Annotated in this window: 54 protein-coding genes (1 of these 54 running past the window's edge); 22 read left to right on the top strand and 32 right to left on the bottom strand. The window is 57.2% G+C overall.

The features are described from left to right. Positions 1-20 precede the first annotated feature (20 nt). Both ACMGGE_RS11390 and ACMGGE_RS11385 read right to left on the bottom strand, forming a co-directional pair. Positions 21-1,265 (bottom strand): mechanosensitive ion channel family protein, encoded by a 1,245-nt coding sequence (locus ACMGGE_RS11390; protein WP_196345937.1) that lies wholly within the window; start codon positions 1,263-1,265, stop codon positions 21-23. Positions 1,266-1,330: 65 nt separating this feature from the next. Beyond that, positions 1,331-2,767, bottom strand: a complete 1,437-nt coding sequence (locus tag ACMGGE_RS11385; RefSeq protein WP_420293772.1) for an MFS transporter — start codon at positions 2,765-2,767, stop codon at positions 1,331-1,333. Positions 2,768-2,874: 107 nt separating this feature from the next. Between ACMGGE_RS11385 and ACMGGE_RS11380 the strand changes: the two genes are divergently transcribed. The 3 genes from ACMGGE_RS11380 (at position 2,875) to ACMGGE_RS11370 (ending at position 4,481) form a co-directional block, all read left to right on the top strand. Then, the gene (locus ACMGGE_RS11380) at positions 2,875-3,744 is read left to right on the top strand and encodes a helix-turn-helix transcriptional regulator (protein WP_420293771.1); all 870 of its coding nucleotides are present in this window, start codon (positions 2,875-2,877) and stop codon (positions 3,742-3,744) included. A gap of 139 nt (positions 3,745-3,883) precedes the next feature. Continuing rightward, a complete protein-coding gene (locus tag ACMGGE_RS11375; RefSeq protein ID WP_048026897.1) occupies positions 3,884-4,213 on the top strand; it encodes a type II toxin-antitoxin system RelE/ParE family toxin in 330 nt (109 codons plus the stop codon). Continuing rightward, complete coding sequence (locus ACMGGE_RS11370; RefSeq protein ID WP_045909670.1) at positions 4,194-4,481, top strand: helix-turn-helix domain-containing protein; 288 nt, start codon at positions 4,194-4,196, stop codon at positions 4,479-4,481. The genes ACMGGE_RS11375 and ACMGGE_RS11370 overlap by 20 nt, the downstream gene beginning before the upstream one ends. A gap of 35 nt (positions 4,482-4,516) precedes the next feature. Here the strand turns inward: ACMGGE_RS11370 and nfsB are convergent, their stop codons facing one another. The 3 genes from nfsB to ACMGGE_RS11355 form a co-directional block, all read right to left on the bottom strand. Next, positions 4,517-5,170 carry an oxygen-insensitive NAD(P)H nitroreductase gene (nfsB, locus tag ACMGGE_RS11365; RefSeq protein ID WP_371898814.1) on the bottom strand — a complete coding sequence of 218 codons (654 nt, stop codon included), beginning with the start codon at positions 5,168-5,170 and terminating at the stop codon, positions 4,517-4,519. Positions 5,171-5,290: 120 nt separating this feature from the next. Next, a complete protein-coding gene (locus ACMGGE_RS11360; RefSeq protein ID WP_371898815.1) occupies positions 5,291-5,659 on the bottom strand; it encodes an MmcQ/YjbR family DNA-binding protein in 369 nt (122 codons plus the stop codon). After that, the gene (locus ACMGGE_RS11355; protein WP_371898816.1) at positions 5,649-6,239 is read right to left on the bottom strand and encodes a TetR/AcrR family transcriptional regulator; all 591 of its coding nucleotides are present in this window, start codon (positions 6,237-6,239) and stop codon (positions 5,649-5,651) included. The genes ACMGGE_RS11360 and ACMGGE_RS11355 overlap by 11 nt, the downstream gene beginning before the upstream one ends. A gap of 190 nt (positions 6,240-6,429) precedes the next feature. Here ACMGGE_RS11355 and ACMGGE_RS11350 point away from each other — a divergent pair, with 190 nt between their 5' ends. Both ACMGGE_RS11350 and ACMGGE_RS11345 read left to right on the top strand, forming a co-directional pair. Beyond that, on the top strand, positions 6,430-7,533 hold the full coding sequence (locus ACMGGE_RS11350; RefSeq protein ID WP_420293770.1) for an MBL fold metallo-hydrolase: 1,104 nt from the start codon (positions 6,430-6,432) through the stop codon (positions 7,531-7,533). A 32-nt stretch (positions 7,534-7,565) separates the two neighbouring features. Beyond that, on the top strand, positions 7,566-7,907 hold the full coding sequence (locus ACMGGE_RS11345) for a RamA family antibiotic efflux transcriptional regulator (protein ID WP_010428317.1): 342 nt from the start codon (positions 7,566-7,568) through the stop codon (positions 7,905-7,907). Positions 7,908-7,961: 54 nt separating this feature from the next. Here ACMGGE_RS11345 and ACMGGE_RS11340 read toward each other — a convergent pair whose 3' ends face one another. Then, on the bottom strand, positions 7,962-8,210 hold the full coding sequence (locus ACMGGE_RS11340; RefSeq protein ID WP_013097677.1) for a DUF1158 domain-containing protein: 249 nt from the start codon (positions 8,208-8,210) through the stop codon (positions 7,962-7,964). A 479-nt stretch (positions 8,211-8,689) separates the two neighbouring features. Here ACMGGE_RS11340 and ACMGGE_RS11335 point away from each other — a divergent pair, with 479 nt between their 5' ends. The 3 genes from ACMGGE_RS11335 (at position 8,690) to ACMGGE_RS11325 (ending at position 15,770) form a co-directional block, all read left to right on the top strand. Next, positions 8,690-11,398 carry a cation-transporting P-type ATPase gene (locus tag ACMGGE_RS11335; protein WP_420293769.1) on the top strand — a complete coding sequence of 903 codons (2,709 nt, stop codon included), beginning with the start codon at positions 8,690-8,692 and terminating at the stop codon, positions 11,396-11,398. 145 nt (positions 11,399-11,543) lie between these two features. Beyond that, positions 11,544-12,605 (top strand): efflux RND transporter periplasmic adaptor subunit, encoded by a 1,062-nt coding sequence (locus ACMGGE_RS11330; RefSeq protein ID WP_420293768.1) that lies wholly within the window; start codon positions 11,544-11,546, stop codon positions 12,603-12,605. Positions 12,606-12,614: 9 nt separating this feature from the next. After that, positions 12,615-15,770, top strand: a complete 3,156-nt coding sequence (locus ACMGGE_RS11325; RefSeq protein WP_420293767.1) for an efflux RND transporter permease subunit — start codon at positions 12,615-12,617, stop codon at positions 15,768-15,770. Here the strand turns inward: ACMGGE_RS11325 and ACMGGE_RS11320 are convergent. Further along, positions 15,700-16,821, bottom strand: coding sequence for a YbdK family carboxylate-amine ligase (locus tag ACMGGE_RS11320; RefSeq protein ID WP_069720322.1), 1,122 nt, complete (start codon positions 16,819-16,821; stop codon positions 15,700-15,702). The two genes, ACMGGE_RS11325 and ACMGGE_RS11320, sit on opposite strands and share 71 nt — an antisense overlap. Positions 16,822-16,926: 105 nt before the next feature. Between ACMGGE_RS11320 and ACMGGE_RS11315 the strand changes: the two genes are divergently transcribed. The 8 genes from ACMGGE_RS11315 (at position 16,927) to ACMGGE_RS11280 (ending at position 26,048) form a co-directional block, all read left to right on the top strand. Continuing rightward, positions 16,927-17,817 (top strand): oxidoreductase, encoded by an 891-nt coding sequence (locus tag ACMGGE_RS11315; protein WP_420293766.1) that lies wholly within the window; start codon positions 16,927-16,929, stop codon positions 17,815-17,817. Positions 17,818-17,934: 117 nt separating this feature from the next. Beyond that, positions 17,935-18,372, top strand: coding sequence for a DcrB-related protein (locus ACMGGE_RS11310; protein ID WP_420293765.1), 438 nt, complete (start codon positions 17,935-17,937; stop codon positions 18,370-18,372). A gap of 17 nt (positions 18,373-18,389) precedes the next feature. Further along, a complete protein-coding gene (locus ACMGGE_RS11305; protein WP_420293764.1) occupies positions 18,390-22,577 on the top strand; it encodes an RHS repeat-associated core domain-containing protein in 4,188 nt (1,395 codons plus the stop codon). Positions 22,578-22,579: 2 nt separating this feature from the next. Next, positions 22,580-23,137, top strand: a complete 558-nt coding sequence (locus ACMGGE_RS11300) for an imm11 family protein (protein WP_420293763.1) — start codon at positions 22,580-22,582, stop codon at positions 23,135-23,137. A gap of 152 nt (positions 23,138-23,289) precedes the next feature. Next, positions 23,290-23,634 (top strand): DUF7716 domain-containing protein, encoded by a 345-nt coding sequence (locus ACMGGE_RS11295; RefSeq protein ID WP_196364909.1) that lies wholly within the window; start codon positions 23,290-23,292, stop codon positions 23,632-23,634. Positions 23,635-23,743: 109 nt separating this feature from the next. After that, positions 23,744-24,328, top strand: a complete 585-nt coding sequence (locus tag ACMGGE_RS11290) for a hypothetical protein (RefSeq protein WP_420293762.1) — start codon at positions 23,744-23,746, stop codon at positions 24,326-24,328. A 142-nt stretch (positions 24,329-24,470) separates the two neighbouring features. Further along, entirely contained in the window at positions 24,471-24,752 is a 282-nt protein-coding gene (locus ACMGGE_RS11285) for an SMI1/KNR4 family protein (protein WP_420293761.1), read from the top strand. Positions 24,753-25,661: 909 nt separating this feature from the next. Next, entirely contained in the window at positions 25,662-26,048 is a 387-nt protein-coding gene (locus tag ACMGGE_RS11280; RefSeq protein WP_149366067.1) for a hypothetical protein, read from the top strand. Positions 26,049-26,321: 273 nt separating this feature from the next. On the opposite strand, the gene ACMGGE_RS11275 is transcribed toward ACMGGE_RS11280, so the two are convergent. The 11 genes from ACMGGE_RS11275 to ACMGGE_RS11225 all read right to left on the bottom strand — a co-directional run bounded on the left by ACMGGE_RS11275 (position 26,322) and on the right by ACMGGE_RS11225 (position 35,517). After that, positions 26,322-26,576 (bottom strand): hypothetical protein, encoded by a 255-nt coding sequence (locus ACMGGE_RS11275; protein WP_111964480.1) that lies wholly within the window; start codon positions 26,574-26,576, stop codon positions 26,322-26,324. 82 nt (positions 26,577-26,658) lie between these two features. Further along, a complete protein-coding gene (locus ACMGGE_RS11270) occupies positions 26,659-27,249 on the bottom strand; it encodes a hypothetical protein (protein WP_111964461.1) in 591 nt (196 codons plus the stop codon). Between the two features lie 138 nt (positions 27,250-27,387). Next, on the bottom strand, positions 27,388-27,843 hold the full coding sequence (locus ACMGGE_RS11265; protein WP_420293760.1) for a hypothetical protein: 456 nt from the start codon (positions 27,841-27,843) through the stop codon (positions 27,388-27,390). Between the two features lie 231 nt (positions 27,844-28,074). Then, positions 28,075-29,106, bottom strand: coding sequence for a C45 family autoproteolytic acyltransferase/hydolase (locus ACMGGE_RS11260; protein WP_420293759.1), 1,032 nt, complete (start codon positions 29,104-29,106; stop codon positions 28,075-28,077). Between the two features lie 21 nt (positions 29,107-29,127). Next, positions 29,128-29,850 carry a glutamine ABC transporter ATP-binding protein GlnQ gene (glnQ, locus tag ACMGGE_RS11255; RefSeq protein ID WP_024906944.1) on the bottom strand — a complete coding sequence of 241 codons (723 nt, stop codon included), beginning with the start codon at positions 29,848-29,850 and terminating at the stop codon, positions 29,128-29,130. A 2-nt stretch (positions 29,851-29,852) separates the two neighbouring features. Further along, positions 29,853-30,509 carry a glutamine ABC transporter permease GlnP gene (glnP, locus tag ACMGGE_RS11250; RefSeq protein WP_024906945.1) on the bottom strand — a complete coding sequence of 219 codons (657 nt, stop codon included), beginning with the start codon at positions 30,507-30,509 and terminating at the stop codon, positions 29,853-29,855. A 50-nt stretch (positions 30,510-30,559) separates the two neighbouring features. Further along, entirely contained in the window at positions 30,560-31,312 is a 753-nt protein-coding gene (gene glnH / locus ACMGGE_RS11245) for a glutamine ABC transporter substrate-binding protein GlnH (RefSeq protein ID WP_045909654.1), read from the bottom strand. Positions 31,313-31,437: 125 nt separating this feature from the next. Beyond that, a complete protein-coding gene (locus ACMGGE_RS11240) occupies positions 31,438-31,992 on the bottom strand; it encodes a carboxymuconolactone decarboxylase family protein (RefSeq protein ID WP_196364904.1) in 555 nt (184 codons plus the stop codon). Then, complete coding sequence (locus ACMGGE_RS11235) at positions 31,989-33,317, bottom strand: aspartate aminotransferase family protein (protein WP_252077452.1); 1,329 nt, start codon at positions 33,315-33,317, stop codon at positions 31,989-31,991. Before ACMGGE_RS11235 ends, ACMGGE_RS11240 begins: the two co-directional genes overlap by 4 nt. A gap of 127 nt (positions 33,318-33,444) precedes the next feature. Next, positions 33,445-34,302, bottom strand: a complete 858-nt coding sequence (locus ACMGGE_RS11230; protein ID WP_048026913.1) for a MurR/RpiR family transcriptional regulator — start codon at positions 34,300-34,302, stop codon at positions 33,445-33,447. Positions 34,303-34,635: 333 nt separating this feature from the next. After that, positions 34,636-35,517, bottom strand: coding sequence for a LysR family transcriptional regulator (locus ACMGGE_RS11225; RefSeq protein WP_262778702.1), 882 nt, complete (start codon positions 35,515-35,517; stop codon positions 34,636-34,638). A 105-nt stretch (positions 35,518-35,622) separates the two neighbouring features. Between ACMGGE_RS11225 and budA the strand changes: the two genes are divergently transcribed. From budA to ACMGGE_RS11205, 4 genes are all read left to right on the top strand, one after another. Next, the gene (gene budA, locus ACMGGE_RS11220) at positions 35,623-36,402 is read left to right on the top strand and encodes an acetolactate decarboxylase (RefSeq protein ID WP_420294189.1); all 780 of its coding nucleotides are present in this window, start codon (positions 35,623-35,625) and stop codon (positions 36,400-36,402) included. 13 nt (positions 36,403-36,415) lie between these two features. Next, positions 36,416-38,095: an acetolactate synthase AlsS gene (gene alsS / locus ACMGGE_RS11215; protein ID WP_420293758.1), complete on the top strand. Its 1,680-nt coding sequence runs from the start codon at positions 36,416-36,418 to the stop codon at positions 38,093-38,095. Between the two features lie 20 nt (positions 38,096-38,115). After that, positions 38,116-38,886 carry a (S)-acetoin forming diacetyl reductase gene (locus ACMGGE_RS11210; protein WP_111967350.1) on the top strand — a complete coding sequence of 257 codons (771 nt, stop codon included), beginning with the start codon at positions 38,116-38,118 and terminating at the stop codon, positions 38,884-38,886. Positions 38,887-39,024: 138 nt separating this feature from the next. Beyond that, positions 39,025-39,498, top strand: a complete 474-nt coding sequence (locus ACMGGE_RS11205; RefSeq protein ID WP_045909648.1) for a cold-shock protein — start codon at positions 39,025-39,027, stop codon at positions 39,496-39,498. A 77-nt stretch (positions 39,499-39,575) separates the two neighbouring features. Here the strand turns inward: ACMGGE_RS11205 and ACMGGE_RS11200 are convergent, their stop codons facing one another. The 5 genes from ACMGGE_RS11200 to ACMGGE_RS11180 form a co-directional block, all read right to left on the bottom strand. Then, entirely contained in the window at positions 39,576-40,280 is a 705-nt protein-coding gene (locus ACMGGE_RS11200) for an ABC transporter ATP-binding protein (protein ID WP_252073947.1), read from the bottom strand. Continuing rightward, a complete protein-coding gene (locus ACMGGE_RS11195) occupies positions 40,267-41,103 on the bottom strand; it encodes an ABC transporter ATP-binding protein (RefSeq protein WP_420293757.1) in 837 nt (278 codons plus the stop codon). Before ACMGGE_RS11195 ends, ACMGGE_RS11200 begins: the two co-directional genes overlap by 14 nt. After that, on the bottom strand, positions 41,096-41,929 hold the full coding sequence (locus ACMGGE_RS11190) for an ABC transporter permease (protein ID WP_063621074.1): 834 nt from the start codon (positions 41,927-41,929) through the stop codon (positions 41,096-41,098). Before ACMGGE_RS11190 ends, ACMGGE_RS11195 begins: the two co-directional genes overlap by 8 nt. After that, on the bottom strand, positions 41,929-42,942 hold the full coding sequence (locus ACMGGE_RS11185; protein WP_128301655.1) for an ABC transporter permease: 1,014 nt from the start codon (positions 42,940-42,942) through the stop codon (positions 41,929-41,931). Before ACMGGE_RS11185 ends, ACMGGE_RS11190 begins: the two co-directional genes overlap by 1 nt. 97 nt (positions 42,943-43,039) lie before the next feature. Further along, a complete protein-coding gene (locus ACMGGE_RS11180; protein WP_045909643.1) occupies positions 43,040-44,608 on the bottom strand; it encodes an ABC transporter substrate-binding protein in 1,569 nt (522 codons plus the stop codon). Between the two features lie 201 nt (positions 44,609-44,809). On the opposite strand from ACMGGE_RS11180, the gene ACMGGE_RS11175 reads away from it, so the two are divergent. Next, positions 44,810-45,508: a GNAT family N-acetyltransferase gene (locus tag ACMGGE_RS11175; RefSeq protein ID WP_420293756.1), complete on the top strand. Its 699-nt coding sequence runs from the start codon at positions 44,810-44,812 to the stop codon at positions 45,506-45,508. Positions 45,509-45,541: 33 nt separating this feature from the next. Here the strand turns inward: ACMGGE_RS11175 and ACMGGE_RS11170 are convergent, their stop codons facing one another. From ACMGGE_RS11170 to betI, 8 genes are all read right to left on the bottom strand, one after another. Further along, entirely contained in the window at positions 45,542-47,236 is a 1,695-nt protein-coding gene (locus ACMGGE_RS11170; protein ID WP_420293755.1) for a thiamine pyrophosphate-binding protein, read from the bottom strand. A 33-nt stretch (positions 47,237-47,269) separates the two neighbouring features. Next, the gene (locus ACMGGE_RS11165) at positions 47,270-48,010 is read right to left on the bottom strand and encodes an SDR family oxidoreductase (RefSeq protein WP_061715795.1); all 741 of its coding nucleotides are present in this window, start codon (positions 48,008-48,010) and stop codon (positions 47,270-47,272) included. A gap of 274 nt (positions 48,011-48,284) precedes the next feature. Beyond that, entirely contained in the window at positions 48,285-48,932 is a 648-nt protein-coding gene (locus tag ACMGGE_RS11160) for an anti-sigma factor (protein WP_262765537.1), read from the bottom strand. Further along, on the bottom strand, positions 48,929-49,483 hold the full coding sequence (locus ACMGGE_RS11155; RefSeq protein ID WP_420293754.1) for an RNA polymerase sigma factor: 555 nt from the start codon (positions 49,481-49,483) through the stop codon (positions 48,929-48,931). The genes ACMGGE_RS11160 and ACMGGE_RS11155 overlap by 4 nt, the downstream gene beginning before the upstream one ends. A 43-nt stretch (positions 49,484-49,526) precedes the next feature. After that, positions 49,527-50,090 carry a fasciclin domain-containing protein gene (locus ACMGGE_RS11150; protein WP_024906966.1) on the bottom strand — a complete coding sequence of 188 codons (564 nt, stop codon included), beginning with the start codon at positions 50,088-50,090 and terminating at the stop codon, positions 49,527-49,529. Between the two features lie 589 nt (positions 50,091-50,679). Then, complete coding sequence (gene betA, locus ACMGGE_RS11145) at positions 50,680-52,344, bottom strand: choline dehydrogenase (RefSeq protein ID WP_420293753.1); 1,665 nt, start codon at positions 52,342-52,344, stop codon at positions 50,680-50,682. A gap of 13 nt (positions 52,345-52,357) precedes the next feature. Continuing rightward, positions 52,358-53,830, bottom strand: coding sequence for a betaine-aldehyde dehydrogenase (betB, locus tag ACMGGE_RS11140; RefSeq protein WP_032656123.1), 1,473 nt, complete (start codon positions 53,828-53,830; stop codon positions 52,358-52,360). Positions 53,831-53,843: 13 nt separating this feature from the next. Next, on the bottom strand, positions 53,844-54,431 hold the full coding sequence (gene betI / locus ACMGGE_RS11135; protein WP_023343550.1) for a transcriptional regulator BetI: 588 nt from the start codon (positions 54,429-54,431) through the stop codon (positions 53,844-53,846). A gap of 128 nt (positions 54,432-54,559) precedes the next feature. Here betI and betT point away from each other — a divergent pair, with 128 nt between their 5' ends. Next, positions 54,560-56,593 carry a choline BCCT transporter BetT gene (betT, locus tag ACMGGE_RS11130; RefSeq protein ID WP_024906970.1) on the top strand — a complete coding sequence of 678 codons (2,034 nt, stop codon included), beginning with the start codon at positions 54,560-54,562 and terminating at the stop codon, positions 56,591-56,593. A gap of 46 nt (positions 56,594-56,639) precedes the next feature. Here betT and ACMGGE_RS11125 read toward each other — a convergent pair whose 3' ends face one another. Next, on the bottom strand, positions 56,640-56,945 hold the final stretch of the coding sequence (locus tag ACMGGE_RS11125; protein WP_420293752.1) for a prolyl oligopeptidase family serine peptidase. 1,800 nt of this gene lie beyond the right edge of the window; only the last 306 of its 2,106 coding nucleotides appear in the window; the start codon falls outside the window, past its right edge; its stop codon occupies positions 56,640-56,642.

Below are 56,945 nucleotides of genomic sequence, written 5' to 3'. Positions count from 1 at the left end.
TTACCGGGCCTACAAAAAGATTATCTGGCGACAACACCCGACAGGGCGCGAATATCATTCCCGGTGGGTGACTGGTGAATACGCAGACCAAATTCATCCACCACCGCGAAAATATGGTCGAAGATGTCGGCCTGAATCTCCTCATATTCTGCCCAGACCACGGTATTGGTGAAGGCATATATTTCAATCGGCAAGCCATTCGCGTCAGGCGCTAGCTGGCGCACCATCAGCGTCATATCTTTACGAATACGCGGGTGGTTGCGCAGATATTCGTTCAGGTAGGCGCGGAAGGTGCCGATATTAGTCATCTTGCGCAGGTTTAATACCGATTCCCCTTCACCGTTCTGCTGATTCCACAGGTTAATTTCCTCATGACGTGCGGCCAGATAAGGCTTCAGCAGTTTCGCCTGAATGAGCTTCTGCTGTTCCTGCTCGTCGAGGAAATGAATGCTGGTGGTATCAATGTTCAGGCTGCGCTTAATGCGTCGCCCACCGGAGGCCGACATGCCGCTCCAGTTGATAAAGGCATCGGAGACCAGCGCCCACGTCGGAATGGTCGTAATCGTATTATCGAAATTGCGGACTTTCACGGTGGTCAGGCCGATGTCCGTCACCGTACCGTTGGCACCGTATTTCGGCATCTCCAGCCAGTCGCCGAGCTTGAGCATGTCGTTGGCAGAAAGCTGAATACCCGCTACAAGTCCGAGTATCGGGTCTTTAAACACCAGCATCAGCACGGCGGCCATGGCACCCAGACCGCTGATCAGAATCGCCGGGGACTGGCCAATCAGCAGGGAGATAACCAGTATCCCCACCAGGATGGCGCTCACCAGCTTGATGCCCTGGAAGATCCCTTTCAGCGGCAGCTGTGACGCGGTAGCCATTTTCTGCGACAGATTGAAAATCACGTCCAGCAGCGAGAAGAAGGAGAGCAGGGCATACACCATCACCCACAGCTTCGCGCAGGTGGTGAGTATTTCCGCCGCTTCGCTGCCCTTTTGCAGCCACAGTACCGCCTGGACGTTGACAATTATCCCCTGCAGGGTAAAGGCCAGACGGTGAAATAATTTATTCTGGGTGATGATCTGCAGCCATAAATGGCTGCTGGCCTGCGCGCGTTTTTCGAATGCGCGAAGTACCCCTTTGTGTAGAATAAAATGAACGATGATGGCGGTAAGAAAAATAATACCAAAGATAATCACTAAAGAGGTGGTGTGATTAATTTCAATGCCTAACTCTTCAACCTGAGCAATCAATTCCTGCATAACGTCTCCTGTATTTTTGCAGCCCCATAATGGCGGCTGCGGATCTATTATGCAAATTCACGAACTTATTTGACGGCCTGGCAGACCTTTACCACCGGCAGGCACAGGCGATGGCGGATGCGCAGCGTCGCCAGAGCCAGCACCACCATCATGGCTGTTTCCACCATGAGGAAGACGTTAACCGCCTGGGTGTAATCCCCGTGATGGTTTTGAAGCGCGTGCAGCAAAATGGCGCCAAAAATGGCCGGGCCAAGACCCAGTGCGGCCTGCTGCAGGGTGCTTAAAATAGCGCTCGCGGCTCCCGCGTCGTCAGGCTGAATGTCGCGCATCCCGATGCGGTAGAAACTGTTCACGATCAGCGCCTGCCCGTAGCCCACCAGTCCGGTCGCGGGTGCCAGCGTCAGGGTGGTATTCTCCATGCCCCAAACGCGGAACGTGGCGATCAGCGCCAGCAGGCCGGTAATCTGGATCGCCAGACCCGTCAGCAGGATGGTGCTGGTGCTGTAGCGGGCAATCAGCCGAGGTGCGAACCACGCCGAAACAAAGTAGGTCACGCCCAGGGCGATAAAACTGTTCCCGGATTGCCACGGCGCCATCCCCAGACCGGTTTGCATGGTCAGGGCCATACAGAACATAAACCCGGACCAGACGCTGAAAAAAAGCATCGCAATCAGAATGCCAAAGCGCACGCTGCGAAGCGCAAGCAGGCGCGGCGGGATCAGCGGGTGGGCATTCTCACGCTCTTTTTTGCGCGCATTCAGCGCCATCAGACAGGCCAGCGGGACCAGGGCGAGCAGCATCGCCTTCAGCGGCCAGGACCAGTGCCACTGCGGGCCGAGCGCCATCGGGAACAGCAGGCAGCAAAGCATGATGGCCAGCAACACGGTACCCGGCCAGTCGATGCGTGACGGAGTCTCGCGACGGGTTTCCGGTACGAAGCGGCGGCTCAGCGCCAGCACCACCAGACAAATCGGCACGTTGATAAAGAAGGCGTTACGCCAGCCCAGTCCGGCGATATCCGCCGATACCAGCCAGCCGCCGCCCATCTGCCCGACGATAAACGCAATCCCGCCGATGCCGCCGAACAGGCTGATGGCTTTTGCATGCGCCGTACCTTTGAGCGTCACGTGCAGCGTGGCAAGAATTTGCGGCATGATCAGTGCGGCACCCGCGCCCTGAACGATGCGCGCGGCGAGCAGCTGTTCAATGTTCCCTGCCATTCCGCACAGCAGCGAGGCCAGGCCAAAGCTCGCCACACCCCACATGAACAGACGGCGACGGCCGAAATTATCCCCCAGCTTGCTGCCGAGCGCGAGGCAGACGGCAAAGGCCACGCCGTAGAGCGCGACGATGAGCTCCAGTTCGGTAGCGGTAGCGTGCAGTGAATGGGTAATGGCGTCCAGCGCCACGTTGGTGATTGAGGTATCAATCATCGGCAGCATCTGGCCGGTTAACAGCAATATCAGGCCAGCGCGACCCGGTGAAACAACTGACGTATTCATGGTAACTCCATTGCGTCATTCAACAGATGGTCGTAGCATCTACCATCAGATAAACGGGTACCAGTTCTTGCTTATACTGGTATTGGCACTACCATGCAGGGGGATTTATGGCCTTGATGTCTGAACCCGTCGTCTCACGTCAGGACGACACGCGAAAACAGCTCGGGGCATTTTTACGTGCACGACGTGAAAGCCTCGATCCGCAGCGTCTCGGCCTGCCGCGCAGCGGTCGACGCCGCACGCCGGGCCTGCGCCGTGAAGAGGTGGCGATGCTGGCTGACGTGGGCGTGACCTGGTACACCTGGCTTGAGCAGGGCAGGGACGTCAATCCGTCCAGCGCGGTGATGGCGGCCGTGGCAAAAGCGCTGCAATGCACCCCGACCGAGGCCCGGCACCTTTTTGTGTTAGCGGGTTTGCCGCCGGGTGAAGCACCACAGGCGGTCTGCTGTGAAGGCATCAGCGAAGGCACCCGACGCCTGCTGGATACGCTGATGCCGAAACCCGCGAGCATTCAAAAACCGAACTTCGATATCGTGGCGTGGAACGACAGCTTCGGGCATCTGATGGGCGTCGATTTCAATGACATCCCTCCCGAAGATCGCAACTGTATTTATCTGTTCCTCACGCATCCGGCGTGGCGCGCGCGCCTCGGCAGACGCGACGACGTGCTGCCCATTTTTGTCTCCTATTTCCGGGCGGCGATGGCCGAACACCGGGGTGACCCGCTGTGGGAGGCCAAACTGGCGCGTTTCTTCGCGGTGTCCGAAGAGTTCAAAACCCTGTGGCACCAGCGCAACGACGTGCGCGCCGTGGAGAACCAGCTCAAGCTGTTTACCCATCCCGAGCTGGGGGATTTTACGCTGCAGCAGATGTACTGGTATTCCGCGCCGCGAAACGGATCGCGGCTGCTGGTGTATCTGCCGGTAGATGAGGCGGGAGAGCGGGCGATGGAGTGGCTGGCGGCGCAGGGAAAGTAAGTTTTTTGCGAGGGGCTTTCATGTAATCAAAGCGGATCCGGTTCTGTCTGTTAAAAACGGGTAAGGTGGGACACGAAAAGCTAAATTAGCCTTTAATGCAAATTGCCTTATATGCTAATATTCTCAGGGATGAAATATCGTGTTCAGACTTATCGTTCATGAGGCGGTAAGGGAAGAGATTCTCTCACTGCCTGCTGGGGTGCAGGCGAAGCTGATTCGACAGCTTGATAAATTACGCACCAATCCGACAGTACTGAGAGAACCTGACAGCAAACCCTTACCCTATGGTTTGTTTGAAATCAGAACCGTCGGGCTGATCCACACTCGTGGGATCTACGTTTATCAGCGGGAAAAGACAATTTTTCTGCTGCGGGTATTTATCAAGAAAACGCAAAAAACACCCTCTGCTGAACTCCGTCTGGCATTGAAACGACAACAGGAGATGTTGGATGAGCAAAAAGATTATTGACTGGGATGAGCTCAGAGCGGAACTGTTAAGCAATTCAGAAGTGCAGGCTTCTTTTGATGCAGAAGAGCGCAAGGAACGCCTGCGAGAGATGCTGGCGCAATGGCGAGACCATGCTGGCCTGACGCGCGCGCAGGTGGCTGAGCGGATGGGCGTCAGCGCACCCACGGTATCCAGAATGGAAGCGAATATTACCCGGGCAAGCCTTGATACGTTAACGCGTTATGCGCTGGTGTGTGGGATTAAACACCCGCAGATTACGCTTTATTGAAACAGGCACGCCGGAACCCAGCGTGCCAGGAGGGATTAGCACTCGGTCACAATCGTGCTCAGCGGCAGGCGAGATTTCGGCAGCGTGGCGTTGAAATCTTCCACGCTGTGATGCCCAACCGGCACCACTACCAGGCTGGTGAAGCCCTTCTCTTTCAGGCCAAACTCTTCGTCGAGGATCGCGGCGTCGAAACCTTCGATCGGTACCGCGTCCAGGCCCATTGCGCCCACGCCCAGCAGGAAGTTGCCGACGTTCAGGTAAACCTGCTTCGCCATCCACTGGTCGTCATCTTTCAGATCCACGCGGTGCATGTCGGCGAAATAGGTGCGGCCCTTGTGGTTCGCGGCTTTGGCTTCCGGGGTGTTGAAGCGACCGTCGGCTTCTTCCTGATCGACAACGCGTTCCAGCCAGGCATCGTCCATCGCGGTTTTCGCGCAGAACACCACCACGTGAGAGGCATCCAGGATTTTGCGTTCGTTGAACACATAGGTGCCTGCCGCGGATTTCGCCACGCGCGCTTTTCCTTCCTCGGTGCTGGCCACAATGAAGTGCCACGGCTGGGAGTTGGTGCTGGACGGGCTGTACTGCAGCAGGGTTTTGATTTTTTCCGCTTCTTCAGCGGTCAGTTTTTTGCTTGCGTCGAACGCCTTGGTGGAGTGGCGTTTCAGCGCAACAGAAATGATATCCATAACAACTCCTGATGATGAAATTCGCCCGCGTGCGGGCGCGAAAGGTGAGCAGATTACAGCGGTACGCGGAAAAAGATAAGGGCAATTCGAGCGTTTAATCTGTTCGTCTCAGACGAACAATCAGACCGGCCGGATCCACTTCTGGTCTTTTTTCGGCAGCTTATCCACCACCAGATGCCATGAATCATTGATGAGATCGGTAACCAGTTCCGGGGTCACGTCGTCAGTGCCGTAAAGGGAAATCCAGTGCTTTTTACTCAGATGGTAGCCGGGTTCTATCCCGCGGTAGATCTGCTGGTTTAACAGAGATTTCTCCGGGTCTGACTTCAGGCTGACGTGCGGCCGCCCGTGCGCGACGGCCATAATCATGAAAATTTTTCCACCCACTTTGAACACGTCAAACTCCGGCCCGAACGGCCAGCAGTGTTCGGTGAACGGCAGTTCCAGCGCCACGCGTTTTGCGTGTTCCTGCAACGTTTTACTGTCCATCGCTCTCTTCCTGGGCAAGCCCGCGCCACATCACCTCAAAGCCGAGCGCTTTAAAATCAACGGCGCGGGACGGATCGCGGGTGGCAAATTCCATCGTACTTTCGGCAAGCGATAAGAAAAGCGCATCGCCAAATGTTTTAAATTCATCAGACATAAACACCTGACGCACCGAGCGCCGGCAGAGTTCATGCAGCTCCGGAAACATCTCTTTCACCGCCTGTTCCGTTTCGGTGCTCAGCTTTTCACTGACGCCAATCTGGCGGATCGCCGCATGAGCAACCGGGTTACGAATACCCCAGTCCACATAGCTGTTCCAGATATTGCGGGTATGTTCTTTAGGCAGCGTGATGGTGCGATCGAGGTTCGCCAGCATGGTCTGGCAGAGATCCTGCTTCAGATGAAGATAGAGGGCATTCAGCAGATCGTCTTTCGTAGCAAAGTAGCGGAACAGGGTGCCTTCGGCGACGCCCGCCTTACGGGCAATGAGCGCCGTTGAGGCGGCAATACCTGACTGTGCAAACGCCGCCGTTGCGGCTTCCAGTAAGGCCTGTTTTTTATCTTCACTCTTCGGACGTGCCACTAAATTTTTCCTCCTGTCAATTATAAAAACCCTGATTGAAACACGTGCTTTGACACGCTGCAACGCGGAATGTCAAAGATCGAAAACGTCTTGACGACTTTATCATCATATCTATAATGAGTGCTTACTCACTCATAATCAAGTTTACCCTGCGCACGCTATCGGATGGGGCGCGTTTTCGGGTCAGGATATGAAAAAACCTCTCTTCATCTGCGTGGTGTTAATCATGATTATTGCTTCAGCCGCGAGTTTACCGTTTGTTCTGAATGCCGGATTCGGCCAGCCGCCGCAGGGTGAACGACTCACTGAAGTGGAGGCATCCCCACAGTATCGCGAGGGGAAATTCCACAATACGCTGCCGACGCCGGGTTATAACGGCGATAAAAATATGCTGGTCGCAATGTGGGAGTTTCTGACCAAAAAAACCGAAAACGCCCGCCCGGCCCAGCCGCTGCCGCTGGTGAAAACCGATCTTGCGAGCCTGCCGCTGGAGCAGGACACCCTGGTGTGGCTCGGTCACTCCTCGTGGTATCTGCAGCTCGCGGGTAAACGGATCCTGATTGACCCGGTGCTTGGCAACTATGCCGCGCCGTTCTCGTTCCTCAATAAGGCCTTTGCCGGCGAGTATCCGTGGCGCGCGGAACGCATGCCGGAGATCGACCTGCTGATTATCTCGCACGATCACTACGATCATCTGGATTACGCCACCATCAGGGCGCTACTGCCGAAGGTGAAGCGCGTAGTGACGCCGCTGGGCGTGGGGTCCCACCTGCGTTACTGGGGGATGAAGCCCGAGATTATCGACGAGCGCGACTGGAACCAGTCGGTACGCATCAGCGATGAATTGACGGTGCACGTTCTGCCAGCGCGTCACTTCTCTGGTCGCGGCATCAAACGCGATCGCACCTTGTGGGGCAGCTTCATGTTCGTCACGCCAGAGCAGAAGGTTTACTACAGCGGGGATTCCGGCTACGGCCCGCACTTCAGGGCCATCGGTGAACAGTTTGGCGAAGTGGACGTCGCCATCATGGAAAACGGCCAGTACGACCAGGACTGGAAGTACATCCACATGCTGCCGGAGGAAACGGCGCAGGCCTCGGCGGATCTCAACGCGAAAGCCGTGGTGCCCGGACATAACGGACGCTTCGTGCTGGCGAAACACGCCTGGAACGATCCGCTGATCCAGCTGGCAAAAGCCAGCAAGGATAAAAATTATCGGTTGCTGACGCCGGAACTGGGCGAGCCCGTCCGGGTAAGCGACAGCGCACAAACATTTCGTGCGTGGTGGGAATAATGTTTAAGCGAGAAGCAGAGGGGGACAGCAGTATGACCATTTCCGCTCAAGTCATCGACACTATCGTCGAATGGATCGACGACAATCTGCACCAGCCATTACGAATAGAGGAGATTGCCCGTCACGCGGGTTACTCGAAATGGCACCTGCAGCGGCTGTTTATGCAGTACAAAGGGGAGAGTCTGGGGCGTTATATCCGTGAACGTAAGCTGCTGCTGGCGGCGCGCGATCTGCGAGAATCCGATGCCAGGGTGTACGACATCTGCCTGCGTTACGGGTTTGACTCGCAGCAGACGTTTACCCGTATCTTCACCCGTACGTTCAACCAGCCGCCGGGAGCGTACCGTAAAGAGAACCATAGCCAGACACATTAACCTGTCGCGCGTAGGCCGGGTAAGGCGTAGCCGCCACCCGGCTTTTTTATGGTCTCAGGACGCGAGTGAAAACCAGCGTCGCCAGACGAAACGCAGCACGAAGAATTCAATCGCCCCGAGCAGTAAAAACCACACGCAGAACAGAATGGTATAGAGCTGGTTAAGATCGACCATGTGAAAGGTCTGAACCAGCTTCTGCGCCAGCACCAGCCCAAGCGAAGGCGCCGGGAGCAGCAGGCACGAAAGCAGGGCCAGTAATAAAATGCCGCCTGCGGTGAGCAGCGATTCTAGCGGGTGTTTCATCGTAATGTTAATCGTCAGTTAAAAATGTCATTGTCCGGCATTCTGTAACGTAAAGCAATATCAGCCCCGCTGGCCTTTTTGAATAAAACAAAGACATTATAACTGCGAATAAATAACAACATACGACCCGGCATTTATATTATTATCTCGTAATGTAAATAAACGTCCGCATCAGGAAAATAATTTTACAAATGTATAGGTGCTATAACCAATTAACGTGGCAATAACAATGGCCGCGATAACGTATAACACCAGTCTGCGCCCGCGATAAATACCCCACATGGTTCCCCCTCGTTTAGTATTGGTTTAGAAATATTTTGTAAAAATCAGATCATCGAAATAGTTTTAATCAGTTTTGAATAACCGAGAAGTCATTATATTGCGGTAGATCAATTTTACCCGCAAGACTTTAAAATGAATTTATTTAAGCCCGAAAGGAATTCAGGCTTCTGTTCACCGGAAATTGAAGGAAAAATACGATGACTGAAAAAAAATTGACTCCTAACATGCCGCCTTCCGGCGGGTTGGCATACCAGCAGACCGTAGAGCAGGTGCTTGCACACGCGCAGAGCCAGGCCAGCGGTCTGGATCGTGCGGAGGCGCAGGCGCGTCTGCAAAAAACAGGGCCGAACGCGCTGCCGGAGAAAAAAGGCAAACCCGCCTGGTTGCGTTTCTTAGCCCATTTTAATGATGTACTGATTTATGTCCTGCTGGCCGCCGCCGTATTAACGGCAATAATGGGCCACTGGGTTGATACGCTGGTTATTTTGGGCGTGGCGGTAATCAATGCCTTAATTGGCCATATTCAGGAAAGCAACGCGGAAAAATCCCTGAAGAGTATTCGTAATATGCTCTCCAGCGAGGCGCGCGTTATTCGTAACGGCAACCACGAAACTATACCTACAACTGAAATAGTCCCGGGCGATATTATTGTATTGCGTGCGGGGGACCGTATTCCGGCGGACATGCGTCTAATTGAAGCGCATAATTTACGCGTGGAAGAGGCGATTCTGACCGGTGAATCCACCGTGGTGGATAAACACGTTAATCCGCTGAGCGGCGAATTACCGCTGGGCGATCGCACCAATATGGTCTTCTCCGGGACGACCGTCAGCGCGGGCGGCGGCGTCGGCGTGGTCACCGCGACCGGTCAGGATACTGAACTCGGCCACATCAACCAGATGATGGCGGGTATCGAGAAGCACCGTACGCCGCTGCTGGTGCAGATGGACAAGCTGGGTAAAGCGATCTTCGCGATTATTCTGGCGATGATGGCCGCGCTGTTTGTCTTCAGCCTGGCGTTCCGCGAGATCCCGATGGGCGAGCTGCTGCTCTCCCTGATTAGCCTGGCGGTGGCCTCCGTACCGGAAGGTCTGCCGGCAATTATCTCCATCATCCTCTCCCTTGGCGTGCAGGCGATGGCGCGCAAGCGGGCGATTATCCGCAAGCTGCCGACGGTTGAAACGCTCGGCGCGATGACCGTGGTCTGCTCGGATAAAACCGGCACCCTGACCATGAATGAGATGACGGCTAAAGCCATCATCACCGCCGACGCCTGCTATCGCGTGGACGGCAACAGCTACGAGCCGGTAGGCAACATCTATCTGGAAGGCAGCGACGAGCCGGTGCAGATCCAGCCGGGCACCGTGCTGGAGCAGTACCTGCGCACCATCGACCTGTGTAACGACAGTCAGCTGATTCAGGACGAGCGCGGCCTGTGGGGCATTACCGGTGGGCCGACCGAGGGCGCGCTGAAGGTGCTGGCGGCGAAGGCCAGCCTTGAGCCGGTGATGACCACGCTGGTGAATAAGATCCCGTTCGACTCGCAGTACAAGTACATGAGCACCCACTACCAGATTGGCGGTGAGGAGCAGATTTTGATCACCGGCGCGCCGGACGTCATTTTCGCCCTGTGCGCGCAGCAGCAGACCCGCAACGGTGCGGAAGCCTTCAACCGCGCGTACTGGGAAACCGAAATGGAGCGCTATGCGCGTCAGGGGCTGCGCATGGTTGCCGCGGCGTTCAAGCCGGCGAACGGCGAGCAGGAGCTGACGCACGACGACCTGAGCCATGGTCTGATCTTCCTCGGCATCGCCGGGATGATGGATCCGCCGCGCCCGGAAGCGATTGACGCGATTAACGCCTGCCAGCAGGCGGGGATCCGCGTGAAGATGATCACCGGCGATCACCCGCAGACGGCGATGAGTATCGGCCAGATGCTGGGGATCACCAACAGCGAGCAGGCGGTCACCGGCTACGAGCTGGAGAAGATGGACGACGCCGCACTGGCGGACGCCGCGGTGAAGTATGACATCTTCGCCCGTACCAGCCCGGAGCATAAGCTGCGCCTGGTGAAAGCGCTGCAGGACAAAGGCGAAATCGTCGGCATGACCGGTGACGGCGTGAACGATGCCCCGGCGCTGCGTCAGGCGGACGTGGGCATTGCGATGGGCATTAAGGGTACGGAAGTGACCAAAGAGGCGGCGGATATGGTCCTGACGGACGATAACTTCGCCACCATCGCCAGCGCGGTGAAAGAGGGGCGTCGCGTTTACGACAACCTGAAGAAGACCATCCTGTTCATCATGCCGACCAACCTGGCGCAGGGTCTGCTGATTGTGATTGCGCTGCTGGCGGGGAACATCATTCCGCTGACGCCGGTGCTGATTCTGTGGATGAACATGGCGACCTCCGCCACGCTCTCCTTCGGCCTGGCCTTTGAGGCCGCCGAGCGCAACATCATGCGCCGTCCGCCGCGTCAGACCGGGCAGCACGTGATGGACGCCTACGCCGTCTGGCGCGTGGCCTTCGTCGGCACCATGATTGCCATCGCCGCCTTTGCGCTGGAAGCCTGGCTGGCTCCGCGCGGCCACAGCGCGGAGTTCATCCGCACCGTGCTGCTGCAGATGCTGGTCTGCGCCCAGTGGGTATACATGATTAACTGCCGCAACACCGAAGGGTTCTCCCTCAACCGCGGCCTGCTGGCTAACAAAGGGATCTGGCTGGTGACGGGCGTGCTGTTCCTGCTCCAGGCGGCGATTATCTACCTGCCGTTTATGCAGATGCTGTTCGGTACCGAAGCCCTGCCGCTGCGCTACTGGTTTGTGACCCTGGCCGTTGCAGGCGTGATGTTCTTCGTCGTCGAAATCGAGAAGCGACTGACCCGCAGGTTCCGTAAGGCTGCATAACTAAACCTTAAAACCTTACCCCTCACCCTAACCCTCTCCCCATAGGGGAGAGGGGACAGTCTGGTACTCTTCTTTGGGCTCGGTTTTCTCCCTCGCCCCTTTGGGGAGAGGGCCGGGGTGAGGGGAACATATCTGAGGTACTGCCATGAAATTCCCACTCCTGTTCGCGCTCCTCGCCTGCATCCTGCAACCCGCATTCGCCGCCATTCCCGTTCGCGTCGCCACCGTGGAGCAAACCGCCCACGCCGCCGAGCGCCAGATCCCGGGCCGCATCGAAGCCATTCACACCGTTGAGCTACGCGCACGCACGGAGGGCACGATCGCCAAAATCCACTTCCGTGACGGGCAGTACGTGAAAAAAGGCGACGTGCTGTTTGAGCTGGACGACGCCGAGCCGCGCGCCGCACTGCGCCTGGCGCAGGCCGAAGTGAAAAGCGCCGAAGCTACGCTGCGCCAGGCGCAGCAGCAGCTTTCTCGCTTTGAAAGTCTCGGCAGCAGCAACGCCATCAGCCGTCACGACGTGGACAACGCCCGCATGCAGCGAGACGTCGCCAGTGCCGCGCTGGAGCAGGCGAAAGCCCGGCTTGAAGCCCGCAACGTCACCCTGAGCTACACCCGCATCACCTCGCCGATTGACGGCCGCGTGGGGCACAGCAGCTTCCACGTGGGTAGCCTGGTCAACCCGGCGAGCGGCGTTTTGGTGGAGGTGGTGCAGCTTGACCCGATCCGCATCGCCTTTGCGCTGGAAGAGGGGGCGTTTGCCGCCAAAGCCGGACAGCATGCGGATATCAGCGCCATGAAGCGTGCCTGGCAGGCGCTGATCGACAGCAACGGCCAGCGCGTCAGCGGCGAACTGACGTCAGCGGATAACCGCATTGACCCGCGTACCGCCAGCGTGATGCTGCGCGCCGAGTTTGCCAATCCGCGCCATCAGCTGCTGCCCGGCGGCAATGTGAACGTGTTTTTGCGCCCGGCAAGCGAGCAGCCGGTGCTGACCTTGCCCGCCGCTGCCGTACAGCAGAATGGCGACGGATTCTTTGCCTGGGTGGTTAACGCCGACGGCAAAGCCGAAATGCGTTCACTGACGGTCGCCGGACAAATCGGCCAGCAGTTCCAGATTACCTCAGGCGTTAAGGCCGGTGAGCGAGCGATTACTGACGGCGCGCAGCGCGTGCAGCCCGGCGCTGCCGTCCAGATACTGAATTAAGGAGCCATCATGCTGACGTTTTTCATCAAACGCCCGCGCTTCGCGATGGTGATTGCGCTGGTCATCACCCTGCTGGGGGCCATTGCGCTGAGGATTATCCCGGTGGAGCAGTACCCGCAGATCACGCCGCCGGTGGTGAACGTCTCTGCCAGCTGGCCGGGCGCCAGCTCGGCTGACGTGGCGGAGGCTATCGCCACGCCGCTGGAGACGCAGCTGAACGGCGTGGATCATATGCTCTACATGGAGTCCACCAGTTCGGACGAAGGCACTTACAGCCTGAACATTACCTTTGCGGCGGGCACCGATCCGGATCTCGCCGCCATCGACGTGCAAAACCGCGTGGCGCAGGCCGTGGCGCAGCTCCCGACCGAGGCGCAGCAAAACGGCGTGCAGGTGCGCAAGCGTGCCACCAACCTGATGATGGGGGTAAGTCTTTACTCACCGAACAACACCCACACGCCGCTGTTCGTCAGCAACTACGCCAGCACCCAGGTGCGCGAGGCGCTGTCCCGTCTGCCCGGCGTCGGGCAGGTGCAGATGTTCGGCGCGCGCGACTACAGCATGCGCATCTGGCTGCGCCCGGACCGCATGAACGCCCTGAACGTCACCACCGATGACGTGGCGCAGGCGCTGCGCGAGCAGAACGTGCAGGGCGCGGCGGGTCAGGTGGGCACGCCGCCGGTGTTTAACGGACAGCAGCAGACGCTGACCATCAACGGGCTGGGGCGCTTAAGCCAGGCCGAAGACTTTGCCGACATCATTATCCGCGCGGGCGAGATGGGCCAGCTGGTGCGCCTGAAGGACGTCGCCACCATTGAGCTCGGCTCGCGCAGCTACAGCTCCGGCGCGCAGCTGAACGGGCACGATTCCGCCTATTTGGGCATCTACCCGACGCCGTCCGCCAACGCCCTGCGCGTGGCCGATGCGGTACGCGCGGAGCTGGAGCGTCTCTCGACGCGCTTCCCGGATGACCTGGTCTACGAGGTGAAATTCGACACCACCTCCTTCGTCGCCGCGACCATTAAGGAGATCGGCGTCTCGCTGGCGCTGACGATGCTGGCGGTGGTTATCGTTGTTTCCCTGTTCCTGCAGAGCTGGCGCGCGACGCTGATTGTCGCCCTCGCCATTCCGGTGTCGCTGGTGGGCACCTTCGCGGTGCTCTACACGCTGGGCTACTCCGCCAACACCCTCAGCCTGTTTGCCATTATTCTGGCGCTGACCATGGTGGTGGATGATGCCATCGTGGTGGTGGAGAGCGTTGAAACGCTGATGGCGGAAGGGCAGAGCCGCACGGCGGCGACCGCGCTGGCGCTGCGCCAGATTGCCGGGCCGGTGATCGCGACCACGCTGGTGCTGCTGGCGGTATTTGTGCCGGTGGCGCTGCTGCCGGGGATTGTCGGCGAGCTGTACCGCCAGTTCGCGGTGACGCTCTCGACCGCCGTGACGCTCTCAAGCCTCGTGGCGCTGACCCTGACGCCCGCCCTGTGCGCGATGCTGCTGCGTCCGCGCCCGGAGAATCCTGCGGCCGTTTATCGCGCCTTTAACCGCGGGCTGGACGCCACGCGCGGTTTCTACACCCGCATCGTGAATGTCTTAAACCTGCGTCCGTGGCTGGCGCTGCTGGCCACCGCAGGCGCGGCGGCCGTGGTGGCGTTCAGCTTTACGTCGATGCCAAAAGGCTTCCTGCCGCAGGAAGACCAGGGCTACTTCTTCGCCAGCGTCCAGCTGCCGGAAGCGGCCTCGCTGGAGCGCACCGAAGCGGTGATGACCACGGCGCGCGAGTTAATCGCCAAAAACCCGGCGGTGGAAGACGTGATTCAGGTCTCCGGGTTTAACATCCTCAACGGCACCAGCGCCTCCAACGGCGGGTTTATCTCCATCATGCTGAAGGACTGGAGCGAGCGCCCGCCGCTGGAGGAGGTGATGGGCACCCTGCAGCGCCAGCTGCTGGCCCTGCCGGAAGCGACCATCATGACCTTCGCGCCGCCGACGCTGCCGGGGCTGGGCAACGCCTCCGGCTTCGACCTGCGCATCCAGGCCCAGGCGGGGCAGAGCCCGGCGGAGCTGGAGCGCGTCACCCGCGAGGTGCTGGCGAAAGCCAACCAGCATCCGCAGCTGAGCCGCGTGTTCACTACCTGGAGCAGCAACGTGCCGCAGCTGACGCTGACCGTTGACCGCGAGCGCGCCGCCCGCCTCGACGTGCCGGTGTCGCGCATCTTTAGCAGCCTGCAGACCGCCTTTGGCGGCACCCGCGCCGGGGATTTCAGCATCAACAACCGCGTCTACCACGTGGTGATGCAGAACGAGATGCAGTGGCGCGAGCGCGCAGAGCAGATCGGCGAGCTGTTCGTGCGCAGCAACAGCGGCGAGCGGGTACGCCTGACCAACCTCGTCACCATCACGCCGACCGTCGGCGCGCCGTTCCTGCAGCAGTACAACCAGTTCCCGTCCGTGTCGGTGAGCGGCTCGGCGGCGGCTGGGGTGAGCAGCAGCACGGCGATGGCGGCGATGGGCGAGATTCTGGCGGAGAGCCTGCCAGCCGGATACGACTACGCCTGGAGCGGCATGTCGTACCAGGAGCAGCAGACCGGCAATCAGGCGATCTGGATCGTGCTGGCGGCGGTGGTGATGGCGTGGCTGTTCCTCGTCGCTCAGTACGAGAGCTGGACGCTCCCGGCAAGCGTGATGCTTTCGGTGCTCTTCGCCATCGGCGGGGCGCTGGTCTGGCTGTGGATGGCCGGATACGCCAACGACGTGTACGTGCAGATTGGTCTTGTGCTACTGATAGCCCTCGCCGCCAAGAACGCGATTCTTATCGTCGAGTTTGCCCGCGCGCGGCGCATGGACGGGATGGCGATTGTCGATGCCGCGCGGGAAGGGGCCTCGCGCCGCTTCCGCGCGGTGATGATGACCGCCGTGTCGTTTATTATCGGCGTCCTGCCGATGATGCTGGCGACCGGCGCAGGAGCCCAGAGCCGCCGCATCATCGGCACCACGGTGTTCAGCGGTATGCTGGTGGCGACCGTGGTGGGGATTCTGTTCATCCCCGCGCTGTTCGTGCTGTTCCAGCGCCTGCGCGAGTGGGGCCACGGCCTTACGGACTCGTCGCCCACAGCTCGCAGTGCTTCTGCACCAGAGAAATCAGCGAGCCGCCGTCGGCGATAAAGTCCCGCATGCGCTGCGCCTCGCTCTTGCCCTGCTTTAACAGCAGGGCAATTTCATTGATTGCGCTTGTGGCACCGAGCTTATCGGCCGACGGCGCCACCTGCTCCAGCAGCCAGGCAATGTCTTCCGCCACGGTTCGTTGCTCGCCGGTGTGCACGTCCGTCAGGATCCCCTCCAGCCCGTAGCGACACGCCTGAAAACGGTTAAAACGGTAGAGCAGAAAATCCCGTTCCTGATGTTTATAGGGACGCGTGGTCAACAGCCAGTGGGACGTGGCCTGAATCAGCCCGGCGATGTTAATCGCGTGGCCGAGCGTCAGCGGCGTATCCATCACCCGCACCTCCACGGTGCCAAAATGCGGGCTGGGGCGAATATCCCAGTGCAGATCTTTGATGCTGTCGATCATGCTGGTAGAGCTCAGGCGGCGGAACAGCCCTTCGAACTCCTGCCAGCTGTTAACCCACGGCATCTGCCCGTTATCCGGGAACCCGGAGAAGATATTGAGCCGCGACGAGGAGAATTTTGTGTCGGTGCCCTGCATGTACGGCGAGGCGGCCGCCAGGGCAATAAAGTGCGGCACGAAACGCGACAGGCCGTGCAGGAGGTAAATGGCGTCATCCCCGGTCCGGCAGCCGACGTGAACGTGCTGACCGAACACCGTCGCCTGCAAAATCAGATAGCCAAAGCGCTCCAGCGTGACGTTATAGCGCTCGTCGTCGCAAACCTCCTGACGCTGCCATTTCTGGAACGGATGCGTCCCGCCGCCGCAGATCTGAATGTGCTGCTCCGCCGCGGCGCGCAGGATGCTCTGCTGCATCACCGAGAACTGCGCCGCCGCCTGGTCGATGGTCTGACACACGCCGGTGGCGATTTCGAGCATGCTTTCGGTGATGTCGTGTTTGACTTCACCGCCTTTAATGTCGTCTTTGACGGCGGCGATAAGCGCGGAGGAGTCCTGGCTGAGATCGTACCCCGGCGGGTTAACCACCTGCAGTTCGAGCTCGATGCCAAGGGTGAACGGTTCAGAGGATTTGAAATCGGGTAAAGGCATGGCGCACTCCGTTGTCTGTAGAGTGTTGAGTATAGACAACGGGTGTGGCGCGCTCGTCTCAGGGTGGTATAACTGATAGCAGGCTTAGCAAAAGGGGAGTGAATCATGTCTGACTATCCAACGGTTGCGCTGATTGGTCCCGGTGCAATTGGTACCACCATTGCCGCGGTCCTGCATGACGCGGGCCGCACGCCGCTGCTCTGCGGACGGACCGCACACGCGGCGTTACGCCTGCGTCACGATGAGGGTGAAACGGTGGTGCCCGGTCCGGTATTAACCGATCCGGCGGTCATCACGCGCCCCGTCGACCTCGTGTTTATCGCGGTGAAAACGACGCAAAACGCCGACAGCGCCGGGTGGCTGCGCGCGCTGTGCGATAAAAATACGGTGGTCTGTGCCCTGCAAAATGGCGTAGAGCAGAAGGCTCAGCTTGAGCCTTTGGTCAGTGGCGCGACTGTGCTGCCGTCGGTGGTCTGGTTCCCGGCGCAGCGCGAGCCGGATGCCTCCGTCTGGCTGCGCGCCAAACCGCGCCTGACGCTGCCGGACGAGCCTCAGGCGCAGCGGGTGGTCGATGCGCTTCGCGGTACGCGCTGTGAAGTTGAACTCTCGGCTGATTTCCCTACCGTCGCCTGGCGCAAGCTGCTGCAAAATGCGGTCGCCGGGCTGATGGTGCTGGCCAACCGCCGTGCCGGGATGTTCAGGCGCGAGGATATCAGCGAACTTTCGCTGGCCTACCTGCGGGAAGGGCTTGCCGTCGCCCGCGCCGAAGGGGCGAAGCTGGCCGATGACGTGGCGCAGGAGATTCTGGCGAACTTCCAGCGTGCGCCTGAGGACCTTGGCACGTCGATTCTCGCTGACCGTCAGGCGGATCGCCCGATGGAGTGGGATATCCGCAACGGCGTGATCCAGCGCTACGGCCGCAAACACGGCATTGCGGTGCCCATCAGCGATGTGGTGGTACCGCTGCTGGCGGCAGGGAGCGAGGGGCCGGGTTAACGGTTATTGTTTTTCCGTTCGGCGAGGGCTGGCGTTGGGCAATAATCTGGGGATAGTCAGCCTTAAACACATATGCGAAACTTGCCGCTTCTGAAAATATGTGGTGGGACCCGCTCAATGTCAGAACAACATTCGCAGTGCCTGTTCAGTGAAGGACAGATCACCTTTCCTGAGGGTTATCAGGATCGTACCGTCAACGTATTCGCGCCGCCCGCTGCGGATGCGCCGGCGTTCAACATCTCCCGCGATGCCCTCAATCCCGGCGAAGCGCTTGCCGCGTATATCGATCGCCAGCTTGCCCTGATGGAAAAACACATCAAGGGCTGGAAGCAGGGTGAGCGCAGCGCCGCTACGCTTGGCGATAATCTTTCCCTGGGTGAAATTGTCCATGCCAGCTACCTGCGCGACGGGAAACGCATCTGGCAGCAGCAGGCCGTATTTAATATCGACAGCGATAAAATTCTGGTCTTCACCATGACCGGCACCCGCGCGCCGGGCGATGCCGACAGCGCGCTGTTTGGCGATCTTCTCAGGAGCTTCCGCTTCCACCATTAACACCAGGGACAGTTGTTATGTTTGAAGCAGCACGCGTTGGTGATGATATCGGCCACTCCGGTGCGCTGGCCGGGATGATTGCCGGAACGATTGTCGGTGGCCTGATTGCCGCCGCCGGGGGCATTCTGGCGGGGGCCATGTTTATTGCCGGTCTCGGCGCATCCTGTCTTGGCGTGGGCGTCCTGCTCGTCGGCGCCAGCCTGGCCGTGGGGTATTACACCGGGGAGCTGGCGACCGCCGCCCGGGACAGCATCGCGGACGCCGGGGCATCCAGCATGACGAAGAAAGGCGTCATCACCTCCGGCTCGCCCAATGTGTATATCAATGGTAAACCCGCAGCCATGGCAACAGACAGCACGGTGAAGTGCTCTGACGACGGCTCGCAGCAGATGGCCGAAGGCTCTTCGCGGGTCTCAATCAACGGCCTGCCTGCGGCCCGCATCGGGGATCGCACCACCTGCGACGCGAAGGTGATGACCGGTTCGAACAACGTCATTATCGGCGGCGACCCGCAGCAAACCCTGCCCATTCAGTCTGAAGTCCCCGAGTGGCTCTACAAAGTCTCCGATCTTACCCTGCTGTTCGCCGGGCTTATCGGCGGGTGGGGCGGTGCCGCTGGTAAAGTCGGGGCGCTCTCTAAGCTGCTGGGCAAAATCCCCGGTATCAACAAGCTGGCCCGTATCGCCTGTCGCGCCGGCACGCTGATGACCGGCGTGGCGGCCGCGGGGATTATCGCTCGCCCGGTAGATATCGTCAGCGGACAGAAGTTTCTCAGCGGGGATGATGAGCTTGATTTCGTTCTTCCTTCCCGCCTGCCGGTGCGCTGGCAGCGCTACTGGCGCAGCGGCAACCCCGGCGACAGCGTGCTGGGCCGCGGCTGGAGCCTGTTCTGGGAAAGCCGCCTTGAGCCGTATCAGGACGGCCTGGTGTGGCGCGCGCCGTCCGGTGATTACGTCGCCTTCCCGAAGGTCCCGAAAGGGATGCGCACCTACTGCGAAAGCGAAAAGAACTGGCTTGAACATCATCAGGACGACAGCTGGTCGGTGTATGACGTCAGCGGCGAACGCTGGCGCTATTCACCGCTTAAGGATGATGCCCCGTCGCTGCTCCAGCGCATCTCTGAACCCTGCGGCAACGATATCCTCTTCGAGTGGAATGCGGATAATACCCTGCATGCCCTGACCGACAGCGCGGGACAGCGCGTGGTCTGCCGCTACGACCGTGACAGGCTCCTCGGCGCCTGGCTGGATGACGAGATCTGCCTGGTCAGTTACGCTTATGATGAACAGCGCCAGCTGGTCTGTGTGACCGGCCGGGGCGGTAGCGTGCGCCGACGCTTCCGCTGGCAGGACGGGCTGATGAGCGCCCACGAGGACGTCAACGGCCTGCTGAGCGAATACCGCTGGCGGGAGATTGACGGCCTGCCGCGCGTGGTCGGCTTCCGCCACAGCGGCGGCGAACAGCTGACGTTCGAATATGATTTTGATAACGGCACCCGCCGCGCGACCCGCGAAGACGGCGCTCAGGCGCACTGGCTGGTGGACGACGACGACAACGTCGCGCGCTTCGCGGATTACGACGGTCGCCAGACGACGTTTGTTTACCGCGACGGCGAGCTCTGCGACGTTATTCTGCCCGGCGGCGCGATGCGCCGCAGCACGTGGGACAAATACGGCCGCATGACCAGCGAGACGGACCCGGCGGGCCGCCGCACCGAGTATCACTGGCATCGCCTGACCGACCGCATCACCCGCACGGTGTACCCGGACGGCACCTCATCGCAGGCCATGTACGACCTTCGCGGTCGTCTGCTGTCGGAAACGTATCCGGCCGGTAGCACCACCGCGTATCGCTATCCTGACGATGAAGAAAACCTGCCGGAGAGCATTACCGACGCCGTCGGCGGCGTGGTGCGCCTGGTCTGGAACCACCAGGGGCTGCTGACGCAGCGCACCGACTGCTCCGGCAGCGTCACCCGCTTCACCTACGATCGATTCGGGCAGCTGATTGCCAGTGAGGATGCGGAAGGGAATATCACGCGCCGGGAGTGGAGCCGTGCCGGGCTGCTGATCGCCGTGATCCACCCGGACGGCAGCCGCGAGTCGCTGGTGTGGAACGAACGCGGCCAGCTCACGGGCTGGCGCGATCCGCTGGAAAGCGAGGTGAGCTGGGCCTACAACGTGCTCGGCCTCCCGGTCAGCCTCACCGACCGTATTGGCCGCGTGCGCCAGTGGCGCTACGACCCGCGCGGCAACCTGCTGCGACTTGATAACGGCAACGGGGCGGAATACCGCTTCACCTACGACGCCGTGGGCCGCCCGCTCAGCGAAACGCGCCCGGATGAGACCGTGCGCCATATGGAATGGGACGCGCGAGGGTTCCTCTGCGCGCTCGAAGAAAACGGACGGCCTGCCGCCGACGGCGGCATCGCCCGTCGCGTCCAGCAGTTCAGCTATGACGACAGCGGGCTGCTGCTCGGACGCACTCAGCGCCAAGCGGAGTACCGCTACTTCCGCGATCTGAGCGGCCAGATCACCCGCATCCGCCGCACGCCGACGGCCGAAGGCGTTGCCCTGGGTATAGAAAGCGATGAGATCGCTTACCGCCACGACGCCGCCGGGCGCGTGCTGAGCGAGTCCGGCATTAACGGCGCGGTGGGCTACGAATGGGATGCCCTGAGCAACCTGACCGGCCTGACGCTGCCCGGCGAGCAAAAGCTGGCGTGGCTGCACTACGGCTCCGGCCACGTCAGCGCCATCCGCTTCGGGCAGCAGTTGGTGACCGAGTTCACCCGCGACCGCCTGCACCGCGAGGTGCGCCGCACTCAGGGCGCGCGCGAGCAGATTCGCCATTATGACAGCCTCGGCAGACGCACCCTGCAGCGCAGCGAATTAAGCACGGACGTGACCCTGCCGGAGCAGGCGATACTGGAACGCCTGTATCGCTACACCGCACGCGGCGAGCTTTCCGGCGTCAGCGACACCCTGCGCGGTGAGGTGGACTACGGCTACGACGCCGAAGGGCGTCTGCTGAAGCACTACGAGGCCCGCCAGGGGCACAGCCGCGCGCAGTTCAGCTATGACGCCGCGGATAACCTCGCCGCCAATGACGATGCGGAACCGGTCACGGATAACCGCCTGCAGCACTGGCAGGCGCTGTTTATGAAATACGACTCCTGGGGCAACCTGGTCAGCCGCCGGAACGGGCTGTATGAACAGCATTATGCGTATGACGCCGAGAACCGTCTGGTGTCCGCCCGGGGAACCGGGCCGGAAGGGCGGTTTGAGGCGCGCTATCACTACGACGCTCTGGGCCGCCGTACGCGCAAAATCGTCACTACGACGCACGGCACCACAGAAACGCGCTTCCTGTGGCAGGGCTACCGCCTGCTGCAGGAGCAGCAGGAGAGCGGGCTGTGCAGCACCTATGTTTACGATCCGAATGAGGCCTGGAGCCCGCTGGCGCGGGTGGATCACCTTCGAGACCAGAGCTGCGGTGAGATTTACTGGTTCAACACCGACCTGAACGGCGCGCCGCTGGAGGTCACAGATGAGCGCGGCGCGGTGCGCTGGAGCGGCCAGTTCGACAGCTTTGGCGAGGTACGCCACCAGAGCGAAGGGTTCTCACGGGTTGTGAACCGTACGGCGATGCCACACCAGCCGCTTCGCTATGCCGGGCAGTACGCTGACGGTGAAACGGGATTGCACTATAACCTGTTCCGCTACTACGACCCGCAGGTCGGGCGGTTTATTGTGCAGGACCCGATTGGGTTGAATGGTGGGTGGAACCTTTATCAGTATGCGCCAAATCCGTTGGGGTGGATTGATCCGCTGGGATTGCTGACCTATAACACGATGCCGAGTATTACTGGTTTCCAAAAGCATCATATTATTCCACAACAGTTAAAAGGCCATGATTTAATAAAAGCGGCTGATTTTAATATCCATGATATTAAAAATGTTATTTATTTACCTAAGTCAGCAGATTACCATCCGACAAGAACAATCCATAGTGGGTCTCATCCTGGTTATACAAAAAATATAGGTGACCAGATGGATGCTATATATGAATACGGGAAGGAAAACGGCTGGAAACAAGCAGAGTATAAACAGGCTGTTAGTGAAATCATAAAAAACGAACGTGCCGATTTACGCGGTGGGAAAACTATTCTTAACAAAAACTCGGTTAGAAAAGCGAGGTGCTAAGTATGTATGAGCTACGAATTGCTTCTGATTACCCCAATAGTTATTGGTTTGAATACCAGCATCCTGACATATCTGGAAGTGCTTTTTCTCAATGTAAATCAATTGAAACTAACGAGGGGTATTTTTTTAAATTAAAATCTAAGGTGAGTGATAAGGCACTGCTTGCATATGATTTTTATTATAGTGATGGGCCTATATTCATATCACCCAGACTAGCATCACTAATTTCTTGTCACGATGTTTTTCGGACTGATGTTCAACTTATTGACGCAACTGTATCTGTAAATGAAACCCAACATCAAGGGTATAAAATAATTAATATACTAAGAGAGGTTTCATGCATCGATATGGAAGCTTCGGAAAGTCAACCTATACTAAGTTATTTACCTAATGGTCCAAGGAAGTTTAGTAAAATAGTCTTCAAAGAAAATGTTATTGAAGATTTTAGTATGGCAAGATGTAGTGAATATAAATCTTGCATAATTATTTCAAATGTATTTAAAGAGTTCCTTTCTAAGAATAATGTGAAAGGAATAGATTTTGCTGACCATATTTATTAATATGGATATGATTTAAATTAGCCAAAATGGTCCGGGGAATAATTTTCCCGGATTATAAAAGCCATTTAAATTCCAATTAAATGGAATATATGATCTTATCATTAACTACTTTCTTTGCAAAGTATAAAAGATAACCCTCAAGGATTGTGCGTATGAATCGGTTAGAATACAGAAAAGCGTACGGGTTAGATGGCTTAATATATAAAATTATGGGTGGGTGTACATTAGATAATTTTTGTGTGTATACAAAAGAATATGAAGCATTTGCTAAAGAAAAGCTTGTTTGTTATTTAGATAACTATCCTGTCATTAGTGATGACGATGAGGAATTATATCCTGATTTTGTTGTCGAAAATTCGCTAGAGCTCTTTTTCTATGGAGAGCAATTTATAGATGTATTATATAATATCTCTATCCAAAGAGAAAAGCCATCTGTAGAGGATTTCATATCAGGTTTAAATTTTTATCTCGAGAACGATAATTTCATAGAGCTTTGATTTAAAGAGCGAGAGATTAATTAAAAATTTATTTACTTAACTTGTTTGAAGTTAGCACATACTGAGAATGTTATTTTGAATTAATTGGTTATTACTGAGGGCTATATTTATGGATGCGTCTGAGACCATTGTGAATGAGATTGAAAAAGCATTAAAACAACTTATTGTCATTTGCAATAAATACTCGCTGTCAGGGAGTTTCAGCACCGTCAATGATCTGGACAATGCCTTCCCGTCCAACTTACCTCGTTCGACAGAGGTGGAATTTTTATATAAAAATTATAATCCTGAAAAATTAAAGATTGAAACAGGATTCACGCCAATTAAACTTCACTCAGTCAGTGAACTCTTGAAGGCTAATAGTGGTTATGAATACTTACCAGATAATTATCTTGTTTTTGGTGATGATTTAGGTGGAGGTAAACCTATAATTGCGGTTATCGATGAAGGGAATACCTCTGTCTATGCTAGTTATGATGTAATTGAACCATTTAAAATAGCTGGCAGTCTCTCTGGATTTATATTTTCATTGGCTGAGCTTATTGATTTGGTATATGGTCAATACGATATCTTTGATATAGCAGATGATAATGACGAAGTGAAAGATGACTTTATTGATGAGTTGCGGAAAAGAATTGTGCCTCTTATCGGTAATGAAAGTTTTAATGCATTCTATGATTATTTTTATGGCTAGGACACATGTTTTTTTATTTAGATAAATGAATGGAATATGCCGGAAACCATTAAGTTCCGGCTTTAATTACTACCATCGATTTTTCCATAATAGAGGTGGAGTATCTAAGATCACTAAGTCATGACCTTTGCAAGGAGAGCTTATGCCTATTTCATATGGTAAACCTGCAAATAAAGATGAAATTAAAGTTTTGGAGAGGAAATTCAAAATCAGTTTACCTGAAGATTATAAAGAATTTTTCAGGTTGAAAAATGGCTTTGTTGTAAAATCTCCGGATTTTTGTGAGTTGGAGTATGAAGGTGTCGATGACGGGGTTATCGCTTTTAATGCCCTTTTTGGAATAAATATGAAAAATCCAAACCACGACATTTTTCGTCAAAATGAAGATTTTTTAAGTGAACTTGATTTCATTGATGATAAGTAAATTATTGGTAATGATCCTGGAGGTGATTTTTACCTTATATTAAATGGCAGTGAAAGCCAAGGTGTGTATTATTGGGACAGAACACATCTACATGCTGAGGATGATATCCAAGAGTTTGAAATCGCTGAGAAAAATGAGTGCGGCAATATCTATGAAATTACTAATAGTTTTACGGAATTATACAAGGAAATTTGTGAGGCATCTCTTGATGCAGGAATGAATGTAACTGTTGATTTATGATATTTCAAAATAAATCCATAATCAGAATATGATCATGGTTTATTTTTTAAATTTAGATGTTAGTAAATAGATAAACAGTAATAAAAAGAATGACAGATATGCTTGTATTTTACCATTGGTAATAATGCCATTGCATAGAAAAAAGGCATTACACAGAAAGCGGCTCAGAATTTGTTAAGGGAAAAATGCTTACTCCAAATCATCTTAGTGCGAATACTATAATTCTTGTCCCAAGAGATCTTCATGACAATGTGCAGCATATTGGCTCCGCATCTGATATGAGGAGGAAAGGAAAATGTTAAAAAATTAGAGCGCTTTGGAGCGAAGCCGGCATCATTACCATCAGATGAATTTATAAAGTGTTTAAATACATTAGAAGCATCAATAGGGCTAATCCCTGAAAGTTATCGTGCCTATTTACTTCATTTTGGCGCTTCTGTTCTTTTTAATATAAATATTTTTTTCAAAGTGTTACAACCATCTCTATGGTCTGATGATCAAGGAAACGATACGCTTGAGTCTTTGTACGGCCTTGCAGAATCGGGTAAAGAGTATACTGTGTTTGAAATGGCTGATACATACCGGAATGATTTTCTCGATCTTTAAAATAGTAATACTATGTATTTATTTAAGTGTAATTAATCTAATGCATGAAAAGAGAGGGATTATATGCATACTACGCGAGTAATGGGAGAAGGATATGAACCTTACGTTGAGCAATTAGGTGACAAATTGATTTATTCATTACCTGTTGAATCGGGGTTTGTCAGTTTTCATTTTGAGTTTGATATTCGTCAGACCGATCTTGACATCCTGTTGTCCGATCATTACCGGCGGGCCGTCCTGGAAGTGTCCGCACACACTTTGCTCCAGCGCTCGACGTTAAAGGGACATAAACATTTTACACAGAACGATTTTGATAACCTTATTGCCACTACCCTTCATGCATCGCAAGAGCATCTTAACGCATTCATTTCTAAGATTAATCGTGAGCACAATATTTCGATTGAACATTATGTAAATGACATAGTGAATAGACGCTTAACTAAAGGATGAATTTACCGATCCCAGATAAGGTCGATATTATTGTCAAAATCACGCTGGATCGATAGCTCTTTTCAATCTCGTGCTGCCCAAAGTGGTCAAAATCGATTTTTCGTGATAAGCGCTCAGGTGGTTCTTTTTTTTTCATGGAGAAGCTTTCCATAAACGCTTATCTGTTGGTGTCGTCGTGATGCCTATCTTTTACGTTGCTAAACATTTTTCCGGGAGCTGGAGGCAGGTAAGGAAACAGAATCAGGATGAGCTAGCGTATTGTGACGCTTTATCTCATTGCCTGGCGCTCTTCATTGCATCCTGCTTCCCCGGGTTGCATTGTTTTTTTGTACCGGGAAGATAAAAATGCCCCGATGGATCCGGATCTGTTCCGCCCGGACAACCCGCTCGGCCATTAGATGAGACGGTACCATCAGAACCGCTTCCGCCATCAGAGCCATTTCCTCCATCACCACCCTTACCGCCATCAGCAGAATTTACAGCGAATGAACTGAGTAAGAGCAAACAGGCAATAGCGCGTTTATTCATCAAAACCTCCATTGTTCTACCCATAAATGTTCAGGAAAATATTCCCGTGAGGTTCCCTTTCGGAATATTTCTCAGGTACACCTCACGTCTGACTTTCAATATTCGCTCTGACCGCCTTCAGCGTCCTTTTACGGATCCAGCCGCTGCCCGCCCGTATTGCCAGCCAGTAAGCCGCCATTCTGAGCCGGGTGCTTCTGTCCGGGCAATATACGAACGTTTCTGTACTGAGTTCATGCTGCCCTGGCGCCAATTCCGTTACTTGATAGCGCAGCAACAATGTCGCGCTGCCCGGCGTCACTGACGTCTGAAAAGCGCTGACATCCGGTACTTTTTCCAGACCAAAATTTGAACGCCAGAACTGTCCTCGCAAGCCATAGCAGAGCTCAGATGCTGAGTTTTTCAAAAGGGTAAAACTGTGCAAGCCAAAGTTGCCGATGGAGTTAGCCTGCTGATTACGCAGAAATTTCTGCGGTAATTGACGTAAAAACATCAGCCGCCGAATGACGACATCTTGCCGGACGTCAAAGTTTGCAATCAACGGCAGAATATGTTCGGGATGCGCAGTATGAATGACCGTTCGGTGTTTTTCATGAAACTGGAACTGAGGTAAAAAAGCGGGGACATCCTGCCACTGAGCAAGCGCTTTGCGGGTTACGAATCCAGGATTCAGCATTTCTCTTCCTTGTCATCCCTTGAGTGCAGCCAGAGTATCAGATGGCGTTCCGCAAGCAATAACCAGGAAAAGAGAGGGTATCTGGCCGAAATGCTCCCCCATCCGCAGCAGCAGAATTCCAGCCTTACATCACCCATCTCAGTGCGCTGCGATATAAGGCTCCTTCACAAACTCCGCCAGCAGCCAGACCATATCATGCAGCAGTCCGGTCAGTTCTTTCGCCACGTTTATAGGGAGCGTCCCGCCCATCACCGCCAGCGTTAACGCTACGGCATAATCCACCTGCAACGTCGTCTCTTGCCAGCAGTCCGGCACGCAGGAAGCAATCTTTTCCCCCGCAATCAGCTGTTCAACCAGATACGGCGGAATTTCCGAGTCACAGCACTCGCGCAGCCGTTTGAGCGCAGCCAGTAATTGCTTACAAAGCGCGGCAAACGTCACCGCATCGTCAGTTTCCACCAGTACGCTTACGTAAGCGGCGCAGGCATCGGCCAGTTCGAAGAGATCCGCAGAATCGGAAATGGGGTGGGTGATGAGCTGATGAACAGCGCTTTCCTCAGAAAGCGCGTAGGAAAATTCAGGGGTAGTCGCCATTTAGCATCCTCTTTGTCTAAAAATGTCATGTTATGCTAACGGGTTCCTACGCCCGGTTACGGATGTGCCGCAACGCAGGCACTTTACGGCGGTGAAAAAAGGAAGGAAAGGGGATGCCCCTGAATTACATAAGGTTGCTTGCAGGTTTGCGAGGCGGCTTCCAGAAGGGCATTGCCGGGTGGCGGCTACGCCTTACCCGGCCTACAAAAATCACAGCCCTGTAGGCCCGCGCTAGCGCAGCGCCGCCGGGCATTCCTGCTGTAAAACGGGTTTTTGCCGATCGTGTGTGAATATCTGCCATTTTATCTGCGACGTACTCAGGGTAAAAATGGCCGTGGCCAGCGTGTTCTCTTCATCCGGGTCGTGTGGCGAGAGACGATAAATCGGGAGCGCGGGATCATGCTGGTCTGAAAGAATCCCCAGAGCCGCTGCACCATCCAAGTGAGATTGCGTCTCCACCCAGGCGTTTAGCCGCTGCTGGCGTGACCGGGAGCTGTCAGTGATCACCTGCTCAACAGCATCAAGCTGAGGGTGGATAAGGTGATTAGCATGGGCGAAAACGTCCCGCAGCGGCGTGACGGAACAGCCTGTTCCCGTCGCCTCCACGCTAAACAGACGACGGTCTCCCATTTGTCCCAGCGTATGATGAAAGGCTCCGGCGCGTGGTGATGAGGTCAGTATAGTGATAGCTTCATCCAGGCTGGCGGCATTCAGTGCAGCGCGGGCAAGTATCTGGCGCGGCATGCCGTCCGGACGGTGCAAAGCGCGTATGTTATTCACCGTATTCACCACGCCCTTTTCGTTTACGGCGAAGGTGTGTCCGCAAATCGATCCCGGATAAGCAAAACTGGTGAACGCCAGGCCGTCATCCGGGGTGATGCTGACGATGGCGCAGTCATTGCGAAGCTGCGGGAAACCGTCTTCATTATGCGCGATAATCAGCTCTCCCTCCGCGGTGCTTCCCGCTACCGTGGTGCAGCCATCAGAGGTTGAGCGCACCAGATCGCCGCGGCAGTTCCAGGCAAACACCTCATCAAACGGTGCATCCAGACCCTCGGCCAATCCCTCCAGCTCCTGCCAGATCAGGGGATACTGAGACTGAACCCGCGAGCGCATGCTCCGGGTCTGTTCTGCGTCTTTCATGGCGGTAACGGTTTGCCACAACGCCGTTTGCGTCAGTTTTGCATGCCAGGCCTCGCGTCCGAACGCGCCAAGCGCTTGACCTACTGCAAAAGCGGAACCACGAATGTCGATTTTTTTCATAGTGTTATCATTCACTTCTGTTCAGGATACGTGTTGCAAAAATTCTTTCAGGCGGGGATTGCGACTGCTATTCAGCAGCATATCAGGTGGACCATCTTCGGCAATGGTACCGCCATCAATAAAGATGAGCCGGGATGCCACATCGCGGGCGAAGCCGATTTCATGGGTCACAATCACCATGGTCATGCCTTCTTCGGCCAGCGAGCGCATGACTTTCAGCACCTCATGCCGTAATTCGGGATCCAGCGCTGAGGTCGGCTCATCGAACAGCATCATTTTCGGTTTCACCGCCAGGGCTCTGGCAATGGCCACGCGTTGCTGTTGACCGCCAGAGAGCTCTGATGGGTAGTGACTGGCGCGTTCGCGTAAGCCAACGCGGTCCAGCAGCGCCAGCGCTTGTTCCCGCGCGGCGGCTTTGCTCTGTTTGCGTACGCGAACCGGACCAAACATCACATTCTCCAGCGCCGTCAGATGGGGGAACAGATGAAACTGCTGAAACACCATCCCGGCTTCACGGCGGATATCACATTCGTTAGCGTGAGGATCGGTAATATGCATTCCCGCTACCAGCAGCGTGCCGGAGGAAATTTCCTCCAGCTTGTTAATGCAGCGCAGCAGCGTCGATTTGCCCGAACCGGAAGGGCCGATGATCACCACGACTTCGCCAGCGTCAATTTTTAAATTGATGTCGTGCAGCACCTGAGTGGCGCCGAAATTTTTCGACACTGCGCTAAATTCAACCATGCTCATAAAATATGGATCCTCTTCTCCAGTTGCTTCAGCAGGAAACTCAGGCACAGCGTCACCAGCAGGTAAATCATTGCCACTGCGGTCCAGACTTCCAGCGCGCGGAAATTACCGGCAATAATTTCTTGCCCCTGACGAGTCAATTCCGCCACACCAATCACAATAAACAGCGAGGTGTCTTTAATACTGATAATCCACTGATTACCCAACGCAGGGATCATACGGCGTAATGCCAGCGGCATAATGACATGCCATAGCGTGCTGCGCTGGGATAATCCCATTGCCAGGCTGGCCTCTCTGAATCCTTTATTGATAGAGAGAATCGCTCCTCGGGTGATCTCTGCAATATAAGCACCTGAGTTAATCACAATAGTCGTAATGGCTGCCGTCACCGGATCAATATGAATCGGTAACACCATGGGGAGTGCGAAGTAAATAAACATCACTTGCACCATAATCGGCGTGCCGCGAATTAACTCGACAAAGACTAACGAGACGGTTTTTGATATTTTCCCTCCGAGCGCCCGGCAGGTTCCCGCCAGCAGGCCAATAACAAAACCACCCAATAAACCTGATAATGAAATAATCAGCGTCAGCTGTAGTCCTTGCAACAGCAGCGGCAGGGACTCCCAAATATATTTACTGTCGAAATTCATATGTTACCCGTTAAGATGCAACGAGGTCGGATCGCTCCGACCTGGCGGGATTATTTTGGCTGTTTAGCAAACCACTTCACGTAAATCTTGTTGTAAGTTCCGTCCGCACGTAACGCCTGCAGTGCGGCGTTGATCTTCGGCGTCAGGCTGCTGTTCTTCTGCATCGCAAAACCGTAGTGCTGCGGCAGAATGCTGTCAGTCTCGCCGGTCGATTTCACTTTGCCATCACCCGCCGTTTTTACGTAATAGAGCACATTGGGGGAATCATGTACCACGGCATCAAGGTTACCTGCCTGCAAATCAAGATAGGCGTTGTCGATATTTGGGAATTCAACATAGTTCGCCTTATATTTGCTTTTCATAAAGCTGGCCGCCGCCGTTCCCTGCTTTAATCCCACTTTCTTTCCTGCTAAATCGCTGAATTTAGTAATGGTATTATCGCTGCTTTTCACTGCCATTAATAAATCAGCATCATAATAACCGTCGCTGAAATCGACGACCTGTTTACGCGCGTCGGTTATCGTAATGCCCGCCATGGCGACATCCAGATTACGTGATTGCAAACCCGGAATCAGTCCCCCGAAGTCCATCGGGCGTAATTCGTAGCTGACATCCATTTTTTTGGCGATGGCATCCCACAAATCAATATCAAAGCCGACGTATTTATCGCCTTGTTTAAATTCAAAGGGGACAAAGGCGGTATCCACGCCAACCGTTAATTTATCCTGCGCTTGTGCCACAAAACTGGCGGAGCAAGCGACCAGCGCTAACGTAACTTTTAATTTAGTTAATAATCCAGACATGATAACCCTCGGCGTCAGTGAAGTAGCGTGCATGAATGTCACCCGGCGAAATACATCTGCGGGGTGGGGAAATAAAATGTTGATATGCAGGGCGCACTTTCATGCGCCAAATTTAAAGCGAAAGCTTATGCGGGAATAATCTCATCCCGGGTGTCGGGTACCGGCGTCTGTGCGCCGTTCATTACCATTGAGAGAAAACTGTAATAGCCATTGATGCCGATCAGGTCCACCACGCCTTTCTCGCCCCACAGCGCGATAGCGTGCTGCCAGGTGGCATCGCTGACCTTCTGCTGCTCCTGCAACTCCTTGCAAAAGTGATAGACCGCCCACTCATCCGGCAGCAGATCCTCTGGAAGACGCTTTTCATTAATCGCCTGCACCGCCGCGGCAGATATACCTTTCTCGCGCGCTATCGGCGCATGAATCGCCCATTCCACAGGCTGCGACCAGTGCCGCGCGGTCATCAAAATCGCCAGTTCAGACAGGCGCTGCCCCAGTGCGCTGCGATAACGCAGGTATTCCCCCATGCGTTGTGCATGCGCCATAAGCTCTGGGCTGCGCAGCAGCGGCTCGAAAGGTGGCAGCAGCGCACCGCGGGGCCCGTTGATTATCTCTTCGGCCAACGCGCGCTGCTGGTCGTCCCACTCATGCTCCGCCAGCGGCGGTAAACGATTGATCATAATTTGCTGGTCTCTTCGCGAATCACGGTGTTCAGCGTGTCGACCACAAAGTCGAGCTGGCCAGGCGTGACGATAAACGGTGGTGCGATCAGGATATGGTCGCCATACTGCCCGTCAATAGTTCCACCCATTGGATAGACCATCAGCCCACGTGACATACAGTTTGCTTTGATGGCTGCATGCAGCTTCAGGGCAGGATCGAAGGGGGTTTTGCTCTCTTTATCGCGTACCAGCTCAACGCCCGCAAACAAGCCGCGTCCACGCGTATCACCGACGTGCGGTAATTCCCCCAGCACTTCATGCAATGCGCTGTGCAGGTAATCCCCCTGTTGCCTGACCGCCTGCAGCAAATTATCGCGCGCAATCACCTGCTGCACGGCCAGGGCTGCGGACGCGGCGGTCGCGTGGCAAATGTAGGTGTGCCCGTGCTGGAACAGACCGCTACCGGCCTGTAGCGCTGATACAATCTTCTCGCTCGCCAATACTGCGCCAATCGGCTGATAGCCGCCCCCCAGCCCCTTCGCGATGGTCACCAAATCCGGCACTACATCATCCTGTTCGAACGCATGCAATGTGCCGGTGCGTCCCATGCCGCACATGACTTCATCCGCGATGTAGAGGATGCCATATTTATCACACAGGTTGCGTACACCTTTAAGATAGCCCGGGGTAGGCGGGGTGGCGCCGGTGGTGGCCCCCACCACGGTTTCTGCGCAGAAACCAATAATGGTGTCGGGACCGGCCTCAATAATGGCGTGCTCCAGCTCATTGAGCAGACGCGTGGTGTATTGCTGCTGGGTTTCGTCAGCGCGGCGGTCGCGATACTCATTGCAGGCCGAAACGCGTATCACGTCGATCAGCAAGGGAGCAAACTGGCGGCGGCGCCATTCGTTGCCTCCCACCGCGAGCGCCCCAAGGGTATTGCCATGGTAGCTCTGCTTACGGGCGATAAACTTGGTGCGCGACGGCTGGCCGATCTCAACAAAATACTGGCGCGCCAGCTTGAGCGCGGTTTCGACCGCTTCCGAACCGCCCGAAACGAAATAGGCATAGTTAAGATCGCCAGGCGCCGTGCGCGTCAGCTGTTCAGCAAGCTGCTCAACGGTGTCGCTGGTAAAAAAACTGGTGTGGGCATAGGCCAGTTGATCGATCTGGCGATGCATCGCAGCCAGCACGTCAGGATGCGCGTGGCCTAAACAGGAAACGGCGGCGCCACCGCAGGCATCCAGATACTGTTTTCCCTGTGCATCAAAAATGTACGCCCCCTGGGCGCGTACCGCCACGGCGGGCGTGCTGCGTAGACTGCGGTGAATGATATGGGTCATGCTGGTCCTGCTCCTGAATGCGCTGTGCTAATGAAGCGCATCATGCAGGATTCATTTGTATCACGTCAATTTCATTTTGATTCAAATGTATTCGGTTTTCTTATGCCGGATGCAAATGAATTATTTTTCAGGGTTTCCCGGGCACCACATAGGCACCAGAGTTAATAAGGTAGCGTTCAGCATTTTCGATTTTATTCACTGCATCTCGACCATGGCGCGCGACCAGCATCGCCAGTAAACACTCGGCCAGCCCCATGCCGGACACCACGGAGGGGAAAAACGACGGGCTGTCGATAGAGAACAGCAGCGTGCAATCGGCAGCCTGGGCTAATGGCGAGACGGGAGAATCCGTGATGGCAACGATCGTCGCGCCTGCCTGCTGGGCCGCGCGCAGGACATCGAGCGACTCACGGGAATAGGGGGCAAAACTGGTGAGTAACAGGCAATCTTGTGCTGTTAATTCGCGGGTGAACACCTCGATATTGCTCGCCAGACCATCAATTAACGACGCCTGCCGATTGAACAGTCGATAGACATAAAACAGCGACCAGGCGATAGGAAAGCTGGCCCGGAAGCCGCAAATATAGACATTCTCAGCCGCATCCAGCAGCGATACGGCCTGCTCCATGGCCTGATGGTTCTCATGCTGTGTGAAAGCCAAATTGGCCTGATGTGCCTGAAACACCTCTTCATACAGCTGCGGCTGAGTGCCTTTGGCGATCAGCTTCTCGGCTTTGGATACATATGTATCATTGCGCAGCCCGAGTTCATCGATGAATGCGTCCTTGAGTTCACCCCAGCCGTTGTAGCCTAATCGTTGCGCTAGCCGCAGCAGCGTAGCGGGTTTTACACCGGCTTCACTGGCGAAGGCACGCATCGATAGCACGACCAGTTGATTGGTATTCTGTAGCGAGAACTCGGCAGCACGCTGTAATTCCGCAGACAACTCACTGAATGTACTGACAATATTTTCCCTTGGATTCATAGCAAATAGTCCCGCTGTTTAAGGTTAGCGCTGCTGTTGTCAAGTGACGTTCGATCTTCGCAGACTGAATGGACTCGCGTTGTCCCGGAAACGGATGATGAAAACACAGCGCAAATAAGTCAACGGGGAACTGAACAGGGGTATCAGACGTGCGAAACCATCCTGAACGCCAAAATTGTCCTCTTAAGCCATAGCAGAGAACGATATCTGGAGTTAACACCGGAGACTGGCATTGCCGGGTGGCGGCTACGCCTTACCCGGCCTACAAAAGAAAAGCGACACGAACCGTAGGCCCGCGCAAGCGCAGCGCCGCCGGGCACAGCAGCACGGCCGTCACCCCTCGCTCAGCATCGTCAAAAACCGCTTCACCGTCCGCGAGCGTTCAAAACGGCGCCAGCAGAGCGCGATGTCGGTATACAGCTCCGGTGAACTCAGCGTGTGATAGGTGACATTCGGCGGAGATATGGCCGCCATGGATTTCGGCACCAGCGCAAACCCGCCGCCTGCGGAAACCATGCTCAGGGAGGAGGAAAGCTGCGACGACTGCAGCGCGTGCTGCACGTCAATCCCGGCCCGCTCGCAGCAGCCGTGAACCCGGTCGTACAGGCCCGGCGCGACCTCCTGCGGGAACAGCACCACCGGCGTATCCCGAAGCTGCTCTAACGCCAGCGAATCGCACGTCGCCAGCGGATGATCGCGATGCAGCGCCACCACCATCGGCTCCCGGTCGAGGATTTTTAACTCGAACGCCTTGCTGCTCTCGCACGGCAGGCGCACGAAGGCGATATCCAGTTCACCCTCCGCCAGCATCGTCGTCAGCGACGACATATTGGCTTCCACCTGATGAACCTGCACCGCCATGTTCTGCACCTGAAACTGGCGAATCAGGGCAAAGATTTTGGGATGAAAAGCGTCGGAGCTGGTGATGCCAATCGACAGGTTGCCGTTCAGCCCGCGCGCGATGCCGCGGGCTTTCTCCAGCGCGGCATCGCTCAGCGCCAGGATCTTGCAGGCGTCCTCATAGAAGGCTTCTCCCGCTTCGGTCAGCTCCACACCCCGCGTCAGGCGCCTGAACAGCGGCGTGCCCACTTCCTCTTCGAGCCGTTTGATCTGCTGACTCAGAGGAGGCTGCGAAATACCCAGCGCTTCGGCCGCCCTGGTGAAGTGTCGCTCGCGTGCAACCGCGACAAAATACCGCAGATAACGAAGTTCCATATCTAAAACGTCTCAAACCAGCATGGTTTCTATATTGGAACTCTCTGCTGAATCGGGTCAACATTTATTTAACCTTTCTAAATAAAGTTGAAGAGGACGAGCATGATGGTGCATTCATCTGCCTGCGACTGTGAAGCCAGTCTGTGCGAGACCCTGCGCGGGTTCTCTGCTCAGCATCCTGACAGCGTGATCTATCAGACATCGCTAATGAGCGCCCTGCTAAGCGGCGTGTATGAAGGAGAGACCACCATCGCCGATCTGCTGGCACACGGTGACTTTGGTCTGGGCACCTTCAACGAGCTGGACGGCGAAATGATCGCCTTCAGCAGCCAGGTGTACCAACTGCGCGCCGACGGCAGCGCCCGGGCCGCGAAGCCGGAGCAAAAAACACCGTTTGCGGTGATGACCTGGTTCCAGCCGCAGTATCGGATCACCTTCAATGCGCCGGTCAGCCGTCAGCAGATCCACGATGCGATCGACCAGCAGATCCCCTCCGATAACCTGTTCTGCGCGTTGCGTATTGACGGCAACTTTCGCCATGCCCACACCCGCACAGTACCGCGCCAGAAGCCGCCTTACCGCGCGATGACCGACGTGCTGGACGACCAGCCGGTGTTCCGCTTTAACCAGCGCGAAGGGGTGCTGGTCGGGTTCCGCACGCCGCAGCATATGCAGGGCATCAACGTGGCGGGCTACCACGAACATTTCATTACCGACGACCGTCAGGGCGGGGGGCATCTGCTCGACTACCAGCTGGAGAGCGGCGTGCTCACCTTCGGTGAAATTCACAAGCTGATGATCGACCTGCCCGCCGATAGCGCGTTTTTACAGGCCAACCTTCACCTCAGCAATCTGGATGCGGCGATCCGTGCCGTCGAAAACTAACAGGAGAACTACCGTGAACAGTGAGAAACAGTCACGTCAGTGGGCGCACGGCGCCGATTTGGTTGTCGGCCAGCTGGAAGCGCAGGGCGTGAAGCAGGTATTCGGGATCCCGGGGGCGAAAATCGACAAGGTCTTTGATTCCCTGCTGGACTCCTCCATCGAGATTATTCCGGTGCGCCACGAGGCCAACGCGGCGTTTATGGCGGCGGCGGTAGGGCGTCTGACCGGCAAGGCCGGGGTGGCGCTGGTGACCTCCGGGCCCGGCTGTTCCAACCTGATCACCGGCATTGCCACCGCCAACAGCGAAGGCGACCCGGTGGTGGCGCTGGGCGGGGCAGTGAAGCGGGCGGATAAAGCCAAGCTGGTGCACCAGAGCATGGACACCGTCGCCATGTTCAGCCCGGTCACCAAATACGCCGTGGAGGTGAGTGCGCCGGACGCGATTGCTGAGGTGGTTTCCAACGCGTTTCGCGCCGCCGAGCACGGCAGGCCGGGGGGCGCATTCGTCAGCCTGCCGCAGGATATTGTCGACCAGCCCGCCACGGGGGCGATTTTACCCGCCAGCGGTCCCGCGCTGATGGGGCCGGCTCCGGAATCCGCCATCAACGACGTGGCGAAGCTTATCGAAAAGGCCACAAACCCGGTCATCCTGCTGGGGCTGATGGCGAGCCAGCCCGCCAACAGCGCCGCGCTGCGCAAGCTGCTGGAGAAAAGCCGAATTCCGGTCACCAGCACCTATCAGGCCGCCGGGGCGGTGAACCAGGAGCACTTCACCCGCTTCGCCGGACGCGTCGGTCTGTTCAATAACCAGGCGGGTGACCGGCTACTCCATCTGGCGGATCTGATTATCTGCATCGGCTACAGCCCGGTGGAGTACGAGCCGTCCATGTGGAACAGCGGCGACGCCACGCTGGTGCACATTGATGTGCTGCCAGCCTATGAAGAACGTAACTACGTGCCGGATCTGGAGCTGGTGGGGGACATCGCCGAAACGCTGAATCAGCTCGCTAACCGTATCGACCACAAGCTTGAGCTGAGCCAGCGGGCCTCCGAAATTCTGGTCGATCGCCAGCATCAGCGCGATCTGCTCGATCGTCGCGGCGCCTCGCTTAATCAGTTTGCCCTGCATCCGCTGCGCATCGTGCGGGCCATGCAAGACATCGTCAATAACGACGTGACGCTCACCGTGGATATGGGCAGCTTCCACATCTGGATCGCCCGCTACCTCTACAGCTTCCGGGCGCGTCAGGTGATGATCTCCAACGGCCAGCAGACCATGGGCGTCGCGCTGCCGTGGGCCATTGGCGCGTGGCTGGTCAACCCGAGCCGCAAGGTGGTGTCGGTCTCCGGTGACGGCGGCTTCCTGCAGTCGAGCATGGAGCTGGAAACCGCGGTGCGCCTCAACGCTAACGTGCTGCACATCATCTGGGTGGATAACGGCTACAACATGGTTGCCATTCAGGAAGAGAAAAAATACCAGCGTCTTTCCGGCGTCGAGTTCGGCCCGGTCGATTTCAAAGTCTATGCCGACGCCTTTGGCGCGAAAGGCTTTGCCGTGGAGAGCGCCGACGCGCTCGAACCTACGCTGCGTGCGGCGATGGATGTGGATGGCCCGGCCGTGGTGGCCATTCCCGTCGACTACAGCGATAACCCGCTGCTGATGGGCCAGCTCCATCTCAGCCAGATTTTGTGACTCAACATAAGGACAGAGAAATGCAAAAAGTTGCTCTCGTAACAGGCTCAGGCCAGGGGATTGGTAAAGCGATTGCGCTTCGCCTGGTGAAGGATGGGTTTGCCGTCGCCATTGCCGACTATAACGCGGAAACGGCCAGAGCCGTGGCCGATGAAATTATCCGTAACGGCGGTAACGCCGTCGCCGTGAAGGTGGACGTCTCTGACCGCGAGCAGGTATTTGCGGCTGTGGAGAAAGCCCGCACCGCGCTGGGTGGCTTCGACGTGATCGTTAACAACGCCGGGGTTGCGCCGTCCACGCCGATCGAGTCCATCACGCCGGAGATTGTCGACAAGGTCTACAACATTAACGTGAAAGGGGTGATCTGGGGGATCCAGGCCGCGATTGACGCGTTCCGCAAAGAGGGGCACGGGGGCAAAATCATCAACGCCTGCTCCCAGGCGGGTCACACCGGTAACCCGGAGCTGGCCGTCTACAGTTCCAGTAAATTTGCGGTACGCGGCTTAACCCAGACCGCCGCACGGGATCTTGCGCCGCTGGGGATCACCGTTAACGCCTACTGCCCGGGCATCGTGAAAACGCCGATGTGGGCAGAGATCGACCGTCAGGTCTCCGAGGCGGCGGGTAAACCGCTGGGCTACGGGACCGAAACCTTTGCCAAACGCATCACGCTTGGCCGCCTGTCCGAACCGGAAGATGTCGCTGCCTGCGTTTCATACCTGGCGGGACCGGATTCCGACTACATGACCGGCCAGTCGCTGCTCATCGATGGTGGGATGGTGTTCAACTAAAAATTCAATACTAATAAGCTCTGACATGAGTTTTCCCCTGCACCCGTGCAGGGGCTTTTTTTTGTCTCCTCCGCCATTGTGCATTACACTGCGCGCTGCAAAACTTTAGTCATTACGATCTGACAGGCGGTAACAGCGATGAACGGTACAATCACAACGTGGTTTAAAGATAAAGGCTTTGGATTTATCAAAGATGAAAACGGCGACAACCGCTATTTTCATGTGATTAAGGTCGCGAACCCCGATCTGATTAAGAAAGATGCCGCGGTGACCTTCGAGCCAACCACCAACAACAAAGGCCTTTCCGCCTACGCGGTGAAGGTGATCCCCGAAAGCAAACATCTCTATATCGCAGGCGAGCGCGTGAAGCTCACCTCGATCAAATCCTTCGTGGTGTTCAACGAAGAAGAGCCCGCGGATACCAAAATCGACAAAGAAAATGCGGTGCTGTCGGTGGGTCTGCTGATGAACAGCATCAAGCCGAAATCTGATAAAAAACCGGGCGAAATGCGCACGGTGAAGAAGCTGGCGATCACCACCTTCCAGAATACGACGCTGATCTTCACTGAAGATGAGATCGACATCGATGCCACGGTGAAGCTGCTGAAGTAATTGTTTGCCGGGTGGCGGCGATGCCTTACCCGGCCTACGAAAAACCTCAACGCGCCACCGGGCACCACCGCACGCACTTAACCCATCCTGTGCTCGCCCCGTAACATCGCCTCACGGTCAAACACCTTCTGGATCTTCCCGTGCGCCATCAATGCCGCCCGGTCGGACATATGGGCAATCACATCCGCGTCGTGACTGACCAGCAGATAGGTCATCTTATGCTCGGCCTTCAGGCGGTTAAGCAGGTTCAGGATTTCCGCCTGTACCGACATATCCAGCGCCGAGGTCGGTTCATCCAGCAACAGAAGCTGCGGGCGCAGCAGCAGCGCGCGGGCAATGGCAACGCGCTGACGCTGGCCGCCGGAAAGCTGGTGCGGGTAGCGCCTGCCCGCGTCGGCGGAGAGCCCCACCTCGTGCAGCGCATTGGCCACCTTTTCCGCGATCTGCGTCTCGCCGTGGATGCTTAACGGCTCCGACAGCGTGCGCGCAATGGTGTGGTTCGGGTGCAGCGACGCCCACGGATCCTGAAACACCATCTGCACGTTGCGGCGAAGCCCGCCTTCAAAACGTCGCCCTGGCGTTAACGTTTCTCCCAGCAGTGCAATACTGCCACGCCACTCGCGCTGCAGCCCAGCCAGCACGCGAAGAAGGGTCGATTTGCCGCAGCCGGATTCACCAATCAGGCTGAACGTCTCGCCTCTCTCAATGCTAAAGCTGGCGGCAGAGACCGCCGTTTTTTCCCCGAAGGTGACCTGCACCTGGTTAACCTCAACGAGCGCCATCGTTGGCCTCCTTCCACGGCTGTGAACGGTCGAGCGTCGGCAGCATCTGTCCATAAGTATGGGCGTCTGGACGACAGGTCCACAGGGTTTGCGTGTACGGATGCGTCGCCTGCGGGAGCTGGCTCGCTGTCATCTCATCCACCTTTTCGCCCTGATACATCACCAGCACGCGGTCGCAGTGCTCCGCCACCAGCGGCAGATCGTGGCTGATTAACAGCATCGCCATCTGGCGTTCTTCGCACTGCTGCACCAGCAGCTCGAGGATCTGGTTGCGCAGGCGCGCATCCAGCGCGGAGGTCGGTTCGTCGGCAATCAGCACCTGCGGGTTGTTGATCAGCGCAATCGCAATCATCACCCGCTGGCCCATGCCCCCGGAAAGCTCACCGGGGTAGCGTGACAGCACGTTCTCGCTCAGCCCGACGGCGCGGAGGATGTCGTGAATACGCGCCGCACGCTCCGGGCGCGGCAGGCGCTGATGCAGCGTGAGCGCCTCATCAAGCTGGGCGGCGACGCTTTTGACGGGGTTAAGGGCGTAACGCGGATCCTGCAGGACCATCGCAATGCCGTTGCCGCGCAGCGCCTGCCAGCGGCGGGCGTTCAGGGTCAGCAGGTCGTTGCCCAGCACGTTAAGCCGGTTGGCGCTTACGATACCGGGTTTACGCACCAGGCCCATCAGGGCGCGGGCGGACATGGACTTGCCGGAGCCGGATTCCCCCACCAGCGCCAGCCGCTCGTTGCCAAGCGTAAAGCTCAGGTTGTTGACCACGCGTGCGGCAGGGTAGTCGATATTCAGCGCATCGACGATGACGCGGTGTTCAGTCATGCTGTGGCTCCAGTACGTCGCGCAGGCCATCGCCTAACAGGTTAAACGCCAGACTGGCAAACAGGATGGCTCCGCCCGGAATGGCGGCAATCCACCACTGGTCGAAAATGACCTGCATGCCGTCCGCAATCATCGCCCCCCATTCGGCCATGGGCGGCCGTGCGCCAAGGCCGAGGAAGCCGAGACCGGCGGCGGCCAGAATAATCCCCGCCAGATCCAGCGCCAGCCGCACAATCGCGGAGGGCAGGCACAGGGGCAGAATATGGCCGACCAGCAGGCGCAGGCCGCGGATCCCCATCATCTCGGCGGCGGCCAGATAATCGCTGTGGCGCAGACGCTGGATCTCGCTCCGCGCCTGCCGCGCGTAGGCAGGCCAGGTGGTTAAAGCCAGCGCCAGCGCACCGTTGACCAGCCCCGGACCGAGCATCGCGACAAATGCGAAAGCGAGGATCAGGCGCGGCATTGACATCACCACGTCGGTGAAGCGCATGAGGATACGCTCCATCCAGCCGCCGTAGTAGCCGGACAAAATGCCCACCAGCAGCCCGGCGGGCAGGGTAATAACCGTCACCAGGGCCACCAGCCCGAGCGCCGGACGCGTGCCGTAAATCAGGCGCGAGAGCAGATCCCGCCCGTAGCCGTCGGTGCCCAGCCAGTGCTGGCCGGTCGGTGCCTGCAGGCGCGCGGCGGCGTCCTGCCAGTTCGGATCAACCGGTGCCAGCCACGGGGCGAACAGGGCAATAAACACCAGCAGCACGATGGCAATCAGTCCGCAAACGGCGGCAGGGGAGCGGCGCAGGCGGCGTAAGAAGAGATAAAACGGCATCAGCGCACCCTGGGATCGGTCGCCCGCACAAGCAGGTCGGTAAGGTTATTGATCAGCACAAAACAGACGCCAATCAGCAGCGTGCCGCCCATGACCGCGGTGGTGTCTCCGGCGAACAGGGCGGTGGTGAGATAGCGTCCGATGCCCGGCCACGAGAACACGGTCTCTGTTAATACCGCACCTTCCAGCATGCTGGTGTAGGCCAGGGCAATCACCGTCAGCAGGGTACTGCGAATGTTCGGCAGCACGTGGCGCAGCAGAATGGTCATCTCCCCGGCACCTTTGGCGCGGGCAAGGAGAATGTACTCCTTGTTCATTTCGCCGAGGCAGGCGGAGCGGGTCAGGCGGGTAATGCTTGCCAGCGAGTAATAGGCCAGCAGCACCACCGGCAGCACCAGGTGGCTGAGGGCGTTGCGGAATGCCTCGCGATCGCCGGAAAGCCAGGTATCTATCAGCGCAAAGCCGGTGCGTGGCTCGACGGTGAACTGCCAGATATCGTCCAGCCTGCCGGGGCCCGCGCTCCACTGCAGCTTCGCGTAGAACAGGGCCAGCATCAGCAGGCCAAGCCAGAAAATCGGCACCGAGTTGCCGAGCAGGGTGAGCGTTCTGATCGCTAAGTCCAGTGGCGAACCGGCGTAGCGGGCGCACAGCACACCCGCAATCACGCCGAGTACCGTGCCGATAATTAGCGCCAGCGTTGCCAGCTCCAGCGTGGCGGGGAAGGCGTGCAGCAGATCCTGCAGCACCGGCTGCCCGGTGGCGCTGGCGGTGCCCAAATCACCGTGGGCAAGGTTTTGCAGGTAGTGCCAGAACTGCACGGGCAGGGGACGATCCAGCCCAAGCTGGTGGCGAACCTGATCGTACGTCGACTGGCTGGCGTGATCCCCGACGATCTGCAGCACGCGATCGACCGGTGAAAACGCCGAGAGCGCAAACGTGACGAGCAGCAGCCCGAAGAGCGTGAGCAGCAGGGTCAGCAGGCCCTGAAGCACGCGGGTGGAAAGATGTGGCATGGGAAATCTCTTCATGCCGGGTGCGGCTTCGCCTTACCCGGCCTACAAAAACCGAGAACACAGGCCGGGTCAGCGCAGCGCCACCCGGCAACAAGGGCTACTTCGTGACGCGATCGTACCAGACCATATCCGCGTTCAGCCCCTGCTGATAACCCTTCACGTTATCGCGCACCACGATCTGGGTTTTGCCCTGATCGACGAACACGTACGGCGAGCTCTGCTGCAGCTGTTCCTGCATTTTCTTGTACAGATCCAGACGCTTCGCCGGATCCGGTTCGGCAACCGCCGCCAGCGTGGCCTTGTTCAGCTCCGGAATTTTCCAGCCATTCAGGCCGGCCACGGTGCTGGACTTCCCGTCGTTCCACGCGAAGGCGCTGGCGTTAGAGTGCGCATCGAAGTAGTCCGGGATCCACAGACGAATCGCCGCCTGATGCTGCTTCGCGCGCACGCGGGCATAGACCTGGCTCCCGGCGGCAGGCAGCAGATCCACCTTCACGCCACCCTGAGCGAAGCTCGCCTGCATCGACTGGGCGATGGTGATAAACGGCGGCTTGTTCTCCACGTCCAGCGTGAAGTGCGCGTCCTTAATGCCCGCTTTGGCGAGAATGGCTTTCGCTTTTGCCGGGTCAAATTTAAACGGATTGTCTTCCAGCGCGCCCGGCAGCCCGACCGGCAGGAAGCTCTGGTGAACAAAATACTGGCCTTTCAGCAGGTTCTTCGTGATGCCGTCATAGTCGACCAGCCAGCGTGAGGCTTCCCAGAAGGCCGGGTTGTTCAGCAGCGGGTTAGCGCTGTTGCCGGTGTTAAACACCAGGTAATTCTGCTCGGCGGACGGAATGCTCAGCACCTTCACGCCCGGCTTGCCGTCCAGGGCGCTAATCTGGTCTGCACCCAGATCGCGCGCCACGTCCGCATCCCCCTGCTGGATCAGCAGGCGGCGTGAAGCCGGATCGGGGACGTTTTTAATGATGATGCTTTTGAGCTTCGGCGCGCCGCCGGGCGCGGCGTCGTTAGCTTCCAGCACGATGGCCTGATGCGGCTGATAGACGCGCATTTTGAAGGCGCCGCTGCCCGCCGAGTGCATTTTCAGCCACGCGTTACCGAAGTCATTATCCTTCACGTTCGCGGCGACCTCTTTTTCATCGACGATAGAGGCAATCGGCGTGGAGAGAATATTCAGCGCCACCGACGGGCTGACGTCCGCCGTCCAGTGAAGCTGGAGGGTATGATCGTCCACCTTTTTCAGCTGGCTGGCGATGTTGCTCGCCTCCCAACCCAGCACGTTGAGGATAAAGGCCGGGGATTTGTTCAGCGTCACGGCGCGGGTATAAGAGAAGATCACGTCTTCCGGGCGCAGCGGGTTGCCGGAGGCGAATTTCGCATCGGGTTTAAGCTTGATGGTCAGGGTTTTTGCTGCCGCGTCCGCTTCCCAGCTTTCTGCCAGAATCGGCGTGATTTTTTCCGGATTATCGCGGTCCGGCTGTACCAGACGCTGGTACAGGCTCGGCACGGTCTGGATGCTGGAGAGCTCGTTGGCTTCTGCCGGGTCGAGGCTCACGATATCATCAAGCCCCTGGGCAACCACCAGCGTGTTGGGCGGCGTAGCGGCGTGGGCTGCGCCTGAGAGCGCAGCCAGCACCAGTAACGGCAACAGTTTTTTTGTCATAGCGATCCCTGAGAAGAATATATTGTGATTGTTTTATGCTCCGCTACGTTAGGGCGACTGTGACATTCCACAAAGTCGAAATTCAGCTTTACTTATGCCTTCCGGGAATATCGCATGCGCTCGGGCTATTAAAACACGCTGCTTTTCGCCTGCTTTTTAACCTGCTATAACAAATGCCTTACCTTTCAGGGAGTCATCGCCGTGCCCGAAATCAATCAACATGGTCAAACCGTTAACGATATCGTTCCCGACTGGAAAGGCGCGCGCGCGTTAACCCGCACGCCGCTGTTCGGCCAGTATTGTCGCCTGGAGCCGCTGGACGCCGATCGCCACGCGGCCGATCTCTATGAGGCCTATGCGCTGGGCGACGACAGCGACTGGACGTGGCTTGCCAGCACGCAGCCCACGAGCGTGGAAGCCACCGCGCACTGGATCATGGCGAAGGTCATGGATGATGAGCTGGTGCCATTTGCCGTCATTGACTTACGCACCGAACGGGCGGTGGGGCTGGTGAGCTATATGGCCAATGAGCGGCTGCTGGGGTCGGTGGAGATAGGACACGTCACCTGGTCGCGTAAAATGAAAGGTTCCCGCATCGGCACTGAAACGGTGTGGCTGCTGCTGAAAAATGCGTTTGAGCACGGCTACCGGCGGCTGGAGTGGAAGTGCGATTCGATGAACGTTGCCTCACGCTGGGCGGCGGAGCGGCTGGGGTTTGTCTGGGAAGGGCGCCTGCGCCAGAAGCTGGTGCGCAAAGGGCGCAACCGCGACAGCGATATGCTTTCTATTATTGACGGCGAATGGCCGCAAAGAGATGCGGAGCTGCGCGCCTGGCTGGCGGCGGAGAATTTTGACGACGACGGGCGTCAGATAAAGCGTCTTGAGGCGTTTCGGTTATAAGTTTTTTATGTAGGGTACAGCGCAAACGCGAGGCTAATCCGCGGAAATCGCGATTTCTATCAGGTTGGTTTTTCCTGACTGTAGCCCGCGCGTTACCGCTTCGGCGATATCGGCAGCCTCGGTTACCCGGCAGCAGTGGACGCCCATGGCGGTGGCCAGCGACTGAAAATCGATATGCGGGTTCACCAGGTCCATCCCGATAAAACGCCCCAGCCGCGTTGAGCTGTAGTCAGCCTGGCTCTTCATAAAGTTTTTCAGGATGTTGTACTCCCTGTTATTCATGACGATAAAGGTGACCGGCAGATTTTCGTGTGCCGCCGTCCAGAGCGCCTGCGGCGAGTACAGGGAGGCTCCGTCACCTATCAGGCAGACCACCGGCTCCCGTCCGCGTCCCAGCGAGTGCCCTACTGAGGCAGGCATCCCCCAGCCCAGTCCGCCGCCGCGCATAAAGTAGTAGCGCTGGTGCTGCTGGTCAGAGATGAACCGGCGGACATGCCTGGCGGTCGCTATCGCCTCATCAACGATGGTGGTACCCGCCGGAATGGATCGGATGACTTCCCAGGCTGCGACCATCGGGGAGATCGCCGGGCGTAGCCGCTCGGCGGCCAGACGTTCCTCCTGTTGCTGCCACTCCTTCTCCCGTTCATCGCGGGCCGCAACCAGCAGCCGCTGGTGGACCAGCCTGCTGGCGATCAGGCGCTGCTCAAGCTTCGGCAACAGTTCGTGCAGGGAGAGCTTGATATCCCCCATCACCGAAAGGCGAGTGGCATACGTACGGCCAAGCTCGTGCATATCCGCCGAGAGCTGATACACCGCGCAGGTCGCCGGAATGGCCTCGCCCTCGCTGTACAAAATGGTGATCAGGCTTCTGCCGCCGATGATGAATACGGCATCGTAGGCGTTGATGATGCTGGCGATTTCGCTGGCGGTGGTGGGCATATTGCCCCGCCAGAGTGCGTGCTGAGTGGGAAAAGGCAAATTCAGCGGCCAGGAGGAGCCATAGACGTGGGCGCTGAGCGCTTCCGCCAGCTGGACAATCTCCTGCGTCGAGCCGCTGGAGTGCACCTCATCGCCCGCCACAATCATGATCCTGCCGGGCGTAACCTGGCTCAGTTCTTCGGCCAGTTCGTCCAGCGAGCCCGCTACGGTGTGGTAGTTCACTTTAGAGGCCGTTTGTATCCCGGCGTCGCTGAGCTCTTCCATCACGTTCATTGGCAGAGAGAGCAGCACCGGACCAGCCGGAGGATAGCTGGCAGCGTGAAACGCGCGGCGCACCAGCACCGGGAGCTGGTCGGCGCTGGTGACCTCCTGCGCCCATTTCATGACCGGGGAGCCAATGGAAACAATATCATCATACAGCAGCGGATCGCGGACGTAGTGCCGCGTATCCTGCTGTCCAACGGTGACCACCAGCGGGGTTTTCATGATCCGCGAATTAATGAGGTTCCCCATGCCGTGCCCCAGACCGCTGGCGGTATGCAAATTGATAAAGCCCGTTTTGCCGGAGGCTTTCGCATAGCCGTCGGCAATTGCCACCACGGTGCTCTCCTGTAGCGCCAGAATATAATGAATATTTTCATGGCGAAGCAGGGCATCAATGAGCGGAAGTTCGGTGGTACCGGGGTTGCCAAAAATATATTCCACGCCTTCACTCTCCAGCACTTCAAGGAGAATATCGGCACCCGTTCGCATATTGAGATCTGATAAGGACGTTAATGATTTAATCATACTGACACCTCATTCAGTATTATTTAACCCAGGCTAAAATTCTTCCTGCGTTGGACGAACAACAATTTCATTAATATCAACGTCGCCAGGCTGTTCAATAGCAAATAAAACCGCGCGGGCAATTGCTTCAGCCGGAATAGCCTGCTTATAAAACTCATGGAGAAATTTTTTGCTCTCTTCGTCAGAACTGCCGAATTGCAGTTCGCTCTCGACGGCACCGGGCGAAATAAGCGTCGTGCGGAGGGTTTTACCCGCCTCCTGACGTAAGCCTTCACTCAGCGCGCGGACGGCGAATTTCGTGGCGCTGTACACCACGCCGCCAGGCGCCAGCACCTTGATGCCCGCGACGGAGGCAACGTTAATAAAATGCCCGCTGCCCTGACGCTGGAACACCGGAAAAGCGGCAGCGATGCCGTACAGTACCCCTTTCAGATTGGTGTCAATCATCTTGTCCCATTCGTCGGTTTTCAGCTCGCTAAGCGGGGCGATAGCCATAAAGCCCGCGTTGTTGATCAGCACATCCACGCGCTGGTAGGCGGCAACGGCAGCGTCAATGGCGCGCTGAACCTCTTCCTGACGGGTGACATCGGCCTTGACGGCAATAGCCTTGCCGCCTTGCTGAATAATCTGATCCACCAGGGCATTAATTCTGTCCAGACGGCGCGCCACCAGCACCAGCGAAAACGCGTTATTCGCTAAATGGAGGGCAATCGCCTGACCAATACCGCTGCTGGCACCGGTAATAACAACAACCTTGTTTGCACTATTATTCATGATCTTATCTCGCTATTGAGTGATGCAAAAAAATAAAAGGCAGAGAAGCGTTAATGAATAATGACAAATTCATTAACGCGGTTTTGGATATATTGTGTATCGGGAATAAAATGATGTTCGTTTAAAACTTAATGGAGTACGGAAGAGTCTGTCAATGTCGTTTTTTAATAATTAAATTAATTGCAGACCTAATATTTAATTCTTATAGGTAACCGAGAATAGTATATAAATGAAATCGGGTCACGATAGCGGCCCTGCGAACAGGGCCTGAGGATTATAATTTGCCACTGTAAAGCACCGGGCCTGTGGGGAGTCCAGTGGGCGAGCCGCCCTCTGGTTCAAGGCTTATGGCTATCGTGGCGTTAGGAGGGAGCGTTGTGTTCCTGAGAGTGACACGTGTGGGGATGTCGTTATGCAGCAGCCCCATGGATACCGGCGCCTGCCCGCCTGGGATCAGCCAAAGCTGCAGGCTGTGTTGCGCCGCGACGACCGTTGGTCGAAGAGGGGCAATGCTCAGGTGCTGACGGCTGGCGTCCGCGCTGACGACCCACTGTCCGTGCTGTTGGGTATCGTTGAGTACCATCAGCGGAGCGAGTTCCGGGGTACGGATGGCATACCAGGCAACGACCGACAGGGCGGCGAGGGAGGCCGCAGCCATCCAGCCGACATAAGGCCGACTTTTGCGTAAAGGCTTTTTGGGCGGCAGATCGAGGGCGATTCTCTTCCACACCGTCTCGGGTGGCGGGACGGGCACAAGATGACTATCCAGCGTGCTGAACATCTCCTGCCAGTACGCCACGCGGGCGGCCAGAGCGGGTTCATGGAGGACCCTTTTCTGGAACTGAAGCCGCGCTCCTCCCCGCAGCGTGCCGAGGGCATACTCTGCTGCCAGCATGTCGTCGCGTTTTTCTGCGTCATTCATAGCCCGACACACTCCCGAAGATGGTCAATTGCCCGACGTATCCAGCTTTTCACCGAGCCCAGAGGCTGCTGGAGCCAGTCGGCAATGTCGCTGTGAGACATTCCCTGATAGTAGGCGAGCGTAATGCTCTGGCGCTGTTCGCTGCTCAAATGTTCGAGACACTGCCTGAGCCGTTCTGCCTGCACATCGTCGTGCCAGTTATTCTGCTCATCGTTCTCGCAAGGCAGAATCGCGTCGTTATACGCCGTCTCGCGGTCGGCAGCGCGGGTTTGCCCGCTGCGCAGCCAGTCAATACAGCGGTTGCGCACAATGTGCGTAAGCCAGGTCATCGGGGAGCTCAGTGTAGCGTTGTAGGTTTCGGCTTTACTCCAGACGGTGATAAAACAGTCGTGAAGGATCTCTTCTGCCCACGCGCGGTCACGCAGCATGCGCAGCGCGACGGCAAACAGGTGTGGCGACGTGAGTCGATAAAGTTGTTCAAATGCACGGCGATCGCCGTTTGCGACCGCCTGCATTAATTTCAGTTGCTGTTCAGCCAGCGCGTTATCCATGTTTTTCCCGGAAGGCAACGTCACACTTCCGAAGTATAGACAACTACTTAGGCATCAGGACGGTATCAATCACATCAATCACGCCGTTTTTTTGATGAACGTCATAGGTGCTAATGTTCGCCACATTGCCTTTACCGTCCTTAAGCTGAATATTGTGCGGGCCGTTGCTCATGATCCACAGTGGCTGACCGTTAACGGTCTTCAGCTCCGCGTGGCCGCCGCCTTGTTTAATTTTCTGCTCCAGCGCTTTCATATCGTAATTACCGGCGACCACGTGATAGGTCAGGATGCTGGTGAGCGTGGCTTTGTTTTCGGGTTTGACCAGGTTCTCGACCGTGCCGGCAGGCAATTTCGCAAACGCCGCATTGGTCGGCGCAAACACGGTGAACGGCCCTTTGCTCTGAAGCGTGTCCACCAGTCCTGCCGCTTTGACGGCGGCTACCAGTGTGGTGTGATCTTTCGAGTTTATGGCGTTTTCAACAATATTTTTGCTCGGGAACATTTCCGCTCCGCCCACCATCACGGAGCCTGACGTCATGGCGGCTGATGCGCCTGCACAGAAGAGTAAAGCGCTGGTTACGAATGCAACACGGGTTAGCTTTTTCATCATCTTTCCTCGGATTGGGGAGCAAAGGGGTTGCTCACATCTGCATATACGAGGGGAGGGGGGAAACTGGATGCAGGAAAATAAAAATAAATTTTTGAAGGGGGAGGTTAATCCCCTCTCCCCTATGGAGCTGAGGGGGCCCCACAAAGTAATGCCAGCACGGAACAGTCCCCTCGCCCCTCCGGGGAGAGGGTTAGGGTGAGGGGAACATACAGCTGTTGTGGTCATTCCGTTCACTTTATGTTCCTTGCTACTCTGTAACCCCATAACCTGTGAACGTGCCAGGGTGGCTCAGTCGCCACCACCCTGGCGACCCGGGCTCCCGGCGGTAAATCGCCGCTACGCGGTGCCCTCGGCTTATTCCTTCCGGCTTATCGGGGACGGGCGGAGGTAACGTCCCTGTAAAGCCCGCCCTCTCGGCGCATCCATGCGCCTCGCCCCGGCCTGCAGGAAACGCCTCAGCGATTTACAGCCGGACCAGGGCATCGCTGAAAGGCTTCAGTCGTTCTTAAACAACGTTATTGATGCTGCTTAAAATTACTGGGGATCCCTCAGCCTATGGGGAGAGGCAGGGTGAGGGGAAATACCCTCAGCGCCTCACCGGTGCCCCGTTCGCCACATAATACGCGGCCGTGCTCTTCGCCAGCGGCTCGCGTCCGCGAATGACGTCGGCAATCTTTTCGCCAATCATAATGGTGGTGGCGTTCAGGTTGCCGGTGATGATCTGCGGCATAATCGACGCATCCACCACGCGCAGCCCTTCCAGCCCGTGAACGCGGCCTTCGCCGTCGACCACCGCCATCTCGTCGTAACCCATCTTGCAGGTGCCGCACGGGTGGAAGGCGGTTTCGGCGTGGTTGCGCACGAACTCGTCCAGCTGCTCGTCGGTCTGGCAGTCAATACCCGGACTGATTTCACGGCCGCGGTACTTGTCCAGCGCGGGCTGGTGCATGATCTCGCGGGTGATGCGTATCGCGTCGCGGAACTCCTGCCAGTCCTGCTCGTGGGACATGTAGTTGAACAGGATCGCCGGATGCTGGTGCGGATCGCGCGACTGGATGCGCACGTGCCCACGGCTCGGGGAGCGCATGGAGCCGACGTGGCACTGGAAGCCGTGCTCTTTCACCGCGTTCGAGCCGTTGTAGTTAATCGCCACCGGCAGGAAGTGGTACTGAATGTTCGGCCATTCAAACTCTTCACGGCTGCGGATAAACCCACCCGCTTCGAAGTGGTTGCTCGCGCCCACGCCGGTGCCGCCAAACAGCCACTCGGCGCCAATCTTCGGCTGGTTCCACCACTGCAGGGCAGGGTAGAGGGAGACCGGCTCTTTGCATTCGTACTGGAGGTACATCTCCAGGTGATCCTGCAGGTTTTCGCCCACGCCGGGCAGATCGTGCACCAGCGGGATATCGAACTGCTTCAGCAGGGTAGCGTCACCCACGCCGGAGCGCTGGAGGATCTGCGGAGAGGCAATCGCCCCGGCACTCAGCAGCACTTCTTTTTTTGCCGTCGCTTTGGATGGGATGGTGCTTTCACCCTCCAGCCACTCGACGCCCACCGCGCGCTTGCCCTCAAAGAGGATGCGATCGGTCATGGCGTGGGTGCGGATGGTCAGGTTTGGGCGCGGTTTCGCCTGATCCAGATAGCCGCGCGCGGTGCTGGCGCGTCGGCCCTGCGGCGTGACCGTGCGGTCCATCGGGCCGAAGCCTTCCTGCTGATAGCCGTTGAGATCGTCGGTGCGCGGATAGCCCGCCTGCACGCCCGCCTCCACCATCGCCTCAAACAGCGGGTTCACGCCCGGTTTCGAGGTGGTGACGCTCACCGGACCGTCGCCGCCGTGGTAGTCGTTCGGTCCCACGTCGCGCGTCTCCGCCTTGCGGTAGTAGGGCAGGCAGTTGAGGTAGCTCCAGTGCTCCAGACCCGGCTCTTTTGCCCAGTGGTCGAGGTCCATCGCGTTACCGCGGATGTAGCACATGCCGTTGATCAGCGACGAGCCGCCCAGCCCTTTGCCACGTCCGCACTCCATGCGGCGGTTGTTCATGTATGGCTCTGGTTCGGTTTCGTACGCCCAGTTGTAGCGCTTACCCTGCAGCGGGAACGCCAGCGCGGCGGGCATCTGGGTGCGGAAGTCAAAGCGGTAATCCGGTCCGCCCGCTTCAAGCAGCAGGACGGTGGTGTTCGGATCTTCAGTCAGTCGTGTAGCCAGCACGTTGCCGGCAGAGCCGGCCCCGATAATGATGTAGTCAAATTGCAAATAAACCTCCCGGTTAAAATATGGACTGGAATTTACCCATCTCAACCTGGATGGACTTCACCTGGGTGTAGCTCTGCAGCGTCATCACGCCATTCTCGCGGCCAATGCCGGAGTGCTTGTAGCCGCCGACCGGCATCTCTGCAGCGGATTCACCCCAGGTGTTGATCCAGCAGATGCCCGCCTCGAGCTGATGAATGGCGCCGTGGGCGCGGTTCAGGTCGGCCGTGACGATGCCTGCCGCCAGCCCGTAGTCGGTGTCGTTGGCGCGGCGAATCGCTTCCTCAATGGACTCATAGGTGAGGATGGACATCACCGGGCCGAAGATCTCTTCGCGCACGATGGTCATTTCGTCAGTGCAGTCGGTGAACACGGTCGGGGCCACCCACGCGCCGTTATCGAAGCCTTCGCCCTTCAGCACGTCGCCGCCGCACAGCACGCGCGCGCCTTCCTCTTTGCCTTTGGCGATGTAGCGCATCACGCTGTCGCGGTGCGGGAAGCTGACCATCGGACCAAAGTTGGTAGCTTCATCGAACAGATCGCCCGCGCGGATGCGGCCCACGCGCTCAACGATTTTCTGCTCAAACGCGGCTTTGAACTTAGCCGGAACAAACACGCGGGTGCCGTTGGTGCACACCTGGCCGGAGCTGAAGAAGTTGGCCATCATGGCGATGTCCGCCGCGAGATCCAGATCCGCATCGTCAAAAATAATCAGCGGCGATTTGCCGCCCAGCTCCATCGTCACCTCTTTCAGGGAGGAGGCCGCGGCGTTCGCCATCACCTTTTTGCCGCTGGCGACGCCGCCGGTAAAGGAGACTTTGGCGATGCCCGGATGCTCGGTCAGGTACTGGCCGGTCTCCGCGCCCACGCCCGGCAGGACGTTAAACACGCCGTCCGGCAGGCCCGCTTCGGTGTAGATCTCGGCAAGCTTCAGGGCGGTAAGCGGTGTCACTTCGCTCGGCTTGAAGATCATTGCGTTGCCCGCCGCCAGCGCCGGGGCGGATTTCCACAGGGCGATCTGGATCGGGTAGTTCCATGCGCCGATGCCCGCCACCACGCCCAGCGGCTCGCGGCGGGTATAGACGAATGAGGTCTCGCGCAAGGGGATCTGGCTGCCTTCCAGCGCCGGGATCAGACCCGCGTAGTACTCCAGCACGTCCGCACCGGTGACGATATCCACGGTTGAGGTTTCGGAATACGCTTTACCGGTGTCGAGGGTTTCCAGCTTTGCCAGATCGTCGTTGCGCTCGCGCAGGATGTCGACGGCGCGACGCAGGATGCGAGAGCGCTCCATGGCGGTCATCGCCGCCCAGACTTTTTGCCCGCGCGTTGCGCTTTCTACGGCGCGATCGACGTCTTCGCGCCCGGCGGCCTGTACGGTCGCCAGGACTTCACCGTTGGCCGGGTTGATGGTCTCGAAGGTGCGACCGCTGGTGGCCGATGTATAACCACCATTGATATAAAGCTGCTGTTCTGCCATTCGGGACATAAATTCTCCTCGGTTATTCGGTCGGTAAATGCTGGCTGATAAAGTGGCTGGTCAGTGACTGCGCCAGGGTCTTATCCAGCGGCTTGCCGCTCAGCGCGGCGCGCAGCCACAGCCCGTCGATCAGTGCCGCCAGCCCGTAGCCCGCCTCCTGGGCCTGCTCGCGCGGAAGCTCGCGGCGGAACTCGTACACCAGGTTCGACAGCAGGCGGCGGCTGCTCACCTGCTGCAGGCGGTAGAGCATCGGCTGGTGCATGCTGCTTGCCCAGAAGGCCAGCCAGGCCTTCATCGCCGCGCTGCTCACCTGGGTTTCATCAAAGTTACCGCCAACAATCGCCTGCAGACGCTGCTCCGCGCTGCCGTTCGGCAGGGCGTGCAGGCGGCTTAATACCGCATCGCGCAGCTGGCCGGTGATGTCGCGCATGGTCGCTTCCAGCAGGCCGTTTTTGTCTTTGAAATAGTGACTGATGATCCCCGTGGAAACGCCCGCCCGACGGGCGATCTGCGCGATCGTCGCGTCATGCATTCCCACTTCATTTATTGCTTCCAGCGTGGCGTCGATAAGCTGCCTGCGCCGGATCGGCTGCATCCCCACTTTGGGCATTTTTGCCACTCCATTCATCAGCGTTGGTTAACCATTAAAGCGGTTTTTGATTGGACGTTCAATATAAAATGTGTCTTAATTGTTGCGGATTTGGATTTTAATAGTTACAAAAATAGTGAGGATACTGGATGACAGACCTTTCACAGGACAGAGAAAAAGACAAAATCAACCCGGTCGTTTTTTATACGTCCGCCGGGCTGATTTTGTTGTTTTCCCTGACAACGATCTTCTTTCGCGATTTTTCTGCCGAGTGGATTGGACGCACCCTGAACTGGGTGTCAAAGACCTTCGGCTGGTACTACCTGCTGGCGGCGACGCTCTATATCGTCTTTGTGGTCTGCATTGCCTGCTCGCGCTTCGGCTCCGTTAAGCTCGGTCCCGAGCAGTCCAAGCCCGAGTTCAGCCTGCTGAGCTGGGCCGCGATGCTATTTGCGGCAGGCATCGGCATCGACCTGATGTTCTTCTCCGTGGCCGAACCGGTCACGCAGTATATGCAGCCCCCGGAAGGGGCAGGGCAGACAATGGAGGCCGCGCGCCAGGCGATGGTCTGGACGCTTTTCCACTACGGCCTGACCGGCTGGTCAATGTACGCCCTGATGGGGATGGCGCTGGGATACTTTAGCTATCGTTATAATTTGCCCCTCACCATCCGCTCGGCGCTGTACCCGATTTTCGGTAAAAAGATCAACGGCCCGATCGGCCACAGCGTCGACATTGCGGCGGTGATCGGCACCATCTTCGGTATTGCGACAACGCTCGGGATTGGCGTGGTGCAGCTTAACTACGGGCTGAGCGTGCTGTTTGATATTCCGGACTCGATGGCGGCGAAAGCGGCGCTGATTGCGCTCTCCGTCATTATCGCCACCATTTCGGTGACGTCGGGCGTCGATAAGGGCATCCGCGTGCTCTCCGAGCTGAACGTGGCGCTGGCGCTGGGCCTGATCCTGTTCGTGCTGTTTATGGGCGACACCTCGTTCCTGCTCAACGCCTTAGTGCTGAACGTGGGCGACTACGTGAACCGCTTTATGGGCATGACGCTGAACAGCTTCGCCTTCGACCGCCCGGTGGAGTGGATGAACAACTGGACGCTCTTCTTCTGGGCGTGGTGGGTCGCGTGGTCGCCGTTTGTCGGCCTGTTCCTGGCGCGTATTTCACGTGGCCGCACCATCCGTCAGTTTGTTATGGGCACGCTGATTATCCCGTTCACCTTTACCCTGCTGTGGCTGTCGGTGTTCGGCAACAGCGCGCTCCATGAGATCATCCACGGCAACGCAACCTTTGCACAGGAAGCGATGGCGCACCCGGAGCGCGGCTTCTACAGCCTGCTGGCGCAGTACCCGGCGTTCACCTTTAGCGCCTCCGTGGCGACCATTACCGGCCTGTTGTTTTACGTCACTTCGGCGGATTCCGGCGCGCTGGTGCTGGGCAACTTCACCTCGAAGCTCAAAGACATCAACAGCGATGCGCCGAACTGGCTGCGCATCTTCTGGTCCGTCGCCATCGGCCTGCTGACGCTCGGCATGCTGATGACCAATGGCATCTCGGCGTTGCAGAACACCACGGTGATCATGGGGCTGCCGTTCAGCTTCGTTATCTTCTTCGTGATGGCCGGGCTGTATAAATCGCTCAAGGTGGAAGATTACCGCCGCGTCAGCGCCAGCCGCGACACCGCGCCGCGCCCGATGGGCGCGCAGGACCGGCTGAGCTGGAAGAAACGCCTGTCGCGCCTGATGAACTACCCGGGCACGCGCTACACCAAACAGATGATGGAGACGGTCTGCTTCCCGGCGATGGAAGAGGTGGCGCAGGAGCTGAAGCTGCGCGGCGCCTACGTGGAGCTGAAAAACCTGCCGCCGGAGGAGGGCGAGACCCTGGGGCACCTGGATCTGCTGGTGCACATGGGCGACGAGCAGAACTTTGTCTACCAGATCTGGCCGCAGCAGTACTCGGTCCCCGGCTTTACCTACCGGGCGCGCAGCGGGAAGTCGACCTACTACCGGCTGGAGACCTTCCTGCTGGAAGGAAGTCAGGGCAATGATTTGATGGACTACAGCAAGGAGCAGGTGATTACGGATATTCTGGACCAGTATGAACGGCACCTGAACTTTATCCACCTGCACAGGGAAGCGCCGGGGAATAGCGTGATGTTCCCGGATGTTTGAACCATTTCGTGTATGAATGACAGGGCACCCGTAACGGGTGCCGCTTTCACCTGTCCTGAACGTGAAGACCGGTTTTCCAGATAAAGAAACTTACCGTGTCGACTAATTTTGAATCGGCCTCGGCATAGGTTGCCGCACTGTGTCCTCCCTGACGGTAAGCCAGAACCAGCACGCTGCGCGGCGAGCCGATCTCCTCTAAACGGGCGGCGAATTTTGCTGTTTGCCACGGGGAAACGCGCTGGTCATGCAGGCCCACGGTTAACAGCACGGGAGGATAACGTTTTTCAGGTAACAGATGCCGGTAAGCATCTATTTTCAATAAGTTTAGCCTGCCTGACGGCGTCAGCGGCGA

It is taken from the genome of Enterobacter sp. BNK-22, assembly GCF_048684805.1.
GTDB lineage: Bacteria > Pseudomonadota > Gammaproteobacteria > Enterobacterales > Enterobacteriaceae > Enterobacter > Enterobacter quasiroggenkampii.
This window is presented reverse-complemented; position numbering and strand designations above follow the sequence as displayed.

Excerpts from the sequence above, each read along its gene's own strand:
- ACMGGE_RS11295 (WP_196364909.1), top strand. The coding sequence starts at position 23,290 with ATGAATCGGTTAGAATACAGAAAAGCGTACGGGTTAGATGGCTTAATA.
- ACMGGE_RS11200 (WP_252073947.1), bottom strand. The coding sequence starts at position 40,280 with ATGGCGCTCGTTGAGGTTAACCAGGTGCAGGTCACCTTCGGGGAAAAA.
- ACMGGE_RS11185 (WP_128301655.1), bottom strand. The coding sequence starts at position 42,942 with ATGCCACATCTTTCCACCCGCGTGCTTCAGGGCCTGCTGACCCTGCTG.
- ACMGGE_RS11270 (WP_111964461.1), bottom strand. The coding sequence starts at position 27,249 with ATGCTGAATCCTGGATTCGTAACCCGCAAAGCGCTTGCTCAGTGGCAG.
- betI (WP_023343550.1), bottom strand. The coding sequence starts at position 54,431 with ATGCCCAAAGTGGGGATGCAGCCGATCCGGCGCAGGCAGCTTATCGAC.
- ACMGGE_RS11340 (WP_013097677.1), bottom strand. The coding sequence starts at position 8,210 with ATGAAACACCCGCTAGAATCGCTGCTCACCGCAGGCGGCATTTTATTA.
- glnH (WP_045909654.1), bottom strand. The coding sequence starts at position 31,312 with ATGTCTGGATTATTAACTAAATTAAAAGTTACGTTAGCGCTGGTCGCT.
- ACMGGE_RS11320 (WP_069720322.1), bottom strand. The coding sequence starts at position 16,821 with ATGCCTTTACCCGATTTCAAATCCTCTGAACCGTTCACCCTTGGCATC.
- ACMGGE_RS11210 (WP_111967350.1), top strand. The coding sequence starts at position 38,116 with ATGCAAAAAGTTGCTCTCGTAACAGGCTCAGGCCAGGGGATTGGTAAA.
- ACMGGE_RS11310 (WP_420293765.1), top strand. The coding sequence starts at position 17,935 with ATGTCAGAACAACATTCGCAGTGCCTGTTCAGTGAAGGACAGATCACC.
- betB (WP_032656123.1), bottom strand. The coding sequence starts at position 53,830 with ATGTCCCGAATGGCAGAACAGCAGCTTTATATCAATGGTGGTTATACA.
- ACMGGE_RS11235 (WP_252077452.1), bottom strand. The coding sequence starts at position 33,317 with ATGACCCATATCATTCACCGCAGTCTACGCAGCACGCCCGCCGTGGCG.
- ACMGGE_RS11265 (WP_420293760.1), bottom strand. The coding sequence starts at position 27,843 with ATGGCGACTACCCCTGAATTTTCCTACGCGCTTTCTGAGGAAAGCGCT.
- ACMGGE_RS11330 (WP_420293768.1), top strand. The coding sequence starts at position 11,544 with ATGAAATTCCCACTCCTGTTCGCGCTCCTCGCCTGCATCCTGCAACCC.
- ACMGGE_RS11350 (WP_420293770.1), top strand. The coding sequence starts at position 6,430 with ATGAAAAAACCTCTCTTCATCTGCGTGGTGTTAATCATGATTATTGCT.
- ACMGGE_RS11180 (WP_045909643.1), bottom strand. The coding sequence starts at position 44,608 with ATGACAAAAAAACTGTTGCCGTTACTGGTGCTGGCTGCGCTCTCAGGC.
- ACMGGE_RS11165 (WP_061715795.1), bottom strand. The coding sequence starts at position 48,010 with ATGAATAATAGTGCAAACAAGGTTGTTGTTATTACCGGTGCCAGCAGC.
- ACMGGE_RS11240 (WP_196364904.1), bottom strand. The coding sequence starts at position 31,992 with ATGATCAATCGTTTACCGCCGCTGGCGGAGCATGAGTGGGACGACCAG.
- glnP (WP_024906945.1), bottom strand. The coding sequence starts at position 30,509 with ATGAATTTCGACAGTAAATATATTTGGGAGTCCCTGCCGCTGCTGTTG.
- ACMGGE_RS11260 (WP_420293759.1), bottom strand. The coding sequence starts at position 29,106 with ATGAAAAAAATCGACATTCGTGGTTCCGCTTTTGCAGTAGGTCAAGCG.
- ACMGGE_RS11170 (WP_420293755.1), bottom strand. The coding sequence starts at position 47,236 with ATGATTAAATCATTAACGTCCTTATCAGATCTCAATATGCGAACGGGT.
- ACMGGE_RS11285 (WP_420293761.1), top strand. The coding sequence starts at position 24,471 with ATGCCTATTTCATATGGTAAACCTGCAAATAAAGATGAAATTAAAGTT.
- ACMGGE_RS11225 (WP_262778702.1), bottom strand. The coding sequence starts at position 35,517 with ATGGAACTTCGTTATCTGCGGTATTTTGTCGCGGTTGCACGCGAGCGA.
- ACMGGE_RS11155 (WP_420293754.1), bottom strand. The coding sequence starts at position 49,483 with ATGGATAACGCGCTGGCTGAACAGCAACTGAAATTAATGCAGGCGGTC.
- ACMGGE_RS11370 (WP_045909670.1), top strand. The coding sequence starts at position 4,194 with ATGAGCAAAAAGATTATTGACTGGGATGAGCTCAGAGCGGAACTGTTA.
- ACMGGE_RS11360 (WP_371898815.1), bottom strand. The coding sequence starts at position 5,659 with ATGGACAGTAAAACGTTGCAGGAACACGCAAAACGCGTGGCGCTGGAA.
- ACMGGE_RS11275 (WP_111964480.1), bottom strand. The coding sequence starts at position 26,576 with ATGAATAAACGCGCTATTGCCTGTTTGCTCTTACTCAGTTCATTCGCT.
- ACMGGE_RS11335 (WP_420293769.1), top strand. The coding sequence starts at position 8,690 with ATGACTGAAAAAAAATTGACTCCTAACATGCCGCCTTCCGGCGGGTTG.
- ACMGGE_RS11325 (WP_420293767.1), top strand. The coding sequence starts at position 12,615 with ATGCTGACGTTTTTCATCAAACGCCCGCGCTTCGCGATGGTGATTGCG.
- glnQ (WP_024906944.1), bottom strand. The coding sequence starts at position 29,850 with ATGGTTGAATTTAGCGCAGTGTCGAAAAATTTCGGCGCCACTCAGGTG.
- ACMGGE_RS11230 (WP_048026913.1), bottom strand. The coding sequence starts at position 34,302 with ATGAATCCAAGGGAAAATATTGTCAGTACATTCAGTGAGTTGTCTGCG.
- ACMGGE_RS11190 (WP_063621074.1), bottom strand. The coding sequence starts at position 41,929 with ATGCCGTTTTATCTCTTCTTACGCCGCCTGCGCCGCTCCCCTGCCGCC.
- ACMGGE_RS11385 (WP_420293772.1), bottom strand. The coding sequence starts at position 2,767 with ATGAATACGTCAGTTGTTTCACCGGGTCGCGCTGGCCTGATATTGCTG.
- ACMGGE_RS11305 (WP_420293764.1), top strand. The coding sequence starts at position 18,390 with ATGTTTGAAGCAGCACGCGTTGGTGATGATATCGGCCACTCCGGTGCG.
- ACMGGE_RS11280 (WP_149366067.1), top strand. The coding sequence starts at position 25,662 with ATGCATACTACGCGAGTAATGGGAGAAGGATATGAACCTTACGTTGAG.
- nfsB (WP_371898814.1), bottom strand. The coding sequence starts at position 5,170 with ATGGATATCATTTCTGTTGCGCTGAAACGCCACTCCACCAAGGCGTTC.
- ACMGGE_RS11390 (WP_196345937.1), bottom strand. The coding sequence starts at position 1,265 with ATGCAGGAATTGATTGCTCAGGTTGAAGAGTTAGGCATTGAAATTAAT.
- budA (WP_420294189.1), top strand. The coding sequence starts at position 35,623 with ATGGTGCATTCATCTGCCTGCGACTGTGAAGCCAGTCTGTGCGAGACC.
- ACMGGE_RS11315 (WP_420293766.1), top strand. The coding sequence starts at position 16,927 with ATGTCTGACTATCCAACGGTTGCGCTGATTGGTCCCGGTGCAATTGGT.
- betT (WP_024906970.1), top strand. The coding sequence starts at position 54,560 with ATGACAGACCTTTCACAGGACAGAGAAAAAGACAAAATCAACCCGGTC.
- ACMGGE_RS11205 (WP_045909648.1), top strand. The coding sequence starts at position 39,025 with ATGAACGGTACAATCACAACGTGGTTTAAAGATAAAGGCTTTGGATTT.
- ACMGGE_RS11290 (WP_420293762.1), top strand. The coding sequence starts at position 23,744 with ATGGATGCGTCTGAGACCATTGTGAATGAGATTGAAAAAGCATTAAAA.
- ACMGGE_RS11380 (WP_420293771.1), top strand. The coding sequence starts at position 2,875 with ATGGCCTTGATGTCTGAACCCGTCGTCTCACGTCAGGACGACACGCGA.
- ACMGGE_RS11150 (WP_024906966.1), bottom strand. The coding sequence starts at position 50,090 with ATGAAAAAGCTAACCCGTGTTGCATTCGTAACCAGCGCTTTACTCTTC.
- ACMGGE_RS11160 (WP_262765537.1), bottom strand. The coding sequence starts at position 48,932 with ATGAATGACGCAGAAAAACGCGACGACATGCTGGCAGCAGAGTATGCC.
- ACMGGE_RS11300 (WP_420293763.1), top strand. The coding sequence starts at position 22,580 with ATGTATGAGCTACGAATTGCTTCTGATTACCCCAATAGTTATTGGTTT.
- ACMGGE_RS11195 (WP_420293757.1), bottom strand. The coding sequence starts at position 41,103 with ATGACTGAACACCGCGTCATCGTCGATGCGCTGAATATCGACTACCCT.
- ACMGGE_RS11345 (WP_010428317.1), top strand. The coding sequence starts at position 7,566 with ATGACCATTTCCGCTCAAGTCATCGACACTATCGTCGAATGGATCGAC.